This window comes from Lysinibacillus sphaericus (genome assembly GCF_006864135.1).
Classification (GTDB): domain Bacteria; phylum Bacillota; class Bacilli; order Bacillales_A; family Planococcaceae; genus Lysinibacillus.
This window is the reverse complement of the sequence record NZ_SADV01000027.1, coordinates 1-57,671: the sequence shown is the minus strand read 5'-3', so window position 1 is coordinate 57,671 and position 57,671 is coordinate 1. Positions and strand designations below refer to the sequence as shown.

61 protein-coding genes and 1 rRNA gene (1 of these 62 running past the window's edge) are annotated in these 57,671 nt (G+C 37.2%); 37 read left to right on the top strand and 25 right to left on the bottom strand.

The features are described from left to right. Both C7Y47_RS21205 and C7Y47_RS21200 read left to right on the top strand, forming a co-directional pair. Positions 1-133, top strand: the 3' portion of a protein-coding gene (locus C7Y47_RS21205; protein ID WP_142510563.1) for a DUF86 domain-containing protein. The gene continues 320 nt to the left of window position 1, outside the view; the window shows 133 of its 453 coding nt (coding positions 321-453); the start codon falls outside the window, past its left edge; its stop codon occupies positions 131-133. After that, positions 130-891 (top strand): TIGR01457 family HAD-type hydrolase, encoded by a 762-nt coding sequence (locus C7Y47_RS21200; RefSeq protein ID WP_142510562.1) that lies wholly within the window; start codon positions 130-132, stop codon positions 889-891. Before C7Y47_RS21205 ends, C7Y47_RS21200 begins: the two co-directional genes overlap by 4 nt. Before the next feature lie 126 nt (positions 892-1,017). Here C7Y47_RS21200 and C7Y47_RS21195 read toward each other — a convergent pair whose 3' ends face one another. Further along, complete coding sequence (locus C7Y47_RS21195; RefSeq protein ID WP_142510561.1) at positions 1,018-1,254, bottom strand: YuzB family protein; 237 nt, start codon at positions 1,252-1,254, stop codon at positions 1,018-1,020. Positions 1,255-1,611: 357 nt separating this feature from the next. On the opposite strand from C7Y47_RS21195, the gene C7Y47_RS21190 reads away from it, so the two are divergent. Beyond that, positions 1,612-2,676, top strand: a complete 1,065-nt coding sequence (locus C7Y47_RS21190) for an NAD(P)/FAD-dependent oxidoreductase (RefSeq protein WP_142510560.1) — start codon at positions 1,612-1,614, stop codon at positions 2,674-2,676. 70 nt (positions 2,677-2,746) lie between these two features. Here C7Y47_RS21190 and C7Y47_RS21185 read toward each other — a convergent pair whose 3' ends face one another. Further along, entirely contained in the window at positions 2,747-3,082 is a 336-nt protein-coding gene (locus C7Y47_RS21185) for a YuzD family protein (protein WP_142510559.1), read from the bottom strand. 83 nt (positions 3,083-3,165) lie between these two features. On the opposite strand from C7Y47_RS21185, the gene C7Y47_RS21180 reads away from it, so the two are divergent. After that, positions 3,166-3,402, top strand: coding sequence for a NifU family protein (locus C7Y47_RS21180; RefSeq protein ID WP_010857481.1), 237 nt, complete (start codon positions 3,166-3,168; stop codon positions 3,400-3,402). Positions 3,403-3,452: 50 nt separating this feature from the next. Here the strand turns inward: C7Y47_RS21180 and C7Y47_RS21175 are convergent, their stop codons facing one another. Beyond that, the gene (locus C7Y47_RS21175) at positions 3,453-4,145 is read right to left on the bottom strand and encodes a DUF2225 domain-containing protein (RefSeq protein WP_142510558.1); all 693 of its coding nucleotides are present in this window, start codon (positions 4,143-4,145) and stop codon (positions 3,453-3,455) included. A gap of 185 nt (positions 4,146-4,330) precedes the next feature. Between C7Y47_RS21175 and C7Y47_RS21170 the strand changes: the two genes are divergently transcribed. Next, entirely contained in the window at positions 4,331-4,702 is a 372-nt protein-coding gene (locus C7Y47_RS21170; RefSeq protein WP_142510557.1) for a HesB/IscA family protein, read from the top strand. A gap of 525 nt (positions 4,703-5,227) precedes the next feature. On the opposite strand, the gene C7Y47_RS21165 is transcribed toward C7Y47_RS21170, so the two are convergent. After that, entirely contained in the window at positions 5,228-5,605 is a 378-nt protein-coding gene (locus tag C7Y47_RS21165; RefSeq protein WP_142510556.1) for a hypothetical protein, read from the bottom strand. Between the two features lie 854 nt (positions 5,606-6,459). Then, positions 6,460-6,951, bottom strand: a complete 492-nt coding sequence (locus C7Y47_RS21160) for a CarD family transcriptional regulator (RefSeq protein ID WP_142510555.1) — start codon at positions 6,949-6,951, stop codon at positions 6,460-6,462. A gap of 144 nt (positions 6,952-7,095) precedes the next feature. On the opposite strand from C7Y47_RS21160, the gene C7Y47_RS21155 reads away from it, so the two are divergent. Beyond that, a complete protein-coding gene (locus C7Y47_RS21155; RefSeq protein ID WP_142510554.1) occupies positions 7,096-7,539 on the top strand; it encodes a MarR family winged helix-turn-helix transcriptional regulator in 444 nt (147 codons plus the stop codon). Between the two features lie 161 nt (positions 7,540-7,700). On the opposite strand, the gene C7Y47_RS21150 is transcribed toward C7Y47_RS21155, so the two are convergent. After that, positions 7,701-8,252, bottom strand: a complete 552-nt coding sequence (locus C7Y47_RS21150) for a hypothetical protein (RefSeq protein ID WP_142510553.1) — start codon at positions 8,250-8,252, stop codon at positions 7,701-7,703. Between the two features lie 177 nt (positions 8,253-8,429). Between C7Y47_RS21150 and C7Y47_RS21145 the strand changes: the two genes are divergently transcribed. The 5 genes from C7Y47_RS21145 (at position 8,430) to C7Y47_RS21125 (ending at position 11,950) form a co-directional block, all read left to right on the top strand. Next, positions 8,430-8,927 (top strand): NUDIX hydrolase, encoded by a 498-nt coding sequence (locus C7Y47_RS21145; protein ID WP_142510552.1) that lies wholly within the window; start codon positions 8,430-8,432, stop codon positions 8,925-8,927. Between the two features lie 110 nt (positions 8,928-9,037). Continuing rightward, positions 9,038-9,292: a LytS/YhcK type 5TM receptor domain-containing protein gene (locus tag C7Y47_RS21140; protein WP_255505288.1), complete on the top strand. Its 255-nt coding sequence runs from the start codon at positions 9,038-9,040 to the stop codon at positions 9,290-9,292. Beyond that, complete coding sequence (locus C7Y47_RS26170) at positions 9,243-9,389, top strand: LytTR family transcriptional regulator DNA-binding domain-containing protein (protein ID WP_366151282.1); 147 nt, start codon at positions 9,243-9,245, stop codon at positions 9,387-9,389. Before C7Y47_RS21140 ends, C7Y47_RS26170 begins: the two co-directional genes overlap by 50 nt. A gap of 119 nt (positions 9,390-9,508) precedes the next feature. Beyond that, positions 9,509-11,302, top strand: a complete 1,794-nt coding sequence (locus tag C7Y47_RS21130; protein ID WP_142510551.1) for a carbon starvation CstA family protein — start codon at positions 9,509-9,511, stop codon at positions 11,300-11,302. Between the two features lie 318 nt (positions 11,303-11,620). Continuing rightward, the gene (locus C7Y47_RS21125; RefSeq protein WP_132361742.1) at positions 11,621-11,950 is read left to right on the top strand and encodes a YuiB family protein; all 330 of its coding nucleotides are present in this window, start codon (positions 11,621-11,623) and stop codon (positions 11,948-11,950) included. Positions 11,951-12,412: 462 nt separating this feature from the next. Here C7Y47_RS21125 and C7Y47_RS21120 read toward each other — a convergent pair whose 3' ends face one another. Further along, the gene (locus tag C7Y47_RS21120) at positions 12,413-12,895 is read right to left on the bottom strand and encodes a divergent PAP2 family protein (RefSeq protein WP_132361740.1); all 483 of its coding nucleotides are present in this window, start codon (positions 12,893-12,895) and stop codon (positions 12,413-12,415) included. Positions 12,896-13,010: 115 nt separating this feature from the next. Between C7Y47_RS21120 and C7Y47_RS21115 the strand changes: the two genes are divergently transcribed. The 7 genes from C7Y47_RS21115 to cysI all read left to right on the top strand — a co-directional run bounded on the left by C7Y47_RS21115 (position 13,011) and on the right by cysI (position 20,748). After that, entirely contained in the window at positions 13,011-14,519 is a 1,509-nt protein-coding gene (locus tag C7Y47_RS21115) for a leucyl aminopeptidase (RefSeq protein WP_142510550.1), read from the top strand. Between the two features lie 68 nt (positions 14,520-14,587). Then, on the top strand, positions 14,588-14,788 hold the full coding sequence (locus C7Y47_RS25090) for a hypothetical protein (protein ID WP_185903558.1): 201 nt from the start codon (positions 14,588-14,590) through the stop codon (positions 14,786-14,788). 557 nt (positions 14,789-15,345) lie between these two features. After that, complete coding sequence (gene cobA / locus C7Y47_RS21105) at positions 15,346-16,122, top strand: uroporphyrinogen-III C-methyltransferase (RefSeq protein ID WP_142510549.1); 777 nt, start codon at positions 15,346-15,348, stop codon at positions 16,120-16,122. A 12-nt stretch (positions 16,123-16,134) separates the two neighbouring features. Further along, complete coding sequence (locus tag C7Y47_RS21100; RefSeq protein WP_142510548.1) at positions 16,135-16,875, top strand: sirohydrochlorin chelatase; 741 nt, start codon at positions 16,135-16,137, stop codon at positions 16,873-16,875. Further along, positions 16,875-17,024: a YezD family protein gene (locus C7Y47_RS21095; RefSeq protein ID WP_079561519.1), complete on the top strand. Its 150-nt coding sequence runs from the start codon at positions 16,875-16,877 to the stop codon at positions 17,022-17,024. Before C7Y47_RS21100 ends, C7Y47_RS21095 begins: the two co-directional genes overlap by 1 nt. A gap of 131 nt (positions 17,025-17,155) precedes the next feature. Then, positions 17,156-18,940, top strand: coding sequence for an assimilatory sulfite reductase (NADPH) flavoprotein subunit (locus tag C7Y47_RS21090; protein ID WP_142510547.1), 1,785 nt, complete (start codon positions 17,156-17,158; stop codon positions 18,938-18,940). Positions 18,941-19,026: 86 nt separating this feature from the next. Then, positions 19,027-20,748, top strand: coding sequence for an assimilatory sulfite reductase (NADPH) hemoprotein subunit (gene cysI / locus C7Y47_RS21085; protein WP_142510546.1), 1,722 nt, complete (start codon positions 19,027-19,029; stop codon positions 20,746-20,748). Between the two features lie 39 nt (positions 20,749-20,787). Here cysI and C7Y47_RS21080 read toward each other — a convergent pair whose 3' ends face one another. The 4 genes from C7Y47_RS21080 to C7Y47_RS21065 are packed head-to-tail and all read right to left on the bottom strand — an operon-like array spanning position 20,788 to position 24,654. Beyond that, on the bottom strand, positions 20,788-21,858 hold the full coding sequence (locus tag C7Y47_RS21080) for a sulfate/molybdate ABC transporter ATP-binding protein (protein WP_142510545.1): 1,071 nt from the start codon (positions 21,856-21,858) through the stop codon (positions 20,788-20,790). A 16-nt stretch (positions 21,859-21,874) separates the two neighbouring features. Next, the gene (cysW, locus tag C7Y47_RS21075; protein ID WP_142510544.1) at positions 21,875-22,750 is read right to left on the bottom strand and encodes a sulfate ABC transporter permease subunit CysW; all 876 of its coding nucleotides are present in this window, start codon (positions 22,748-22,750) and stop codon (positions 21,875-21,877) included. A gap of 9 nt (positions 22,751-22,759) precedes the next feature. After that, positions 22,760-23,593: a sulfate ABC transporter permease subunit CysT gene (gene cysT, locus C7Y47_RS21070; protein WP_142510543.1), complete on the bottom strand. Its 834-nt coding sequence runs from the start codon at positions 23,591-23,593 to the stop codon at positions 22,760-22,762. Positions 23,594-23,604: 11 nt separating this feature from the next. Continuing rightward, positions 23,605-24,654 (bottom strand): sulfate ABC transporter substrate-binding protein, encoded by a 1,050-nt coding sequence (locus C7Y47_RS21065; RefSeq protein WP_142510542.1) that lies wholly within the window; start codon positions 24,652-24,654, stop codon positions 23,605-23,607. 443 nt (positions 24,655-25,097) lie between these two features. On the opposite strand from C7Y47_RS21065, the gene C7Y47_RS21060 reads away from it, so the two are divergent. From C7Y47_RS21060 to C7Y47_RS21040, 5 genes are all read left to right on the top strand, one after another. Beyond that, positions 25,098-25,799 (top strand): phosphoadenylyl-sulfate reductase, encoded by a 702-nt coding sequence (locus C7Y47_RS21060; protein WP_142510541.1) that lies wholly within the window; start codon positions 25,098-25,100, stop codon positions 25,797-25,799. Between the two features lie 12 nt (positions 25,800-25,811). After that, a complete protein-coding gene (locus C7Y47_RS21055; protein ID WP_142510540.1) occupies positions 25,812-26,876 on the top strand; it encodes an inorganic phosphate transporter in 1,065 nt (354 codons plus the stop codon). 358 nt (positions 26,877-27,234) lie between these two features. Then, a complete protein-coding gene (gene sat, locus C7Y47_RS21050; protein ID WP_142510539.1) occupies positions 27,235-28,374 on the top strand; it encodes a sulfate adenylyltransferase in 1,140 nt (379 codons plus the stop codon). Continuing rightward, complete coding sequence (cysC, locus tag C7Y47_RS21045; protein ID WP_142510538.1) at positions 28,371-28,967, top strand: adenylyl-sulfate kinase; 597 nt, start codon at positions 28,371-28,373, stop codon at positions 28,965-28,967. Before sat ends, cysC begins: the two co-directional genes overlap by 4 nt. Before the next feature lie 130 nt (positions 28,968-29,097). Then, on the top strand, positions 29,098-29,568 hold the full coding sequence (locus C7Y47_RS21040; protein ID WP_142510537.1) for a GNAT family N-acetyltransferase: 471 nt from the start codon (positions 29,098-29,100) through the stop codon (positions 29,566-29,568). Positions 29,569-29,615: 47 nt separating this feature from the next. On the opposite strand, the gene mnhG is transcribed toward C7Y47_RS21040, so the two are convergent. The 7 genes from mnhG to C7Y47_RS21005 are packed head-to-tail and all read right to left on the bottom strand — an operon-like array spanning position 29,616 to position 35,374. After that, on the bottom strand, positions 29,616-29,984 hold the full coding sequence (gene mnhG, locus C7Y47_RS21035; RefSeq protein ID WP_132361712.1) for a monovalent cation/H(+) antiporter subunit G: 369 nt from the start codon (positions 29,982-29,984) through the stop codon (positions 29,616-29,618). Continuing rightward, positions 29,968-30,249 (bottom strand): Na(+)/H(+) antiporter subunit F1, encoded by a 282-nt coding sequence (locus C7Y47_RS21030; protein ID WP_142510536.1) that lies wholly within the window; start codon positions 30,247-30,249, stop codon positions 29,968-29,970. Before C7Y47_RS21030 ends, mnhG begins: the two co-directional genes overlap by 17 nt. After that, positions 30,246-30,725, bottom strand: a complete 480-nt coding sequence (locus tag C7Y47_RS21025; RefSeq protein WP_132361710.1) for a Na+/H+ antiporter subunit E — start codon at positions 30,723-30,725, stop codon at positions 30,246-30,248. Before C7Y47_RS21025 ends, C7Y47_RS21030 begins: the two co-directional genes overlap by 4 nt. Positions 30,726-30,729: 4 nt before the next feature. Further along, positions 30,730-32,217, bottom strand: a complete 1,488-nt coding sequence (locus tag C7Y47_RS21020; protein ID WP_142510535.1) for a Na+/H+ antiporter subunit D — start codon at positions 32,215-32,217, stop codon at positions 30,730-30,732. Continuing rightward, on the bottom strand, positions 32,210-32,551 hold the full coding sequence (locus tag C7Y47_RS21015) for a Na(+)/H(+) antiporter subunit C (protein WP_142510534.1): 342 nt from the start codon (positions 32,549-32,551) through the stop codon (positions 32,210-32,212). The genes C7Y47_RS21020 and C7Y47_RS21015 overlap by 8 nt, the downstream gene beginning before the upstream one ends. Next, positions 32,551-32,973: a Na(+)/H(+) antiporter subunit B gene (locus C7Y47_RS21010; protein ID WP_142510533.1), complete on the bottom strand. Its 423-nt coding sequence runs from the start codon at positions 32,971-32,973 to the stop codon at positions 32,551-32,553. The genes C7Y47_RS21015 and C7Y47_RS21010 overlap by 1 nt, the downstream gene beginning before the upstream one ends. Further along, positions 32,960-35,374, bottom strand: a complete 2,415-nt coding sequence (locus C7Y47_RS21005; protein WP_142510532.1) for a Na+/H+ antiporter subunit A — start codon at positions 35,372-35,374, stop codon at positions 32,960-32,962. The genes C7Y47_RS21010 and C7Y47_RS21005 overlap by 14 nt, the downstream gene beginning before the upstream one ends. Before the next feature lie 154 nt (positions 35,375-35,528). Here C7Y47_RS21005 and C7Y47_RS21000 point away from each other — a divergent pair, with 154 nt between their 5' ends. Then, positions 35,529-36,092, top strand: a complete 564-nt coding sequence (locus C7Y47_RS21000; RefSeq protein ID WP_142510531.1) for a DUF5366 family protein — start codon at positions 35,529-35,531, stop codon at positions 36,090-36,092. 183 nt (positions 36,093-36,275) lie between these two features. On the opposite strand, the gene C7Y47_RS20995 is transcribed toward C7Y47_RS21000, so the two are convergent. From C7Y47_RS20995 to C7Y47_RS20985, 3 genes are all read right to left on the bottom strand, one after another. Next, complete coding sequence (locus C7Y47_RS20995; RefSeq protein WP_142510530.1) at positions 36,276-36,749, bottom strand: hypothetical protein; 474 nt, start codon at positions 36,747-36,749, stop codon at positions 36,276-36,278. A 395-nt stretch (positions 36,750-37,144) separates the two neighbouring features. After that, on the bottom strand, positions 37,145-38,995 hold the full coding sequence (locus tag C7Y47_RS20990) for a transglycosylase domain-containing protein (RefSeq protein WP_142510529.1): 1,851 nt from the start codon (positions 38,993-38,995) through the stop codon (positions 37,145-37,147). 376 nt (positions 38,996-39,371) lie between these two features. Then, a complete protein-coding gene (locus C7Y47_RS20985; protein WP_142510528.1) occupies positions 39,372-40,079 on the bottom strand; it encodes a hypothetical protein in 708 nt (235 codons plus the stop codon). Between the two features lie 135 nt (positions 40,080-40,214). Between C7Y47_RS20985 and C7Y47_RS20980 the strand changes: the two genes are divergently transcribed. The 3 genes from C7Y47_RS20980 (at position 40,215) to C7Y47_RS20970 (ending at position 41,357) form a co-directional block, all read left to right on the top strand. Beyond that, positions 40,215-40,403, top strand: coding sequence for a hypothetical protein (locus C7Y47_RS20980; RefSeq protein WP_142510527.1), 189 nt, complete (start codon positions 40,215-40,217; stop codon positions 40,401-40,403). Positions 40,404-40,534: 131 nt separating this feature from the next. Then, a complete protein-coding gene (locus C7Y47_RS20975; protein ID WP_142510526.1) occupies positions 40,535-41,122 on the top strand; it encodes a peptidylprolyl isomerase in 588 nt (195 codons plus the stop codon). 22 nt (positions 41,123-41,144) lie between these two features. Continuing rightward, positions 41,145-41,357, top strand: coding sequence for a hypothetical protein (locus tag C7Y47_RS20970; protein WP_142510525.1), 213 nt, complete (start codon positions 41,145-41,147; stop codon positions 41,355-41,357). A 240-nt stretch (positions 41,358-41,597) separates the two neighbouring features. On the opposite strand, the gene C7Y47_RS20965 is transcribed toward C7Y47_RS20970, so the two are convergent. Then, on the bottom strand, positions 41,598-42,770 hold the full coding sequence (locus C7Y47_RS20965) for a MalY/PatB family protein (RefSeq protein ID WP_142510524.1): 1,173 nt from the start codon (positions 42,768-42,770) through the stop codon (positions 41,598-41,600). Between the two features lie 72 nt (positions 42,771-42,842). Between C7Y47_RS20965 and C7Y47_RS20960 the strand changes: the two genes are divergently transcribed. The 4 genes from C7Y47_RS20960 (at position 42,843) to yugI (ending at position 46,770) form a co-directional block, all read left to right on the top strand. Continuing rightward, positions 42,843-43,103: a DUF1871 family protein gene (locus C7Y47_RS20960; RefSeq protein WP_132361698.1), complete on the top strand. Its 261-nt coding sequence runs from the start codon at positions 42,843-42,845 to the stop codon at positions 43,101-43,103. A 1,016-nt stretch (positions 43,104-44,119) separates the two neighbouring features. Further along, complete coding sequence (locus tag C7Y47_RS20945) at positions 44,120-44,668, top strand: RNA polymerase sigma factor (RefSeq protein ID WP_142510523.1); 549 nt, start codon at positions 44,120-44,122, stop codon at positions 44,666-44,668. Then, on the top strand, positions 44,661-46,304 hold the full coding sequence (locus tag C7Y47_RS20940; RefSeq protein ID WP_142510522.1) for a hypothetical protein: 1,644 nt from the start codon (positions 44,661-44,663) through the stop codon (positions 46,302-46,304). The genes C7Y47_RS20945 and C7Y47_RS20940 overlap by 8 nt, the downstream gene beginning before the upstream one ends. 88 nt (positions 46,305-46,392) lie before the next feature. Further along, positions 46,393-46,770: a S1 domain-containing post-transcriptional regulator GSP13 gene (gene yugI, locus C7Y47_RS20935; protein ID WP_142510521.1), complete on the top strand. Its 378-nt coding sequence runs from the start codon at positions 46,393-46,395 to the stop codon at positions 46,768-46,770. A 291-nt stretch (positions 46,771-47,061) separates the two neighbouring features. On the opposite strand, the gene C7Y47_RS20930 is transcribed toward yugI, so the two are convergent. Continuing rightward, complete coding sequence (locus C7Y47_RS20930; RefSeq protein ID WP_142510520.1) at positions 47,062-48,369, bottom strand: sigma 54-interacting transcriptional regulator; 1,308 nt, start codon at positions 48,367-48,369, stop codon at positions 47,062-47,064. Positions 48,370-48,514: 145 nt separating this feature from the next. Here C7Y47_RS20930 and pruA point away from each other — a divergent pair, with 145 nt between their 5' ends. The 4 genes from pruA (at position 48,515) to C7Y47_RS20910 (ending at position 54,195) form a co-directional block, all read left to right on the top strand. Beyond that, entirely contained in the window at positions 48,515-50,059 is a 1,545-nt protein-coding gene (pruA, locus tag C7Y47_RS20925; RefSeq protein ID WP_142510519.1) for an L-glutamate gamma-semialdehyde dehydrogenase, read from the top strand. 264 nt (positions 50,060-50,323) lie between these two features. Further along, entirely contained in the window at positions 50,324-51,517 is a 1,194-nt protein-coding gene (locus C7Y47_RS20920; protein ID WP_142510518.1) for an ornithine--oxo-acid transaminase, read from the top strand. A gap of 83 nt (positions 51,518-51,600) precedes the next feature. Then, positions 51,601-52,845 (top strand): Glu/Leu/Phe/Val family dehydrogenase, encoded by a 1,245-nt coding sequence (locus C7Y47_RS20915; RefSeq protein ID WP_142510517.1) that lies wholly within the window; start codon positions 51,601-51,603, stop codon positions 52,843-52,845. Between the two features lie 186 nt (positions 52,846-53,031). Then, on the top strand, positions 53,032-54,195 hold the full coding sequence (locus C7Y47_RS20910) for an iron-containing alcohol dehydrogenase (protein ID WP_142510516.1): 1,164 nt from the start codon (positions 53,032-53,034) through the stop codon (positions 54,193-54,195). A gap of 135 nt (positions 54,196-54,330) precedes the next feature. Here C7Y47_RS20910 and C7Y47_RS20905 read toward each other — a convergent pair whose 3' ends face one another. Both C7Y47_RS20905 and C7Y47_RS20900 read right to left on the bottom strand, forming a co-directional pair. Continuing rightward, on the bottom strand, positions 54,331-55,326 hold the full coding sequence (locus tag C7Y47_RS20905; protein ID WP_142510515.1) for a cation diffusion facilitator family transporter: 996 nt from the start codon (positions 55,324-55,326) through the stop codon (positions 54,331-54,333). Positions 55,327-55,341: 15 nt separating this feature from the next. Then, on the bottom strand, positions 55,342-56,058 hold the full coding sequence (locus tag C7Y47_RS20900; RefSeq protein WP_142510514.1) for an MgtC/SapB family protein: 717 nt from the start codon (positions 56,056-56,058) through the stop codon (positions 55,342-55,344). A 353-nt stretch (positions 56,059-56,411) separates the two neighbouring features. Here C7Y47_RS20900 and C7Y47_RS20895 point away from each other — a divergent pair, with 353 nt between their 5' ends. Both C7Y47_RS20895 and C7Y47_RS20890 read left to right on the top strand, forming a co-directional pair. After that, complete coding sequence (locus C7Y47_RS20895; protein ID WP_142510513.1) at positions 56,412-57,311, top strand: DMT family transporter; 900 nt, start codon at positions 56,412-56,414, stop codon at positions 57,309-57,311. A gap of 286 nt (positions 57,312-57,597) precedes the next feature. Then, a 16S ribosomal RNA gene (locus C7Y47_RS20890) occupies positions 57,598-57,671 on the top strand; the annotation flags it as partial.

Below are 57,671 nucleotides of genomic sequence, written 5' to 3'. Positions count from 1 at the left end.
AGATGTTCAGGAAGTTGTTAATGTGTTAACAACGACTTTACCAGCATTAAAGCAATTCTCACCAGCTGTGAATAGTTATTTAACAAATGAACTCGGCCCTGTTTCAGCATTTTTACCAGAGGATCATCAATGAAAACTTACAAGGCATATTGTTTTGATTTAGATGGTACAGTGTACCGTGGAAAGGACGGCATTCCTTCTGCGATTACTTTTATTCATCGGTTACAACAAATAGGAATCGAGCCATTTTACGTAACAAACAATTCTTCTAAGACAAGAGAGCAACTGCAGGAAGCTTTAAGCGCTATAGGTGTGAATGCACCGTTAGAACATATTTACTCTAGTGCATTAGTTACTGCAAAATATGTAGCCTTGAATTTCCCTGGCAAAAAAGTAGCCATGCTAGGTTCTGATGGTATTCGTAAAGCGTTATTTAATGAAGGCATTGAACCAACTGAGAATGAGCCAGAGGTATTTGTTATGGGAATTGATCGAAATCTAGATTATATGGCACTTGCGAAGGCTACAATTGCTGTGCAAAATGGTGCGACGTTTATAGCAACGAATCAAGATATTAAATTCCCGACAGAACATGGATTTTTGCCAGGTAATGGGTCGTTTGCCCGATTAGTAGGTGAGGTTGCAGACGTTGAGCCAATCTATATCGGTAAACCATCACCTGCAATGCTTGAAGTCATTGCAACAGAGCATGACTTTAAGAAAGATGAAATGGTGATGATTGGCGATAATTACGACACAGATATTATGTGTGGAATTCGTTATGGCTGTGACACAATCCATGTAAATACGGGTGTTACACCAACAAAGGTTGTACTTGAGAAGGAGCAGCAACCTACCTATGTAGTAGAAGCTTTAATTGCCGAGGCATAATTGAATGAATAGTTCAAACATAAAAAAAGGATGCTTATGTCGATTTTTTTGGCATAACATCCTTTTTATATGTTCAAATTTAGAGTAAGTGTTTCATCATTATATGAATGAGGTATTACGCCTTCATTACCATAACGGATTTTCTTCGATAAATTGATAAATGGCATTCGTCAACGCTTCAGGAGAATCAGCCTCAACTAGTTCACCATTGACGATTGCATAAAATGATTCTGAACATTTTGTACAGTAACTAAGGCAGCCATATTCCAAAACGTCGATGTTCGGATCACGCTCTAATATTTCATAAGTTTTTTGGGAGCCGTTTGCTAAATTACTTATACAAAATTCAACCATTGGATTCATACATGTCACCTCACCAAAGTAATGCTACTCGCTTTTAAAACATTCGTCAATGATTTGAGTTGATCATGATATAAAAGCAGATACTAAGTGATAAAGTTGTGCGCACGCCAAATGATGTAAATTCCCTTTACAAAAGTGAAGAGAAGAAAACGATATTCAAGGAAAATTCGAACAATAGCGACAATTTATCGGATCTCAAATGATACAAAAATCGTTCGAAAAAAGCAAGTTAGCATGTATTTTGTGAAATCTTTCACAAAATTGCATTCTGATATTGTGAAACTTCTCACAATCAGTTATACTCATTTGTGGATACTTTGTGAACAATTAATACAAGAGATATAAAAGGAGACTATTATGGGAAAATTAGTACTTTTAGGTGGCGGCTACGGCAATATGCGTCTGATGCTTCGATTATTACCAAATGTTCCATTAGACACAGAAATCGTGCTAGTAGACAGAGCCCCTTTCCATAGTTTAAAAACAGAATTTTACGCATTAGCAGCAGGGACTGCAACAGATAAAGAAATTCGAGTAAGCTTTCCAGAGCATGAACGTTTATCGGCTGTATATGGAGAAGTTGTTGAAATTAATCGTGCGGAAAAAGTAGTCATTCTAGAAGATGGACAACGTATTGAATATGATGATTTAGTAATTGGTCTTGGCTGTGAGGATAAATATCATGGTGTACCAGGTGCAGAGGAGTACACATATAGCATTCAGACAATGGCGAAATCACGTTCAACATTCCAAGCACTTTGTGGTTTACCAGCAGGCTCTACAGTCGGAATTGTAGGAGCTGGCTTAAGTGGTATTGAGCTTGCAAGTGAGTTACGTGAAAGCCGATCAGATTTGAAAATTAAGCTATTCGACCGTGGTCCTCGTATTCTGAAGGACTTCCCAGAAAAGCTAAGCAAATATGTAAAAGACTGGTTCGTAAAACATAATGTCGAAGTCATTGCCAATTCAAATATTACAAAAATTGATCAAGGTAAAATTTACAATCACGAAGAAGAAATTGCACTCGATTCTGTAGTTTGGACTGCTGGTGTACAGCCTGTTAAAATTGTTCGTGATTTAGAAGTTGAGAAAGATAAACAAGGACGTCCGCTTGTCACACAATATTTCAATCTTCTTGATGATGAGCATGTATATGTTGTAGGTGACTGTGCTGCTTCAGAATTACCTCCAACTGCGCAGTTAGCGGAGGAGCAAGCAGAACAAATCGTCAAAGTACTTCGCATGCGTTGGAAAGGCGAAAACTTACCTGAGAAAATGCCTGATATTAAATTAAAAGGATTCATGGGAGCTCTTGGTAAAAAACAAGGCTTCGTTTACTTAGCAGATACAACAGTAACAGGACGTATCGCACGCTTAATGAAATCAGGATTATTATGGTACTACAAACGTCAAAATGACTAATTAGTTCGTTGATCTTTATAAAAAGGAATTGTTTCAAAATTTACTTTTGAAACAATTCCTTTTATTTCTTTTAAACAGTTTCGTCAGGAACGAAACCTAAATTTTCAAGTGCAGTAAATACAGGCTTTAATTGCACATAGCCTTCGCCCACTACTTCATTATTTATAAGGACAAGTGGATAAAAAAATTCATCTTCTTGAATGCGTGTAGCATAATCTTGATCGCGCTCATTCTCAATTGGTCCCTCGATATCGATATAGCGAATATCATATCCTTGATTTGGATATTTTCGATCTATGGCTGCTTGTAGCCACTCATATGTATCCTTTGAAGATGGCGCATTGACACAACTTGCACAGATAACCGCTGTTCCGTAAATTTCAATCATTGGTTTCGTTTGACTCATTTCATTTCCACTCCTCGTGATTCAATATTGGATTTTTTCTGTTGCTAACATTATAATCATTATAAGGAAAGGAGTCGAGACAAATGGCAGAAGCAACAATTAACGATCAAGTTCAAGAGGTATTAGATAAATTACGCCCATTCTTACTACGTGACGGTGGAGACTGTGAATTAGTAGATGTAGAAGACGGCATTGTAAAATTACGTTTATTAGGTGCATGTGGTAGTTGCCCAAGTTCAACAATTACACTTAAAGCTGGTATCGAGCGCGCATTATTAGAAGAAGTACCAGGTATTATTGAAGTAGAGCAAGTATTCTAAAACGACTAAAAAAGTTCTAGCTGATGCATTCAGGCTAGAACTTTTTTTTCTTAAACTTGGCGGGCATGTTCTTTTTCTTCTCGAATAATTGCCCATTGTTCCTTAGCCATATCTACGATCTTCGCTTCTCCGCCAATACTTTGCTTTTCAATGACCTTTGAAAAGAAGCGTGTAGCATTTTCTAAATCACCTACACGTCGTGATAGTTCGGCAATCATATACATAATGCGTATATCTGACATTTGCGTTGAGCTGTAATCCTCAGTTGAATAAGAATCCATATAGTAATCTCGGGCCATTGTCATAAACCGTTGCTCTTGGCCTTCGTTTTTTAGTGAACGATATAGCCATGCAAGACGTAATGTAAGCCCAGCTATAGCAACAAATTTTTCTTTTTTAATCGTACCGCAAAGGAAGGCTAATTTATATGCTTGTATTGCTTGGAATACAGTGCGTTCGCCCTTAAAATCATGGTGTACCCATTTTTCTGTAATTTGCGCGCGAATATCATCTTGCGTGCCAGGAGAAAAATATTTTGAAAAGTCTTCTGTAAATGAAAATCCGCAATGCTCACAAACAAATACATTATAATAAAGGGCATTTACACCGTCTGCATAAATAGGATGAAAATCTGTTTCTGTATGATCTACTTTAATGAATTTAGAGCGTACTTTTAACGTTGGAAATTCTTTTTTGCAATTAAGACATTGAATTTTTTTTTCGTAATAAGGTGAAATCTCCATATTTTATACCTCTTTCATCGACTTATTATAACTATTATACCAATGAAGATTTTATAGAAATGGATAAAAAATACTAAAAATGTGAAAAATATTAGAATTTTTACTAAAAACCCTTTTGAAGCTGAATGTTTGTCATACAATAGTCAAAATTGATATGATAATAAGTAAGAAGGAAGGTGATTGGGATGACAAGTAAGCAAGTAATTGAAGTTACTGAAGCGGCTGTCTTTCATATTAATGAAATGATGGAGCACAATGAAGAGCAAAGTTCGTTTTTACGTGTAGTTGTTAATGGTGGCGGCTGCAGTGGCCTATCATACGGTATGCATTTTGATAAAGAGAAAAAAGAAGATGATTTTGAAGATATACAACATGGTTTAACAATTCTTGTTTCCCGTGAAGATGCGCCGATTTTAATAGGGACAAAAATTGACTATAAGCAATCGCTAATGGGCGGAGGCTTCACCATCGATAACCCAAATGCAATCGCATCTTGCGGCTGTGGCACAAGCTTTAAAGCGGCGAAACGTGAAGGTACGCCTGAGATTTGTGATTAGAAATAAATTGTCTAAATGTGTGTAGATACCAAGCCTTTTTAATTTGTATGTTGGAAAACATAACGAATTGAAAAGGCTTTTTTGTATGTTCTTGAAAAAGAAGAAATCTCCTAACAAAATGAAGTTGGCAATTTCGTCTTACTCCATAATAGTTCCCATAGATATAGACCAAATTATTAGAACGAATGAAAGTGTAAGCCAAAATGTATTCTTCGCTGTCTTTTCATCCTTCTTAATTTTAGTTAAAATGCTGACAAGATTTAAACAAAAAATAATCCCGAGTATAGGCATGAAGTAAACGATAATAAACGAAAAAATAATCAAATTATTACCTCCCACTATATGTAGAATAACATGCAACAGATGATTGACCGTTACCACAGGGAAAAAAAGATAAGAATTAACTTACAAAAATAAATTAGAAGCAATCATGTATGCTGGAGAAGAGAACAAAAGAAATTGGCAGGTATGAATATCGAACCTAGATGCAAATCTTAACTTTTATGGCTATATTAAAATTTGTGATCATTCATAAACAAACTTTGAACAAAGACCCCAATAAGAGCTATCATAGTATTCCGGATATTCAATGAGAAGTTGAGAACGTTCGATCCACAATTTAAGTTCTTTTGATTTGGTTGTATGTTCAATCGTATCTAGTAATTGAGATAGCTTTTGAATATCTCTACCTACCCGAACCATATCTCCAGTGAAAACGTATAAGGTATTAAGGAAATAAGAAATATGTTCACATTGCTCATCTTCAACAAATGTACAAATCATTGGTATATTTTCGATTTTATAGATAGCGAGTTCCCAATCTTGCACAGGTTCCATTTCATCACTATATGCCCATTTTTTTATCTCTTTTTGCGTAGGATTCCAAGGGTCTTTAAACATCATTTTGTACTCCTTTTAAACTAATATTAATTTTCTTCAAAATTATAACATGGAATATTATTCATTGGTATTGAAATAGTAAATGTGCAACAAGTCATCATACAGCTATGTGTGGGCATAAGAAAAGGGCTCGTAAATCAGAGAATCACTCATCAATAAGCCCCGAAATTTTAAAGATCCTAATATTTTTTATTTTTCGATAAGAATGGTAAATCCGATAAAATTAAAATGAGTGATATAACTAATGGTGAAAGTACAATATTGTAAAAAGTTATTTTGGATGGTTCTCTTAAATAGTAAAAAATAAAATTACAACAACTAATTAGAATAGTCATAATAATAAGTTTAAAGAACCGTTTTCTTTTGTCCATCTTATCCAATTTTCTTAAATTTATTATAGATACGGTTACTATATAAATAAGGAATAAAACAAGAAAAATTAACTAACCAAATACAAATTTAGCTAAAAATAAATTATCAATATCCTTATATACAAAAAATAATGTGATGATCATACCTACAAAAACTAGGATATACAAAATGCTTGTAAAAATATTTTTCTTCAAATAATTACTACCTCGAAATCTTTATGTATTACAATTATTTTCTCAAAGATAAACAATTTTGTTAACTGGAAAGTAATGTATGAAAATGGTGGTTAGGAACTTCTATTGGAGGTGAATTACAAACGAGTTGTGAAAGTATAGAGGTCGGTTTTTTGATGTTGAAGAGGCTTTAATATTAATTGAAAATGAAGATTTTAAACATGAACTATTACTTTGCTTAAACTATGAAGCAGAAAATAAGGCCACGATTATTTTTTATCGTGGCCTTATTACTGTACCGATAATTCACAACTAGTGAAGCTGTGTTAAAACATAATCATAAATTTCATCGGATGGTTTATTAAGAGCTATGGAAAATTCCGAAAAGATAGTATCTTGTAAAGATTGCAATAATTTTTCTTCCTGGTTAGGGAATTTTTTTTCATTGGTCTTATATTCGAGCTTTTTTCGTAGCAATGTGTTTAACAGCTTTGCTTGTTTTTGGCGATTGCCAGATTTAATGATTTCTAAATGAAATCTCATTCGATGTGTATTTTGTTCAATCCATTCCACACCGGGTGATGTGAATGAATGTAAAATACTGAGGGCTTCTTCTTCTTTAATAACATCTCTAAGCTGTTTTTTGGAATTGTCAATAGGGGTACGAATGATTAATTGTGGTTCATTTAGTGGTTGTAAAACATAATAAGATTTAGTAATGTCGTTAAAGGTTTGTTCACAAATATCTTCAATAGAACAAAGTCCATGTGATGAGTAAATAACTACATCGCCAATGTTGTACATGTATATCCCCTCCAACAAACTATATTGTCAACTAAGTTGACTAAATTAATTGTAAGCAATTTAAAGATTTTTGTCAACTTGGTTGACGATTGATGTTGTTTTTTGTATATTAATAACGAAAAATAGGAAATGAAGGTGAACTAGTTGAAGGACGAATTGCAGAATCGAGATGTAATTGATTTATTGAGCGAACGTCATGAACTACTTCGAAGACTTGCAGAAGAGAAGTGGAATAAGCATAACGATATATATATTTCAAATTCGGAATGGTATATTTTGGGCATGATTTATAAAAAACAACTTACAATTTCAGATGTAGCTAAAAATGTTAAATTTTCAAGACAAGCAACCCATAAAATAATAAAGAGTTTGGAAGTTAAAGGGTTGGTGACAGTTACGAGTGTCGAACACAGTAAAAAACATAAAGCTATTCGTATGACTGAATTTGGTGAAGATTGTTTTGAAAAAAATCAATTTTGTAAAGCAGAAATAGAAAAACAACTGGTCAATACAATTGGAGAAGATCAGGTCATCCGATTAAAAAATATATTAAAGCTTAATTGGGATATGAAGCAGTTGGAAGCATAATTTTCGTAGTTTAAGTACGGAAAATGTTTGAACAGCTTATAACATAAAAAGGTAGGGTACTATCTTAGCATGTGGGCTACATTGAAAAATTCCAAAAGCCACTTTCGTTCTACTCGAAAGTGGCTTTTATAACTTCCTTCAGCAGGTGTTCAAAATAATCGTTACTTTACCTTCTCGCGCTCTACGAATGTAGCGCCATTGTCATTTACTAAATTGTAAATGGCGCTTTTTTCATCTAAGCCAAATTGTCCGTTTTCTTTAATGGCAAACTTTTCGTTATTTTTCGTTTGGAAAGAATAAGTGCCTGCTGCACCTATTTCATACTCATAAATGACTTCCTTAATATCCTGCCATTCATATGTAGTTTGATGATGAAATTCTTTGAAAACAATTTGTGTTTTTTGTATAGCGGTATAACTTAAAAGAGAAAAATAGCCTAAAACTAGACTGCTCACGATGACTATAAGTGTAATCAAATAGGTGTATTTATTTCGTTTGAAACCAAGCATGATCAACGTTAAAATAATGAACGCAATTGCTAGGAAAAGCATAGTGAAGTTGCTTGTTGGAGTAATCAGCACGATATTATCTCTGTTAAAATAAAATGTTTGGGAAATGGTTAATGGCAACAAGAAAACGATGAAGGGCAATAGTAAGAGTAACACTATTGCTATAATAAAAAGTTTTGCATTAGGTGATATTTCGTTTAACATAAAACGCCTCCCTATAAATAGAGTGAATACTCCCTTTAATAAAAAGTGTAACATATTTACAAAATTGGAACCAGTGTGTATTTATGATTAGGAGTATGAAGCAATCATAATATTCTGATTTAATACTTCTATATATGGAGAATTGGTCGTTATAATAGTGCTATAGGAGTGAAGCTTATGAAAAGAGATAGAGGAAAAGTTTGGTTAGGTGTTGCAGGGGTAACAGTAAATGCGTTAGGTCAATGGTTAGTTGTTAAAAAGGCTTATAGTGGATTAAAGGGAATATGGTCATTGCCAGCTGGTTTTGTCAATGCTGGTGAAACCGTAGATGAAGCGGTTGTTCGCGAATTAAAAGAAGAAACGGGTATCAATTGCTACGTATCAGGTTTAATTGGTTTTCGAACGGGTGTGATTCGCGGTGACATTAGTGATAATATGGCGATATTTTATTGTCGGATGAAGGATGAGCAGCAGCAGATTTGCATTCAAGAAAATGAATTATTAGCAGCGGAATGGATGTATCCAAAGGAGCTCGTTCAGGATGAAATGACATCAGTGATGTTAAAAGAAATGGCGTCCAACCAATTTGAAAAGCACCAATTAGAGGGGATTGAAGGCATTAACCCAGGAGATGTCTTTGGCTATTCCTCTTATAAATTGTTCTTTAAAAAATAATGTGACAAAGGATGGGACCTATGATGGAACTATTCTTGTTTATGTTAGAGCGAGTAGGGCTAATCATGGTGTTTGCCTTTTTAATGTCAAGATGGCGGCTCTTTCCATGAGTGTTATTTCAGGATCAAGGGGTTAAGGAAAATGTTTGGCTTATTATTATTTTTAGTGCCTTAAGTATAGTTAGCAGCTATACAGGGATAAAAATCGAAGGTGGGTCTATCAATCCTTTAAATCAAATGATACATAGCACTATAAATGCAGAGGAAGCTATTGCGAATACGAGGCTAATTGGTGTAACGATTGCTGGTATTTTTGGTGGACCACTTGTTGGTGTTAGCGTGGGGATTATTGGAGCCTTGGAGTAATTCTAAATACAAGTTGATTTTGCATAATAGAGATTCGATACCTGTTAGCAGGCTTTATATGAAGGATGTGCGCAAGATTTTCCAGCTATCAAAATAACTGCATTTCAACAGTAGAAAACACCCTTTCAACTTAAAATTCTGACATTTTAGCGAATTTTACGAATAATCTTTCAATTTATATGCTATGATGTGGAAAACGTAAAAAGGAGTGATAACATGAATGCTATTACAATTGTAATAGGTTCCATTTGTGTACTGATGATTAGCTATCGTTTGTATGGCATATTTTTCACAAAGAAGGTACTTAAGATAAAAGATGATACGCCCACCCCAGCACACGCTATGGAGGATGGTAAAGACTATGTTCCGACGAATAAGTGGGTAACATTTGGTCATCATTTTGCAGCGATTGCAGCAGCTGGACCGTTAGTTGGACCTATTTTAGCTGCACAATTTGGATATTTGCCAGGGCTTCTTTGGTTGTTAATTGGTGCAGTAATCGGTGGTGCAGTACATGATGCGGTAGTGTTATTTGCTTCTATGCGCCATGGAGGAAAGTCGTTATCAGAGGTAATGAAGAAGGAATTAGGACCTGTTGCAGGATTTTGTACAGGCCTTGCCATGCTTTTCATTATTACAATTACAATGGCCGGGCTATCGATGGTTGTCCTTGGTGCGTTGGAGCGAAATCCGTGGGGAACTTTTGCAGTAGGGATTACGATTCCAATAGCGATGCTTGTTGGTATTGCTTATCGTAAAACAGGAAATTTAATTGTTACGTCAACAGTTGGCTTTATTTTGTTAATGATCGGTGTATTTGTTGGACCGATGATTCAAGGGACAGCATTTGGTGATTTTTTAACGTTTGACCGTAATACCTTATCTATTATTCTACCTATCTATGCATTCTTTGCGGCGGCATTACCTGTATGGCTCTTATTAGCCCCGCGTGATTATTTAAGTAGTTTCATGAAAATTGGCGTATTTATTGCGTTAATCATTGGGGTCTTTTTCGTGAACCCAATCATTCAATTTCCGCCAATTACAGAGTTTATTCATGGTGGTGGTCCAGTAATTGCTGGTCCAGTATGGCCATTCGTCTCCATTACAATTGCCTGTGGGGCTATTTCTGGCTTCCATGCGTTTGTAGGCTCTGGGACAACTCCAAAAATGATTGATCGCTGGGAAGATATTCGTATCGTTGGTTTTGGTGCTATGCTCGTAGAATCTTTAGTAGGTGTAATGGCTTTAATCGCAGCAACAGCTCTACATCCTGCAGATTATTTTGCGATAAATTCTGCTCCTGCAGTCTTTGCTACATTAGGAATGGAACCGGTACATTTACATGCATTAGCCGAAAGTATTGGGATGGACTTAGAAGGACGCACAGGTGGAGCTGTAACGCTAGCAGTTGGAATGACTGATATTTTCACGGGGATTCCTTGGTTTGCCGAATTGTCTTCTTATTTCTATCAATTCGTTATCATGTTTGAGGCGGTCTTTATTTTAACGGCTATTGATGCTGGGACACGTGTAGCGCGCTATTTAATTCAAGATTTTGGCGGCAATGTCTACAAGCCACTGAAGCGTACAAATTGGCTTCCAGGTACAATCTTTGCAAGTGCACTTGCATGCTTTATGTGGGGCTATTTATTGTATTCAGGAGATATCAGTTCGATTTGGGTATTATTTGGCGTTTCGAATCAGTTGATGGCAACAATCGGTTTAGTATGTGGTGTAACAATAGTCTTAAAAGTTGCAGATAAACGAATCTACGCCTTAACTTGCTTTATTCCATTGGCCTATTTATATGTCACTGTAAATGTAGCTGGCCTTTGGATGATTAAAAATGTTTATTGGAATACAGCGGCTGCTGGATACAATATGTTAAATGGTGTATTGTCTGTTATTATGTTAATTTTAGGCTTAATAATTGTGATAGCTGCTTTTAAAAAATGGGCAAAGCTTTGGAAGTCATCAAAGTATTTATTATCACAAACCGCTTCATAATGAAAAGAGAGAAACTATTGAAAATTAGTCGTATACTAGTTTTCAATAGTTTCTTTTATTTCTTAATGATGGTTCATCATCAAAAGTAGCGTATGATTTGTTGAAATGTATGTTATTTATAAGTTGATTGGAGTGGAGGCTGACGCCCCAAGAAGCTTTGCTCTGCGCGAAAGCGAAGCGTCAGTCGGAACGGAAATTAACCACACGTTATGGTCATAATCCCTAAATATGACGAACAAGCGAAATCAAGGATATGTTCATTGAAAGCGTTGTAGTAATCATGTAAACTAATGAGAGGAAAACGGAGGTTATACATACATGGATGGTCCAGTTTCATTAGTACAGTTAATTATTTCAATTTTGTTATTTTTCGTCATGTTCTTTGGTATTGGATTTTTATTGAATATGCTACTGCGAATGACTTGGTTAATGGCAATTGTGTATCCAATTGTTGTTATCTTTATTATCGATGATGTAAGCTTTTTAGATTATATTTTCAAGCCAGGTTCCGCATTTCCAGCACTTTTAGATAAGTTGCAAGCACTGCAGTTTGTAGATATTTCTATCTTATCTGGTGGCTTTGCCGGTTCAATTGTTGCGGGGATTGTCATGATTTATTTGCGTAAAAGTGGTTATCGAATGTTTTAACTTCTTTCAGCAGGTTTCTTTTGTACCGAAAGCGTAGCGACAGGTACAGATGTCCAAACATTAGCTGAAATAGAGGAACTCAGTCTAAGAACGCCACATCCTGTCAACGACTGAGTGACCAACATCGTGCTGCTGCTGACGCTGCGTTAGTACTTCGCTTTCGCACAAAAAGACATCTGATGGCCTAAAGCCTCCGGCGGATGTCACGGAATCGGAGAGGAGTTAATAAAGGATGTTAGCCTATAACGATCGCATTCATGCGATAACGGCTAACTGACCTGCATTACGCAGGCCTTAGCACAAAGCCGATTCCAGACGAAATTATGCCGAGGCATAATTGATCTTATTTCAGTATTCTTCTTTCTATGAAGAGAAGAATACTGATTTTTTTATGTTTCCGATAAATCACAAAAGTGTTCCGATATAAAAAAACACAGCCTCAACATGAGGATGTGTCAGTCTTCACAAAATAAACTGGTATGTGATGATGGCGATAAAAATGCCGGTTAATGCCCCGAAAAATACCTCACTCCGTTTGTGGCCTAGCAATGTTTTTAGCTCTTCCATTTTTTCTTGCCCATCCATTTGCGGCCATTTTTTTAAATCATGTAGTAAAGTTTGAAAGTCTTTACGCAGTTGATTTAATACAGCTGCATGCTGACCTGCCTGAAAGCGTACTCCACTCGCATCATACATGACGATAAATGAAAACATAGCGGCTACGGCAAAAATGGGGGAATCTAATCCTGTTTCATAGGCAATAGATGTTGTTAGTCCTGTTACGGAAGCGGAGTGGGAGCTAGGCATTCCTCCGGTGGAAGTAAATAATCCCCAGTTAATCTTTCTTGTCATAAAAAAATGAATAGGGATTTTTACAAACTGTGCAAAGAGAACTGCAAAAAGGGCAACGAGTAAAGGGGTATTTTGAAGTAAACTCATAATCATCACAACCTTCACTTATAATTACTTTTATTATAACATTCATTATTTTCTAAAAGCTAAATATAACGCGTTTTCTGAAACTTAGGTATAATAAAATTAGTGAATGGAGGAATTTAACATGCATATTGTAAAAGAAGCAAAAACATTTGAAACGATTTCTACTGAAGTGTTAGTAGTGGGAGTCACTAAACATCGTGAGCAAATGCAGGATTGGGCAAGCTTTTCATCCTTTTATGGAGAATCCCTTGATATGTGGATTAGTGCAGGGGATGTATCTACTGAGCTAAAAAAAATGACGAAATTGCCATACTTAAAAGACCATGCAGCTCTTAAACGTATTTTATTCGTTGGTTTGGATGAGCGTAAAAATTTAACTGAAGGTGATATTCGTGCAGCATTTGGCTTGCTTGGCAAGGAACTAAGAGCTTTAAGGGTTAAAGAATATTCGATTTGGCTTGAGTCGTTTACGACAGAGTCGATTACTGTAACAGATGTTGCCTTTTTAGCCGGTGAAGGAACAGGTCTTGGATATTATTCAATTCCTCATTACAAAACAACATCAAATGAAGTAGAGAAACGTATTGACGCTGTTCACCTTGTAACTACTGCTAATGATTTAGATGAAGTGGTGGCAAGCTTTGAGGTTGGTGCTATTTATGCAAATGCAGTAAATGAAGCACGTAGTTTAATTAATTTACCACCAAACTTACTGACAGCTGTAGACTTAGCCAATTACGCAGAGTCCCTTGCAGTCGAGTATGATTTCGAAGTGGAAATTTTAGATAAAGCACAAATGGAAGAGTTGGGTATGGGTGGTATTTTATGTGTCAATCAAGGCTCCCATGAAGAACCTCGCTTAATCACATTAAAATATAAAGCGACTGAAGATTTTGATGATCCAATTGGTCTTGTCGGCAAAGGGGTTACGTATGATACAGGTGGCTATTCCTTAAAGCCAAAAGATGCAATGGTAGGTATGAAGGGGGATATGGGCGGCGCGGCAGCCGTGCTAGGTGCCATGAAAATCATCGGTGAATTACGCCCTAATAAAAATGTTGTGGCAGTTATTGGTTCTACCGATAATATGGTATCTGGCACAGCATTTAAGCCAGATGATGTCATTACGACATATAGCGGTAAAACGGTAGAAGTTTTAAATACCGACGCGGAAGGACGTTTAGTATTAGCAGACGCTACAACATATGCTAAACAACAAGGAGCTACTGCCCTGATCGATGTGGCAACGTTAACAGGCGGAGTAATTACAGCACTTGGTATGGATAAAACAGGTGCCCTTTCTAATGACGATGACTTTTTTGCTGCTTTCATGGAAGCTGCACAAGAGACTGATGAATTTGTATGGCGCATGCCTTTAACAGAAAATGATAAAAAACGAATTCGTAAATCAGACGTCGCTGATTTAAATAACTCTCCTGGTCGTGATGGGCACATGATTTTTGGAGGAGGCTTCGTTGGTGAGTTTGTTGGTGATACACCATGGATTCACTTAGATATTGCGGGAACGTCAGATGCGATTGCTGTACATGATCTAGGTCCAAAAGGTGGTACAGGCGTAATGGTACGTACACTAGCAAATTTTGTGCAACGTTTGGGAGAAGAAAAATAGGATAGGCAATAGACATGTGATAAATGCATCCTCCTACATAAGATAGAATAAAAAAAGGGAGGAAGCTTATGACATTCTTCGGAGGTTTTCCAGGAGGCTTTATGCCAGTAGGTGGGCCGTTTTTCCGACCGCCATTTTTCGGGCCGCCATTTTTCGGACCACCATTTTTCGGACCACCATTTTTCGGGCCACCGTTTTTCGGGCCACCGTTTTTCAGACCACCGTTTTTCAGACCGGGTCCACCATTTAGAGGGCCTCGTAGATTTTAACTCAAACAACATAGATCTCAAAAAAAACCAGGTGTCAGCAAGTGACACCTGGTTTTTTTCTTTAACTTCTTTTAGCAAGTGTTAAGTTACAAAAGGCGAAGTGACAGGTACAAAAGTCTCCTACTTCTATGGTGGTGGGTTAAATGCGGTTTTAAGTCACCTTTCAGCAGGTATCAAAAATAACTGCTGAAATATAGGAACTCACTGAGAACGTCACGTCCTGTGGCAACGTCTGAGTGACCAACATCATGTTGTTGCTGACGCTGCGCTTTCGCACAAAAAACATCTGCAGGACTAAGCACAAAGACATTCTGAACGCAATTATGTCGAGGCATACTTGGTTAAGTAAAATTAAATAAAAATCATTTTTTAGGCACTAAATATTGTATTGACAGAATATACTATATTATTTATTATTCTTATTATATTACTAAGAATTAAATACGTAGCTGACTAGAAAACTAGAGGCTCTTATTATTCACAGGCATTGCTTTGCCTATGGATAATTTGAGTCTCTTTTTTCGATCTCAAGCAAGGAAAAGAGGGAGTGAAATCAAATGGGGAAAGTTTTTATAGTGGGTGCAGGTCCTGGCGACGTGGATCTTATCACGGTAAAAGGATTACGGTGTATCGAATGTGCTGATGTCATCCTGTATGACAGACTCATCAATAAGAATTTACTAACCTATGCTAAACGAGAGGCTAAGCTTATCTTTTGTGGTAAGCTGCCTCAACGGCACGCTATGATCCAAGAGCAAATTAATCAATCACTTGTTAGTTATGCACAGCAAGGATTGATTGTAACAAGATTAAAGGGAGGCGACCCATTCGTTTTTGGAAGGGGAGCTGAGGAAGCAGAGGTGCTTGCTCAGCATAATATTCCATTTGAAATTGTGCCTGGCATTACTTCTGGGATAGCAGCGCCTGCTTATGCTGGGATTCCTGTTACACATCGTGACTTAAGCTCAAGTTTTGCAGTGGTCACTGGGCATATGAGAGAGGGCAAGGATGATACTATTCAATGGGAAAGTCTAGCGAAAGGAATCGATACGATTGCTATATATATGGGGGTCGGTAACCTTCCCTATATCCGTCAACAGTTACTCAAGTATGGGCGTGATAAAGAAACACCCATAGCACTTATCCATTGGGGTACATTTTCACAACAAAAAACAGTTACAGGAACTTTAGCTAATATTGAAGAAATTGTACAGCGTGAAAATATCCAAAATCCAAGCATAATTGTAGTAGGTAAAGTTGTTACTTTGAGGGAAACAATTCAATGGTTTGAGCAAAATATTCCGCAGCCACATTTAGCGGAAGCTACTGTGTAAGGATGTGGGTTCATGCAAGCTATTTTATATGTCGCTCATGGAAGTAGAGTAAAGGCAGGCGTGGAGCAAGCAAAAATTTTCCTTAAGAGCGTACAACAGGACATTGAATTACCGATTCAAGAAATTTGTTTTTTAGAGCTTGCGACGCCGACAATTGCAGATGGGATAGCAAGCTGTATTAACAGAGGGGCTACAGCTATAGCGGTCGTGCCTATTTTATTGCTTGCTGCTCAGCATGCAAAGCACGATATTCCAAGTGAGATTGATAAAGCAAAAAAACAGCATCCACAAGTGCGATTTACATACGGTGAACCACTTGGTGTCCATGAATTATTAATTGATACACTACAAACTAGAATTTTAGAAGCAAAGTATCCTACTAACGATGCAAGTGTTTTACTTATAGGTCGTGGGAGTAGTGATCCTGCAGTAAAGAGTGATTTAGAAAAAATTGCAACAAGATTGCGTGATAAATATGCCTATGAAGCAGTAGACACATGTTTTTTATATGGAGTGGGTCCTACATTTGAAGATTGGATACAACAAGAAAAGAATAGGATCCATCCAGTGTTTATAGTGCCGTATTTGTTATTTACCGGGATTTTGCGCCAAAGTATAGCAAGGCAATTACAAGAGTATGAGAATAAGAACGTTATTTTATGTGAAAGTTTAGGCTATGACGACAATGTAAGGGAAGTTTTAGTGGAACGTATTTGTCAATTATTAAAAATTACTAAGGAAGGTGTTTTGTAATGGTAGATAAAAGGACCGAAAATGTAAATCTAGCATTAGATAATGTCCGCCAAATTTTAAATACTGTAAACCACGGATCGATTACATTGATTGTGCAAAATTCCTATGTGGTTCAAATTGAAAAGAAGGAAAAAATACGACTTCGATAATTTTAACTTTTCTCGGTAAATGTATGGTGATAAATCATCAGCAAATGACCTTGAAAATAGTTGTGAAATACAACCAAAATCAAACAAATAATCAAGATTAGAAATTGATACTAAAACGTGAGGTGGCAAGATTGAAACTACAAGTAATTAATAGTCCATTTAATGAGGAGCAGGTAAAGCTGTTAAATGAGCTGCTTCCTAAACTAACAGGAGAACAGAGGATTTGGTTAAACGGCTATTTAAGCGCACCACTAGCAACTATAGATTCTGTTGTCGAAAAAGCAACGCCGATAGTAAAAACAAGCACCAAGACCGTGACGATTTTATATGGTTCACAAACAGGCAATAGCCAGGGGTTAGCTGAAAAATATGCCTTAGCTTTGAAAGATAACGATGTCGACGTAACCATTGCATCGTTAGCAACGTTTAAGCCAAATAATTTAAAAAAGGTAGCGAATCTTTTGCTCATTGTTAGCACGCATGGGGAAGGGGATCCGCCTGATCAAGCGATACAGTTCTACGATTTTTTGCATAGTAAGCGTGCTCCTAAGTTAGAGCATCTTCATTATTCTGTATTGGCCTTAGGAGATAGTTCTTATGAATTTTTCTGTAAAACAGGAAAGGATTTTGATGAGCAGTTTGCCAAATTAGGGGCAACTTTAATCGTCCCTCGCACAGATTGTGATGTAGATTATGATGACTCGGCTGCACAATGGTTCTCTGCTGTTCAGCAGGCGTTGTTGCAACAGACCGATATAGCTGCTACGACTACACAACATCAGACAGTACAAGGAGGCACTACATATTCCCGTAAAAATCCGTTTTATGCAGAAGTACTTGAAAACATTAATTTAAACGGCCGCGGATCAAATAAAGAAACACGTCATATTGAATTATCCATCGAAGGTGCCAGTTTCCATTTCGAACCAGGGGATAGCATCGGTATTCAACCAGATAATGATAAAAAGCTAGTAGATGCTTTAATCACAGCGTTACAGTTTGATCCACAAACGGAAGTAACCGTCTTCGAAGAAACGCTACCATTAAAGGATGCATTACAAAAAAAGTTAGAAATTACGGTACTATCAAAGCCGTTGTTACAAAAAATTGGTGCCTATACGGTCCATCAGGAATTTGCAAAGCTACTTGAAGACTCTAATTCATGGAAGGACTATACCAAGGGAAGAGACTTACTTGACGTTGTGCAAGACTTTGCACCATTTATATGGGATGCGCAGCAATTTGTAGATTTACTACGTAAAATTCCAGCACGTCTATATTCTATTGCTAGTAGTCAGAAGGCAAATAGTGAAGAAGTACATTTAACAATTGGAAAAGTAAGCTATGAGACGAATGGACGACAACGTCTTGGTGTTTGCTCTGGAAGTGTAGCGGAACGTATTCAAATTGGCGATACACTACCGATTTATGTTCATAAAAATCCGAACTTTAGACTACCAGAGCATAAGGACACACCGATTATTATGATTGGTGCTGGCACAGGTGTAGCCCCGTATCGTGCATTTTTGGAGGAGCGTGAGGAATTAGGCATCGAAGGAAAAGCGTGGCTAATTTTGGGTGATCAACATTTTGTCACAGACTTCCTTTATCAAACGGATTGGCAGCGTTGGCTTGCTTCAGGCACGCTTAGTCAAATGCATGTCGCCTTTTCCCGTGATACAGATAGAAAAATATATGTTCAACATAAAATCGAGGAAAATGCTGTCGCCTTTTATGAATGGCTAGAGCAAGGAGCAGTCATTTATGTCTGTGGCGATAAAAAATCGATGGCTGCTGATGTTGATGCAACAATACTTCGCGTTATTGAACAACAGGGACAAAAAACGCCAGAGGAAGCTAAAGCCTTTGTCCAAGAGATAAAACAGCAAAAACGCTATCAACGTGACGTTTATTAACTTCTTTCGGAAGATGTTTTATGTAGCGAAAGTGAAACGACAGCTACAATTATGCCAGGCATAATTGATTAAAGGAGCGATAACAAATGACAGGAAAAATAATTTTACCCCCACAACCAGGGAAGCCTAGTGATGTAGAACGTATTAAAACCGACAGTAATTATCTACGCGGGACATTAGAGCGTACGATGAACAATCCATTAAGCTCAGGTATTCCAGAGGATGATAATCGTCTAATGAAGTTCCATGGTAGTTATTTACAAGATGACCGAGATCTTCGAAATGAACGTCAGCGTCAAAAGCTTGAGCCTGCCTATCAATTTATGGTGCGTGTACGTACACCGGGCGGAGCAGCTACTCCAGCACAATGGCTAGTAATGGATGAAATGGCTAGAAAGTATGGTAACGGCTCCTTAAAATTAACGACACGTCAGGCATTCCAAGTGCACGGCATTTTAAAATGGAACGTTAAAAAATATATGCAGGAAATTAATGAGGTGTTATTAGATTCTCTTGCTGCCTGCGGAGATGTGAACCGTAATGTCATGTGTAATGTAAATCCCAATCAATCCGCATTACATGAGGAAGTCTATAATTGGTCTGTAAAATTAAGTGAGCATTTATTACCTAGAACAAAGGCTTACCATGAGCTATGGCTAGATGGTGAAAAGGTAGTTGACACTCAGGATGAAGAAATTGAACCTATATACGGTGCGCAATATTTGCCACGTAAATTTAAAATTGGTATTGCTGTTCCACCAAGTAATGATGTGGACGTATTCTCACAAGATATAGGGTTAATTGCAATTGTTGAGGAGGGTAAGCTAATAGGCTTTAACGTAGCAGTTGGCGGAGGGATGGGCATGACACATGGCGATCATGAAACATACCCACAGCTTGCACGTATAATTGGCTTTATCACACCTGATAAACTATTGGAAACGGCGGAGAAAATTATTACGATTCAGCGTGATTATGGAAATCGTTCGGTGCGTAAAAATGCACGTTTTAAATATACAATTGACGCTAGAGGACTTGAATGGTTTAACGAAGAACTAACACGTCGTCTAGGCTGGGGTTTTCAGGAGGCGCGTCCATTTACCTTTCATCGTACGGGTGATGAGTTTGGCTGGGTTAAAGGTGCAGATGGCCAATGGCATTATACATTATTTATTCAAAATGGTCGTATTAAGGACTTTGAAAATTATGAACTACTAACAGGATTACGAGAAATTGCGAAGGTGCATACGGGTGATTTCCGCTTAACGCCAAACCAAAATTTAATGATTAGTAATGTAACGCCGCAAAAGAAGAAAAAAATCGCTGCTATTATTGAGCAATACAAGCTTACAAATGGTGCACACTATTCTGCCTTGCGTCGTAATTCGATTGCTTGCGTATCGTTACCAACATGTGGTTTAGCGATGGCAGAAGCAGAGCGTTACTTGCCTTCCCTTATTACAAAAATTGAAACAATCATCGATGAAGCAGGCTTAAATGATACAGAAATTGTTATTCGTATGTCAGGCTGTCCGAATGGTTGTTCTCGTGCAGCAATGGCTGAAATTGGCTTTATCGGTAAAGGTCCAGGGAAATATAATATGTATTTAGGCGCAAGCTTTACTGGTGATCGTCTTAATAAAATATTCCGTGAAAATATAGGTGAGGAGGAAATATTGACGGAGCTTCGTCCAATCCTTCTACACTATGCGAAGGAACGTCTAGAGGGCGAGCATTTCGGTGATTTTGTTATACGTACGGGTTATGTAACAGCTGTTTACGACGGACGAGATTTTCATCATAAATAAAATAAGCCATGTAGCAAAGAAAATTGCTACACGGCTTTTTTAAATGGAAAAGTCCTCTGGGATAAAAACTTTTAATTGCTTTGGTTTGACAAATACATGGTCACCAACCTTAAGCTGAAGATTAGTAAACTGCTCCTTAGTCAGTTCTGCCTCTAAAAATTCATCTATATCTTCACGACGCAGCTCAATCTGCACGATAGGTCCGAGCAAATGAATATGGCTAACTTTGACGGGGACGGTGCCAGATTTGTTAGTTTTCTCAATATGAATATCATGGGGACGTACATAGCCTACTGCATGACCCTCTGGATGTTCTAGTACACCAGGTACATCAATCGCAAATTCACCATGCAGGAGCATACCATTTTGTAACCGTCCTTTAAAGAGATTTACATTACCTAAAAAATCATACACGAAAGGACTCTTTGGGTTTGTGTATACGTCGTCTGGACTACCAATTTGCTCTATCTTGCCGTTGTTCATTACGACAATTCGGTCTGCAACATCAAGTGCCTCTTCCTGATCGTGTGTGACAAAAATGCTTGTAATATGAAAATCATCGTGAAGCTTTCGAAGCCAACGCCGCAATTCCTTGCGCACTTTAGCATCCAGTGCTCCAAAAGGTTCATCTAATAGAAGCACCTTGGGCTCCACTGCGAGAGCTCTAGCAAGCGCAACACGCTGACGTTGCCCACCTGATAGCTGAGTTGGGTAACGATCAGAAAAATTATCTAGTTTGACGAGTCGTAGAAGCTCCATCACCTTGCTCTTTATTTCTAATTTAGACGGTCTTGTTTTACGGGGGCGTACTTTAAGACCGTAAGCGACATTGTCAAAAACTGTCATGTGGCGAAAAAGGGCATAATGCTGGAATACAAAGCCTACATTGCGCTCCTTTGGATGGCAATCTATCATCGATTGACCATCAAATAAAATCTCGCCAACATCTGACGTTTCAAGTCCAGCAATAACGCGTAGTAAGGAAGTTTTGCCAGAACCAGATGGGCCGAGAAGGGCAACCAGTTCCCCTGATTGAATATGAAGTGAAACATCTTCTAAAGCTTGAAAGGAACCGAATTTTTTAGATACATTGTTAATTTGAATGCTCATGCTGACAATACCTCCTTTAAACGGATTTGGATTTCCAAGCAATAATATCTTTAACGATAAGTGTCATAATGGCGATCACACTCATCAGTGAAGCAACGGCGAAGGCTGCTGCAAATTGGTATTCATTGTATAAAATTTCAATATGAAGGGGCATTGTATTTGTCATTCCTCGAATATGCCCTGATACGACAGAAACGGCACCAAATTCACCAATTGCCCGAGCATTACATAGTATAAGCCCGTACAATAAGCCCCATTTAATATTTGGCAATGTCACATGCCAAAATGTTTTAAAACCATTGGCACCAAGTGAAATGGACGCCTCCTCCTCAGAAGTGCCTTGTGCTTGCATAAGAGGAATAAGCTCCCGTGCAACAAAAGGCAACGTAACAAAGACAGTAGCAAGGATAATACCAGGTAGCGCAAAAACAATTTTAATGTCATGGTTAAATAGCCAATCCCCAAATAATCCTTGTGAGCCAAATAACAAAATAAATACTAAACCTGCAATAACAGGAGATACTGCAAAAGGGAGATCGACGATTGTCAGTAATAGATTTTTTCCTTTAAAATTGAACTTTGTTAAAGCCCAAGCAGCCATAAAGCCAAAGATTGCGTTTAATGGTACTGCAATCGCGACGACAGTTAAGGTTAATTTTATAGCTGCCAATGCATCTGGGTGTGTGATAGCTGCTACATATACGTCTACCCCTTTTTGAAAGGCAGTGGAAAAAATTGATACTAGTGGGAGTACAATGAAAAATGCTAAAAAAGCTAGCGCAATAAAAATTAGCGTATATCGGACAAAGCGAGGCTCTTGTAAGGCAGCGGACTTTGTCACTGCATTATTTTTTGCAGGAGCAACTTGCTGTATAAATGTAGACTGTTCCATAAATACCTCCTAATGTACAAAGCGACGATTTACCAGCCATTGTATAAAATTAATGCTAAATAATAGAATGAAGGAAGTGACAAGCATTACTACTGCAATAGCAGTTGCACCAGCATAGTCATATTGCTCGAGCTTAGTCATAATAATTAATGGCGTAATTTCAGTCTTCATCGGCATATTGCCGGCGATAAAAACAACAGAACCGTACTCTCCTAATGCACGTGCAAATGCTAATGAAAAACCTGTTAAAATGGCAGGAGCAAGCTCTGGAAAAATAACTTTACGAAAGGTTTGTAAACGAGTTGCTCCAAGACTTGCAGATGCTTCCTCAACCTCGGTACTAATATTTAGTAAAACAGGCTGCACAGTACGGACGACAAATGGTAGCCCAATAAATGTAAGGGCAATGATAATGCCGAGTGGCGTATAGGCAATTTTAAAATTAAAAAATTGACCAATCCAACCATTTGGCGCATAGAGTGACGTTAAGGCAATTCCTGCCACAGCAGTTGGCAAAGCAAAGGGTAAATCGACAAGTCCATCGATGATTCGTTTAAATGGAAAGTGATAGCGCACAAGCACCCAAGCAATGATTGTGCCAAAAATAACATTTAGTAAACCAGCAGTGAACGCTGTACTAAAGCTTACCTTATAGGAAGCGACAGCACGAGGAGCGGTCACAATATCAACAAACTCTGCCCAGCTTAAGGACATTGTATGAATAAAAATCATAGATAGTGGCAATAAGACTAGCAAACTAACATATAACATAGTGTAGCCAAGTGAAAGGTGGAAACCTGGAATAATGCGACGTGTCGTTTTATTAACAGTTAAAATACTCATGACATGCCTCCTTATTGAGGTACATAAATTTCATCGAATGTACCACCATCTTTAAAATGCTTCGCTTGTGCTTCTGCCCAACCACCAAAATCATCAATTGAAACGAGTTCAAGTTTTGGAAATTGCTCTTGATATTTTGCTAGAATTTTTTCATTTCGTGGTCGATAGTAATTTTTTGCAGCAATTTCTTGACCCCGTTCACTATATAAATACTTTAAATAAGCCTCTGCTACTTCGCGTGTGCCTTTTTTATCAACGATTTTGTCAACGATTGCCACAGGTGGCTCAGCTAAAATACTTAAAAAAGGTGTAATGATATCAAACTCGTCACCCAATTCATTGAGCGATAAATGTGCTTCATTTTCCCATGCTATTAAAACGTCACCAATTTTACGTTCAACAAATGTTGTTGTCGCACCGCGTGCACCAGAATCCAGTACTTCCACATTGCTATAGAGAGCTTTCATAAATTCCTTTATTTTTGCCTCATCATTTTTATATAATTTCCCTGCATAGGCCCAAGCGGCTAAATAATTCCAACGTGCACCACCAGATGTTTTAGGATTTGGTGTGATGACAGATACATCATCTTTAATTAAATCATTCCAGTCTTTAATACCCTTTGGATTGCCTTTGCGTACTAAAAAGGCAATAGTCGATGTATAAGGTGTTGAGTTATTGTCAAATTCTGTTTGCCAATCTTTATTTAATAGGCCTCGAGCTTGTGCAATCACATCAATATCGTAAGCTAGTGCTAGTGTAACAACATCTGCCTCTAGACCATCAATTACAGCTCGACCCTGTTTACCAGAGCCTCCATGTGATTGTTTTATCGTTACATCTTGACCGGTTTCATCCTTCCATTTTTTTATAAAATCTTTGTTGAATTCCTCATAAAGCTCACGTGTTGGATCATAGGATACATTTAATAGTTCTACAGGTTTTTTGGATTCCTGAGCATTTGTATTCTTTTCTGAAGAGCTACTGCCGCAACCGGTTAATATTAGAGCTAATACAGATGAAAGTGCTAACGATTGGAGAAAATGTTTCCTTTTTTTCATAAAAAATCGCTCCTTTTTTGTCTAGAGATTACAAAAGGCCACCTACCGGTACGATGTATAATCGTCATAAGTAGATGGCCTTCAGATACTCTGATCAGCATTTTATATTGGTTTGGTTCAAAGCTTAGTTATACATTAAACATATATTTCCTATTAGTCAACAAGGAATTTAAAAATGGTGCTCTTAACCATCATTATATGCAAGAATAAAGTAGAAAAATTTGGGCTCATTGAAATGAAATTTTGCAAAAAACCTAGTTGACTACTAGGTGTACTTTAGTATATATTTGGTAATAAGAAAAATGATTGTAGAACGAGGTAGCAAATACTAGTGACAATCATTTCATAATAAGCTGGCTAGTCAAACTAGAGGCGTTTTAACAAAGACATGTATATATATGTCTTTCGTTAGAACGTCTCTTTTTAGTTATGAGGAGGATTATATGCTAACATATGCAACTTGGCATGAGCCAACATTGAATTTTCAAGTAGACGAAACGTATAAGGCTGCACTAGAGGTTTTACAGTGGAGTTATGCTGAATATGGAGAGGATATCGTCTATGCATGTAGCTTTGGGATTGAGGGAATTGTCTTGCTTGACCTTATTTCAAAGGTGAAGCCTAATGCTACTATTATCTTTTTAGATACAGATGTTCATTTTAAGGAAACATATGAAACGATTGATAAAGTAAAAAAAAAATATCCAGAGCTTAACATTACTATGCAAAAACCAGCACTTACACTTGAACAACAAGCAACTGAATATGGTGATGAATTATGGAAGTCCAATCCAAATAAATGCTGTGAGATTCGCAAGATTGTACCGTTACATGAAGCGTTAGCGGGCGCAAAAGCTTGGATTTCAGGTTTGCGTCGTGAACAATCACCAACCCGACAAAATACGAACTTTATCAATCGTGACGATAAATTTCAGTCTATTAAAATTTGTCCACTCATTCATTGGACATGGAAGGATGTCTGGCGCTATGTCTCAAAGCATAGTTTGCCATACAATCCATTGCATGACAGAGGCTATCCAAGCGTCGGCTGCGAGCACTGTACAAAACCGGCATTTACAATGGATGATTTGCGTTCAGGTAGATGGCAGGGGTCTGGTAAAACTGAATGTGGATTACATGAGTAAAGGGGTTTTGCCATGCTTGAATATGTAGCAATAGCGATTAGTTTATTTTTTGCGATGAATATAGGTGCTAGTGGAGCGGCAGCCTCAATGGGAGTCGCTTACGGAGCAGGTGCCATCAAAAAAGCTTGGCAAGCATTGCTCATTTGCTCAGTAGGTGTTTTTTCTGGGGCAGTTCTTGGAGGTGGAGAGGTAGTAAAGACAATCAGCTCCGGCATAATGCCACAGGAGTACATTACAGTAAAGATTGTCATTATTATTTTGATTTCTGCGACAAGCTCACTATTTCTCGCCAATCTTTTAGGCATCCCATTATCAACAAGTGAAGTGACAGTAGGAGCAGTTGTAGGTGTAGGGATTGCCTACAAAGTGTTATATATTAAATCATTGCTTGTCATCATATCGTTTTGGGTAATAGTGCCAATTGTAGCGTTTGTCATTGCATTTGTCTTTGGGAAGTGGCTGTATAAATTACGTGTTAAGGGCTTGTTAAAAGATCATTCAATATTAACAATCCTCCTTGTGTTCGCTGGATTTTTCGAAGCCTTTTCAGCAGGGATGAATAACGTAGCAAATGCAGTTGGGCCTCTTGTTGGTGCAGGAATGATGAGTGTAACAACTGGAATATTACTTGGTGGGGCATTTGTGGCGCTTGGGGCGATGCTACTAGGAAAACGAGTGCTTGAAACAAATGGTAAAAAAATTATGCGCTTTGAGAAGGCAGAAGGGATATTAATATCGAGCACAGGTGCACTACTAGTCGGTGTAAGCTCTATCTTTGGGCTGCCCGTGCCATTAACACAAGTAACATCCTCTTCGATTATCGGGATGGGGATGGCTAAAAACGGGACACAAATTTTCCATAAGCATATTGTGAAAAAAATAATCCGTATTTGGATTGTCTCGCCAATCCTTTCTTTAACCATCTCCTATTTTTTAGTACAGCTATTTTTAGAGAAAGATGTCTATGCCATCGTCATAATTGGCAGCATTATTATTGGAACACTTGGTGTCATTAGCTTAATGCGAACAATGCGTGAAGAAGAGCGCTCAATATACGATGAGGGTGAAGGAATTTAAATACCTGGTTGAGGGGAAAGCCGGTCAATTCAGAAGGATTCCCGATCATTTCTGTAAGGAAGAAATTAATCGAAGAAGTCTCAATTTGCCTAAGATGAAAAATCAAAGTAAATAAACTTAAATATCAGGCGTGTTGATTAGGAAAATATAGGGTTATTATTGGCTAATAAAATGATTTTTTTGTGGATATTTTACTAATGTATGTCCACTTTAACTGATTGTAGCATAGGGCTACTCGACGCTCGCCCGCAGCGGAAATCAGAGCCTTCTAATTAATTATAGTGGATAAAAATGGTCGATCAACACGCTTGATTAAATATAAAACTGAGTAATTCAATAAAACTAGGAGGAGATTTTGATGAGTTTACAACCGCATGGTGGACGATTAGTGCAAGCTTTTAATCCAGAGAAGGATGTAACGCATATAAATAAAATTATTGATTTGGATGCCATTGCACTTAGCGATTTAGAGTTAATTGCTATCGGTGGTTACAGTCCGATTGAAGGTTTTTTAACGCAGGAAGATTATGAATCAGTTGTTGAACATACGCGTTTAGCGTCAGGGGTGGTATGGAGTATTCCGATTACATTACCAGTAGTCAAGGAAGTTGCGGCAACATTGCAACCGGGCGATGAGGCAATATTAGTATACGGTGATGCTGTTTATGGTGTTATTGAAGTTGCTGATATTTATGAGCCAAATAAACAGAAAGAGGCAATGTTAATATACGGCACGAAGGATTCAGAGCATCCAGGTGTTAAAAAGTTGTATGAACGTCCAAGTATTTATGTGGGCGGGAAAATTACATTAGTAAAACGTCTAGAGCAAAAGTTTCCTGCCTATTCATTCGATCCGCTTGAAACACGAAAGCTTTTTGCTGAAAAGGGTTGGAAAACAATTGTTGGCTTCCAAACACGGAATCCTGTGCATCGAGCACATGAATACATTCAAAAGGCGGCACTTGAAACAATTGATGGATTATTTTTAAACCCGCTTGTTGGGGAAACAAAATCAGACGATGTTTCAGCCTCAATTCGTATGGAAAGCTATGAAGTTTTACTAGAAAATTATTATCCCAAAAATCGCGTGCAATTAGGCGTGTTCCCAGCTGCAATGCGATATGCAGGTCCAAAGGAAGCTATTTTCCACGCACTTGTACGAAAAAATTATGGCTGTACGCATTTTATCGTTGGGCGTGATCATGCAGGAGTTGGCGATTATTATGGCACATACGATGCACAAAAAATCTTTGAACAATTTACGGAAGATGAATTAGGAATTATTCCATTAAAATTTGAGCATAGTTTCTATTGCAACAAATGTGAGGGCATGGCAACAACGAAAACTTGCCCGCATGATAGCTCGGTGCATGTTATTTTATCGGGTACTAAGGTTCGTGAAATGTTACGTAATGGCGAATTGCCTCCAAGTACATTTAGCCGAAAAGAGGTTGTGGATGTACTAATTAAGGGAATGCGTAAGGAGGTTTTAAAGTGAGTTCAAATATCGTTTGGCATGAAGCTTCCATTACGAAAGAGGAGCGTCGTACACAAAACAAGCATCAAAGTTTTATTTTATGGTTCACCGGCTTATCAGCATCTGGGAAATCTTCTGTGGCAAACGCATTTGCACGCAGACTCTTTGAACGTGGCCATCAAGCATTTGTCTTAGATGGTGATAATGTTCGCCATGGCTTAAATAAGGATTTAGGATTTGATGAAGCTGGTCGAAAGGAAAATATCAGACGTATTGGAGAGGTTTCTAAGCTTTTTGTGGAAAATGGACAAATTGTTCTAACTGCTTTTATTTCACCTTACCGAGAAGATCGTCAAGTTGTCCGTGAGCTTGTGGAAACAGGGGAATTTATAGAGGTATATGTGAATTGTTCGGTAGAAATGTGTGAAAAACGTGATCCAAAAGGTCTTTATAAAAAAGCACGTAATGCGGAAATTCCAAACTTTACTGGGATTAGTGCACCCTATGAAGAACCGGAAAATCCAGAAATCATTTTAGACACAGAACTTCATTCTATCGAAGAGTGCGTAGACCAGCTCACAGACATATTAACTTCAAAAGGATATATATACTAAATCTGTTTTTTAAAGAATCTGCTTACTTATGATGAGCAGATTTTTTAATGGTAGATTTACCTATTTATTATAGAATAATTCCATATATTGTGGGATGATTAAGTCATCATAAATTATAGGAGATGAAGAAATGAGCATACATATTCAACTATTAACGGAGGATATTGTAAACCAAAAATTATTAAATGAAATATTGGAGCTATGGAATGAAAATGCCATAGAAACTGCAGATTGCGAATTAGGGGAGAGTGAAAGGAAGGGTATTCAAGAACAACTAGAACAATATATTCAATCAAAATATGGGGCCATTTATATAGCAACTGATGAAAATAATGCAATGATTGGTTTTGGAATGGCTTCGATCAAAAAGGATTTTATTTTCGATATGAACTATGGTCAAATAGACGAGGTTTATGTAGTGCCAGTATATAGAAGACAGAAGGTTGCTAAACGTCTAGTAGATGATTTAGTGAATTGGTTTAATGACGAACATAATACTACTGTAGTAAATGTTTATGTAGATTTAGAAAATGACTTAGCACTAAACTTTTGGGAAGGCATTGGTTTAGAGAAGGAATTTTTTATGCTATCAAATAACTAAAAAAGTGGCCAATGAAGTTTATTCATTGGCCAACTTTTTTGGAAAAGTTATTTAATGCCTTGTTCTTTTTTCATCCGATCAATTTCAGGTCCAAGCTCGTCGTGTATTGTGCCTTTCCAAGGCTTTACACCAGCGATGTATGAGGAGCGAGTCATAATATGCCCTCCAACAGGACCTGTGATAAACAGGAACAGTATACCGAGTAAAATGCGGGGATTAAAGTGATCTTCAATTAACCAAAAGTGAAAGAATACCCCAATGAGTACGCACATGACACCGAGCGTTGCACTTTTTGAAGCAGCGTGCGCACGTGTGTACAAATCAGGTAAACGGACAAGACCAATGGCAGTCACGACTATAAATAGCACCCCTACAGAAATGAAAAAGATAACTAAACTATTAGCGAGAATTGTCACGTTTAATGATATCTCCTTTCTCTATGAATTTAGAGAAAGCAACCGTACCGATAAACGATAAAATCGCTAACAATAATATAATCTCCAGGAAGAAGCTTGTTTCAACCAGTACTGAAAACAGTCCAATGAGCGAGATGACTGATACACCTAATGAATCCAATGCTACTACACGATCAGATGCAGAAGGACCTTTAACCATTCGATAAATGACTGCAATCATTGATAAGCAAATCACTACAATCGAAGCAATAATAAATGTTGTCATGATTTACTCACCTCCAAAATCGCTTTTTCAAATGAATCTCGAATTGCTGTAATGGCTTCATCGACATCACTCATGTCAATCGCATGTACATATAAAGTTTTTGCATCATCAGATACGTGCACTACTACAGTACCAGGTGTTAACGTAATAAGACTTGATAATAAAGTAATTTCCCATTCTTGTGTTAACACAGTCGGATAGGCAAAGAATGCAGGCTGCATATCCAACTTAGGCTTTAATACCACTCGAAGAACTTGTACATTCGCTAACACTAACTCCTTTAAAAAGAGTAACGTCAACTTAATGATTGCCCATATGCGGTAGACGTAAAGACGGGTAGTAAAAAATCTACGCATAATAATGAGCAATATAATACCGAGAATGAACCCAATGATAAAGCCTGTTGCTGTGTAATTAGAAGAAAGGAACATCCAAACGAAGGCAAGTACAACATTTAAAATAATTTGAAATGCCATATCTCTAATCCTCCTTCATTACAGCATCTATATAAATAGATGGATCACTTAATAGTTTTGCCGCATCGTCCATAAATGGAGTAATCCATTCAGAGCCTACACCATACGCTACAGTAATGAGCACTAAAAGAACGGTAGGCACAAATAGTGTAGAGTAGACTTTTTTATCGACAGTACCCGTTGTTTCTTTTTCTTCACCCCAGAAGGCATAAAGGAAAATACGAATAACCGATAATAAAACGAGAAGTGATGAAGCTAAAATAAAAATACTACTCCATTTACTGCCTGCTTCAAATCCTCCCTGTACAATCAACAGCTTTCCAACGAAGCCACTAAGTGGGGGGATCCCTGCTAAACCAAATGCTGCAATTAAATAGCACCAACCAAGAGCAGGATATTTATTCATAAGACCGCCCATTTTTCGTAAATCAGATGTGCCAGTAATGTAGATGACGATCCCTATTAACATAAAGAGCGCTGCTTTAATAAGCATGTCATGGATTAAATAGAACATTGCACCTTTTAGGGAGATTTCATTCATTTGAGAAACACCAAATAAAATAACACCTACAGCTATGACAATATTATATATAATGATGAGCTTCACATCATGGTAGGCAAGTGCACCAATACAGCCCGCAATAATTGTTGCAACTGCTAAAGCCATCAGTAAATCATGTGTATACGATAAATCATGAACAAAGAACAATGTATATGTTCGAGTAATCGCATAAATGCCCACCTTTGTTAGTAGTGCACCAAATAGCGTTAGCACTGGTATAGGTGCTGCTGCATAAGAAGTTGGTAGCCAGAAGTATAGCGGGAAAATAGCCGCTTTTAACCCAAATACCATTAAAAATAGTACAGCTATAACCGTAACGATACCTGGCTGATTAATTTCAGCAATTTTTACCGCAATATCTGCCATGTTTAATGTACCTACTACAGAGTAAAGGAAGGCAACTGTAATAACAAATAAAGCAGATGAAATAACATTAATTAAAATATATTTAATGGAACCTTTAAGCTGTCCTTTTTCGCCCCCAAGAACGATGAGCAAATAAGAGGCCATTAACAATACCTCGAAGAACACGAAAAGGTTAAAAATATCGCCTGTCGTAAATGCCCCGTTAACCCCAGTTAAAATAAACATAATGCCAGGATAATAGAAGAAGCGTTCACGTTCCTTTGTGATGGAACCAAAGCCATACCAAACAACAAAGAAGGTGATCAGCAGCGTTGTAGTGACAAGCAATGCAGATACCATATCAGAAACCATCGTAATGCCATACGGCACAGGCCAATTCCCGAACGTTACCATTTGAATACCATCATTTTTCACTTTTATAAGCAGTGAAATGGCTGATGTAAGTGCGAGCACTATACCAAGTAATGCGAATGAACGCTGATATTTTAAGTTTTTTTGCCCGAATATTAAAATCATACCGAAGAAAAATGGAATGATAATTGGCAGTAGAAGGAAGTTATTCATCCTCATCACTTCCTCTCATTAAGCTTATATCATCTGTCTCGAGCTCCTGATAAGAACGATATGCAAGTACTAAGAAGAAAGCTGTTACTCCAAAACTAATAACAATCGCTGTTAAAATAAGCGCCTGTGGTAATGGGTCTGCAAAAGTTTTTGCCCCTTCCTTTAAAACAGGTGGTGCTTCTCCACCTAGCCCGCCCATCGTTAAAATTAGAAGATGAGCGCCATGACTTAAAAGACCTGTCCCGATAATAATACGCAATAAGCTTTTGGATAAGATTAAATAAACCGCTGCCATAAATAGAAAGCCTATGACAAACGCCATCATTATTTCCATTATTCATCCTCCCCAATCGTTTGAATAATGGTCATCGTAACGCCGACAACAACCAAATAGACACCGCTATCAAAAAGCATAGCCGTGTGTAATGACTGTTTGCCTAGAAGCGGTAAATCGAAATAATCAAAGAAATGTGTAAAAAACGGTTTACCTATAAACATTGGGAAAGCGGCTGTTGCGAGTGCTAGAAGTAAGCCAATTGCAGTTAAATACGTATAATTTATAGGTAAAACCTTACGAACCGTATTTAAATCAAAGGCAAGGACTAAGAGCACGATCGCACTCGATGTTAAAAGTCCACCAACAAAGCCGCCTCCAGGTGTGTAATGACCTGCGAGAAAAATATGAATAGAGAAGAAGAAAATAATGAAGAATACAATTTTTGTTGTAAATTGTATAATTACATCATTTGTTTTCATGTGTTTTCTCCTTTCTATTCATGCGTAGCTTGATCATTGCTAAAATGGCCATTCCAGCAATAGCTAGCACTGTAATTTCAAATAATGTATCAAAGCCACGGTAGTCTACTAAGATAACGTTGACAATGTTTCCACCGCCTGCTTTTGAATAAACTGTTTCCTCATAATACTTCGAAATAGTCGGAATCAATTTTTGTGAATGTGCAGACAGTGCTAAAAGCGTAACCATAACACCGACAGCAACGGAAACAATCGCGCGATTTAATTGGAATCTCATGCGCTCTTCTCGTTTTCCGAGCTTCGGCAGATGATAAAACGCTAGTAAAAATAGCGCAACAGAAATTGTTTCAATGACAAGCTGTGTTAATGCTAAATCAGGAGCATTAAAAATAACGAAGAATAATGCTACTGTGTAGCCCACAGCACCAAGGCCTATAATAGCTGTTAAACGTGACTTTGCCAAAATTGTAATGGCTGTTCCAATGACTAATATTACAACTAAAATGATTTCGTAAGGACGAATAGGTGAAACGTCTTGGAAGGAGACTGTAAAAGCATTCTTCACAAATAAAGAACCGATTACAATCGCCGCAATGCTACTAAACATATACAACAGGTAGTGACGCATAGAGCCCGTCATATAAAGACGTGATACGCGATTTAACCCAACATCTAGTCCGAGCATAGTCTTGTCGTATGCATTATTTAACGTTAAAGATTGCGGGAATCTTTGGTAAATAACCTGCCATTTTGGTAATGCTACAAACAATAGAACCCCAACAATTACTATGCCAAATGTCATGACTAATTCGGGAGTAATTTCACCATGCCAAGCAGCCACATGAATATCAATATCCTTTGGTGAATCATATAAGAATGGCTGAATAGCTTGTACTGCTGGTTTTACAAAGGTATCACCAACTAGGTTCGGAATAAAGAATATTGTTACGACTAATGCTGCTAAAATCATCGGCGAAATTAGCATACCAATCGGTGCCTCATGTGGTTTATGAGGTAATTTTTCTGGTTTATATTTACCAGTAAATGTTCTGAAAACAAAATAGAAGCTATAGACAAATGTAAATATACTAGCAATCCAAGCGACAATCGGGAAGAGTGCTCCCCATGTTTCGAAGCCTAAAAATTCGAAATTTTGCAGTGCAAGCATGGCAGTTAAAAACATTTCCTTACTTAAGAAGCCGTTAAATGGCGGTAGACCAGCCATTGATAAGCTTCCGATAGCCGCTACTGTAAAGCTAAGCGGCATAATACTCATTAATCCACCGAGCTTACGAATATCACGTGTACCTGTTTCATGATCGACAATGCCTGCAATCATGAATAGGCTTCCTTTAAACGTTGCATGGTTGATAAGATGGAAGATTGCCGCAAAGGCAGCAAATTTAATAGTATCTGTAGTCCCATTGCCATGAAACGCTAAAGCACTGGCGCCGAGCAATGACATGATAAGTCCAAGCTGACTCACTGTGGAGAAAGCAAGGATTCCTTTTAAATCTGTTTGCTTTATAGCAAAGAATGAACCCCAGAATAACGTTAAAATACCTACGCTTGTAACGAGCCATACCCAAAGCTCAGAAACAGCGAAAATTGGTGTAAAGCGTGCAACTAAATAAATACCTGCCTTTACCATTGTTGCAGAGTGAAGGTATGCACTTACTGGTGTTGGCGCTTCCATTGCATCTGGTAACCAAATGTAGAATGGGAATTGGGCAGACTTCGTAAATGCTCCTAGAAGTATTAAAACGAGCGACCAGGTGAACAGGGGATGCTGCACTAAACTAGGTGCCATTACAATAAGTTCACGGATTGAATACGTTCCTCCCATTATATAAAGAAGGATGAATCCTCCTAACATCATCAAGCCGCCACCGACTGTAATCATCATTGACTTAAGTGCACCAAAGCGAGAGGCATCACGAGAATACCAATAGCCGATCAGTAAAAATGATGAAATAGATGTTAGTTCCCAAAAGAAGTACAGCGTAATTAAATGATCTGACTGTACTACTCCTAGCATTGCGGTCATAAATAATAATAGGTAAACATAAAAATTATGTAATTTTTCTTTATGTTTGTCTAAGTAAAAAATAGAGTAAAGTACGACCAATGAGCCAATTCCAGTAATCAGCAATGAGAACAGCAAGCTAAGTCCATCTAAATAAGAAACGATGGAAATATCAAGCGATGGAATCCAAGGAAGCTCTTCAAGAAATACTTTACCATCTGCTACTTTTCCGATATAAGATGCGTAAATAATCGCGAGTGTAGCAGGTACTGCAAGAACAAACCAACCTGTGTGAATATTTTTAATGCTTTTATATAAAAGTGGCACAAATATTGCAGCAAGCATTGGAATGAAAATATAAAGTACTTGTAACAAAAAAATCCTCCTTTATGCAGATAAGTATGTTAATTATATCGCACTTTTTGTAGGATTGCATATGCACTCATATGATTTAGCTTGCGGTAATGGAAGAACTTTGGATATATTATAAATAGGAAGTTATCAATAATAATAGAGGAAAAAATTATTTATGAAAAACCCTTATATTTATGGTTATCTACCATTAATTACAATTTTATTGTTTAGTTTGACATTTGGAATGTATGCAGTAAGTGAATCGCTGCAAGTTTTTCATGCAATCGGTGTGTATTCCGGCATGCGTGAGTTTTTATCCGATTTCGAGCTCCGTGTATTCTTGCTAATTGTCTTTGCTGTAATCTTTTTTATGCTATTTTCAGCATTAAAATTAGTAGGGGAAACGATTCATGAGTTAGGAATGTTATTTTTCTCAAAGGATCATGATGGTACGACAGTGAATCAAGCTCGAGGTGGATACATCATTTTATTAGTTGGTGCAATCTGTTCAGCCTTTGCTATTCAATTTATTTACGTTTTAGTAGGTATTTTTGTCTTAACCGTTTTTATCTACTTTATTTATCTTATCTATAAAATGAGTCATTTTATGTCGATGGGTGGAACAATTGGCTTATTAGTATTTGAACTTTTTATGTGGACTATACTATTATCGCTATTAGTTTATGTTGTTTTAAAATTGTATAATGGTATTTTAGCAAGTTTACCGTTTGCTCACTAAAGGCACAATTCGTTTTATTTAATAAAAGGCAACAGGGGATTGTTTCCTGCTGCCTTTTGTCATTAGTAATTTCATAAATTTTTGTTGCATTCTCAAGGGATAGTGGCCGTGTTGACTAAAGCGTTACATCCTTGCATTAGGATCTGCAGCGTCTGTCAAATGTGAATAAGTACTTTAGAGTATTTATTTTGCGGTTGTATAAAGATTTTGAATTGTACTTGAATCAATAATTTGTTCTTGCTGTTTATCATTGACAGTATAGAGAATTTTGATTTGTCGTTTAGGATTCTTTTTCACATCTTCTAGTTGGAATGACAAAATGAGGATTCCTTCTTTTTCGATTGTCCAATCTTTGATGTCTTTTAATTCTCCGATATCTTCTTTGTCTCGTTTATATACCCCTAGCTTTTTACCACTTTCACCTGCATAAAACTGATGTTGAATGTTAGACTCAGCGTGAAGTAAGTCAATATCGTTGATGATCACGTTACCATTACCTGTCCATCTAATAGCTGTTATAATATAGTAATTTTTTCCGCTTTCCAAAGCTGATGTAGAGACTTCATCAATAACAAATTTGCCTTCCTCGTCTTTTTTAATACATCCCCCTAATAAAAGTCCTAACAATAATAAAAACAAAAATAACTTTCTTTTCATGCTACATTCCCCCTCCTTTGTGATGAGATGTAATTCAATTGTAAATTAATTCTTCCTGTTTTGATAAATATTTAAATGTTTTCTTTCTAAAATTGCTATAGAAAAAAGCGAAAACTCAAGCATCGTAATTGTTGTCGAGACAAACTACGAGAGGAATTTTCGCTTTGCACTTTAAGTTTAACAAAATATAATTGCCGTTATCATATTTTTCCGAAGTTTCTTTTCCATCTGTTGAAGAACCACATGTATTTCGTGCTTATTCAGTATCATGTCTAATTTGCCAGGGGAGGACAATTCGTCGTGCACAAATATTACGTCGTATTTACAATGGCGATGCTTGGTATTTCGGATTAAGATGATGATTTGCTATTGTTCGTATGCATGTCAACTTTAGGTTATTCCAGTAGAACATTAAATAGCTTGTGATGAATCTTATAAGCTTCTAATCTCTCCATAGATTGTGGCTTATCGTAGCCAAGCCATACTGCTGCAGTGTACTCATTATTTAATCCGGCAAGCCAGTAGTCGCGATAGTTGTTAGTTGTTCCTGTTTTGGCACCGACATAGTTACTTCTACTATAAACGCCTTGCGCGGTACCTTTTGTAACAACATCTGCAAGCATTGAACGCATATACTTAACTGTTTTCGGTGCCCAAATTTGATCGCGTGCTGAATCCCAGCTGTAAAGCTCCGTGCCATCAGATGCTGTTACTTTACGGATGCTATGGGCAAGTACGTATGAGCCGTCTATAAAACTTGTATAAGCATCTGCTAGTTCAAGTGCTGTAACACCATATGTTAATCCTCCCAAGGAGGCAGCATAAGTATGGTCTTTTGCCACGATAGAGCGGAAATGAAAGCGATCTAAGTAACTAAAGGCTGTGTCAATTCCGACGGTGTTAAAGAGACGGAGAGCCGATGTATTGTAGCTATTTCGAAATGCTACTCGAATCGGTACATCACCGTATTTAAAGCCTCCATAGTTTTGTGGACAAAATGAACCGACACAATAACTGCCACCACTGACGATAGAATCAGGTGTATGTGCTGTCGTTTCTAAGAAAGGAGCATATACAGCTAATGGCTTAAAGGCAGAGCCTGGTTGACGTGTACCTTGAAAGGCCCGATGATAACCAAACTTTTCGTAGTTCTTCCCAGCATAAAGACTAACAACTTCTCGGGATGTATTATCAATAACTGCTCCAGCTGCTTGTAATTTACCTGAGCCTAGAATCGCCGTCATTTTATCCTCATCATGTGCTTGTTTGTCTGGATCAAGCGCGGTATAAATCGTTAATCCATTTTGGAATAATGCATTAAGTCGCTTGTCTAGCTGCGCCTTGATTTTTTTCTTCTCTTCCTCACTTTGTGTATTTGCAAGTCGATCTGAATAACCTTCTTTTTCTGCAACTAACCATCTAAGCTCTTGTAGGACATACGTGCTGTACATAGGGGAGCTTTGCGCTTTATTCTTGACATTTAATGTGATAGTTTCAGCTTTATATGTAATGGCATCTTCTTTTGTTATAGCGTCTCTCGCTGCAAGTGTATCTAATAACCGTTCCTGCCTCGCTTTTGTTTTTTCAAAGTTTTTTAAAGGATTATAAAGCGAGGGGTTATTTGGAATGGCAGCAATAAATGCAATTTCAGCTATAGATAGTTTTTGGAGTGGTTTTTGAAAATAATATGTAGCTGCTCCACCGATTCCATAAACTTGATTGCTGAAATAGGCTTCATTTAAATACATCGTTAAAATCTCGTCTTTATCAAATTCTTTCTCAAGCTCATAAGAGTAAAAAATCTCTGTTAATTTTCGTTCATATGTTTTTTCGTCAGATAAATAACGCATTCGAACGAGCTGTTGTGTAATGGTACTAGCACCTTGAGAAGTTGAATTTGTACTTGAGTTAGCAACAACTGCACGGATGATAGCACTGAGGTCAAAACCGATATGCTCATAAAAATGAGCGTCCTCACTTGCAATAAAAATTTCCTGGGCAATTTTTGGGGTTTCCTGTAATGTTAGAGGCTGCCGCCATTCGACATATTCCTCGCTAAATGTTTTACCGTTTCGATCAATAAGTGTTACTGGAAGCTGTGGCTGTACTTCCGGTAAATGAATAGCGCTGGCGATTTGCTCCTCATGCGCTTGTGCTGCATTGATCTCTGTCCTAATATTTGTACTAATCCACCAAAGGACAGGTAAGGATAGTAAAATGATAAAAAAACCAAAAGCCTTTTTCATGTGTGCCTCCACTCTAAATATGAGTCATTCAACAGAATAACATAATTTGGATAGTTTCCAAATACGCGTTACGACCTATTTGTATTTATAATAATGAAGTTGGAGACGACGTTTGTTAAAGCTTATTAAGTATTGGTGAAGGCTAGGCATGATACTAAAGTAAAAGGATTCACACACAATTTGTGTATAAATCCTTTTTTGCCTTTGGAAGGCGGATGTCGATAACAATTAAAAGTTGAGCGATAATTCAAAGTTGGATGACATTTTTTCAAAACGTATGTCTCTGTGAATAAGTTGATTGAAGTGTAGTTAGCGTCATAGATGAGATCCTGGAGCGAACAGGCAGAGGAACGAAGGCTAATAGCATCAAGAAAGCTTACGCTCTGTTTTTTTGACTGTTACTTATCAGAAGAGGAATTATACATAATAATGCAAGGAGAATGAACAGGATTAAGGTGTTGATTGGATTATCTTTTACTTTTGAATCTTCTATGTGGTTTTTTTCAAATTCTTTTACTTCTTCTATTTTATTTACTTTATTGTTTGGAACAAATTCATTTTTATTGACATCATAGTAATAGAATTTGTGTTTGTTAAAAGTGAAAAAGTCATCTTTAACCGTCTCATATGAACTTGAAATCATCGCTAAGTTCACTTTTTCCGTATCAATCTTTGTTTTTACATATTTTTCACTTGCTGCTTTAAACAATTCTTTTTCTTTTGTTAATAGGTTGGCTGCTTCACTTTTTACTTTTTCTACATCTTGAAGCGTTGTTGCTTTTTTCAATCCCTCTTCAATAAAGGTTAATTGTTCCATTTTCATTTTTTCTTCAAATTCTTTTGTTTTTTGCTCTAATAATGATTTATCTTTTTTTTCTGTTTCAATTACTACCGTTTTTGTTTCTTGTGCTAATATTTTGGCGGAGTCGTTTTTGTAATAATTAACTTCTTTTTTATTTTTTTCATTTACTGAATTCAAGTGCTCTTCTGTAACGATTTTTGTTGCCATACTGGTAGATGAAAAAACGATACTTAACATACATACCGACAGTCCGATTACACTTATTTTTTGTATAAATTTCATTCAATCCCTCCATTTTTTCTATTATTATTCATATAATCCTATTCCACTTTTCCTTCTTTATTCCGATATTTTCCATTTTATGGTCAATCAAGGTAATATATGAACAATCATTAAAAATATAGTAAGGGGGTTAATATGAAAGAATATTTCTTAACCGAAGAACAGTACTGTAATAACACCTTCGTGACTACCATCGTGCCGCTGACGCTACGCTTTCGCGAAAAAAACACTTATTGGCCCAAGCGGCTTAACGGAAGCCTCCAGAAAAGCGCCCAGTCGGAACGGAATTCAACACTGCGGTATGGTGATAAGCTAAAAAATTAAAAGTGCAAAAAATCGTCAATACTTTGGTGAAGAAAACCATTAAGAAGTATGTTAGACTAAAATGAGGTCAGAAATGATAGTACTATCATTTTCAATGAAACTGAAATTTTACATTTAAAGGAGAGACTTCAATGTTTCCACAATTAACAACAGAAGTACTAGAAGGCGAAGTACTTGTAGAAATGAAAACAACATTAGGTGCCATCAAAATTAAATTATTCCCAGAGCATGCACCAAAAACTGTTGAAAACTTCTTAGGCCATGCAAAATCAGGATACTATGACGGCATCATTTTCCACCGTGTAATCCAAGACTTTATGATTCAAGGTGGTGACCCAACTGGTACAGGTATGGGCGGCGAGTCAATTTGGGGTAACTCTTTCGAGGATGAGTTCTCTGAAAACGTATTTAATCTTCGCGGTGCCCTTTCAATGGCAAATGCGGGTCCAAACACAAATGGTTCACAATTCTTTATCGTACAAATGAAGCACCTTCCAAGTGATATGCTTCGTCAATTACAAGGTGCTGGCTTCCCAGAAGAAATTATTGAAGCATATGCTAAAAATGGCGGTACTCCTTGGTTAGACCATAAGCATACAGTATTTGGTCATGTTGTTGAAGGAATGGACATTGTAGACAAAATGGCAGATGTAGAAAAAGACTTCCGTGATAAACCAGTAGAAGATGTGAAAATCGAGTCAATTACAGTTTTTGAATAATAATTGTAAGGACGTGTAAAACATGAAACATTTAATGTATCAATTTTTTTATATCCCAGAAGATAAATCAGGCTATGTTCCTGCAGCTTTTGAATTTTTAATCATGCTTATATTATGTATTGTTGTCTTTACAGTTTTCCGTAAGATTTCTAAGAAACAAGAAATGAAATCAAAGGAAATCGAAGCACGTATTCTTTCAGAAAAAAACAATACAAACAATCAGCAAAATATTTAACTGCATTCAGCGGGTGACTAAACACCCAACTGAGTTAAAGCGTCCGGCCGATTCCGGATGCAATTATGCCTAATCATAATTGATTGTACCAGATGCCTCGCAGCCTTTAAGGATTGCGGGGCATTTTTCTCCATTACTCTTATGCTTGTATGCCTTCGTATCATTCTCCATATGATCTATATTTTCTCAACAAAAAAGGATATCTCAGAAAAACTTGAGATATCCTTCACTATTTACTTTCTATTGTTGAAGTACTTGCTTAAAGCGCTGAACACCGTCTTTTACTGTGTCAAATGAGCAAGCGACGTTCATACGCAGGAAGCCGCTACCCTCTTCGCCATATTTTGTCCCAGGCTCTAATGCTAACTTACCATTTTCCAGCAAGCGTTTCATAATTTCTTTTTCATCAAGTCCTAATTCTCGATAATCAATCCAAAGTAAATAAGTGCTCTGAGGTTTTCTAATATGGATACCAGGTAATTGTTCTAATTCAGCAATCACATAGTCCATATTATTTGAAATATAAGAAAGCATGTCATTTAACCATGGGGAACCCTCTGTATAAGCAGTTTCAAGTGCAACAGAAGCAAAAGTATTTAATGAGCCTTGCCCACTAGCCATATGAACTGCTTCTAGTAGCATACGCTTTTTCTTATCCGTTACAACCATATAAGCGACTTGTATCCCAGCTAGATTAAATGTTTTTGTCGGTGCCATACACGTAATAATACGATCCATTTCATCACCAGCGATTTTTGCTAATGGTGTATGTTTTGAACCATCCAACATTAAATCAGAATGAATTTCATCGGAAATAATAACAACATCATATTTTGCACATAGTCGTACGATTTCCTTTAATGTAGCTTCATCCCATACATAGCCTCCAGGATTATGAGGATTACACAATATGTAGGCTTTCACATTTTGAGCAAGTGCTTGTTCAAAGGCTTCGAAGTCATAGACAAATGAGCCATCTTCTTCAACTAAAGGACAACTAACGATCTCTCGGCCATTACTTTTCGGGGTATTATAAAATGGTGGATAGACAGGTGAGGAAATAAGAACTTTATCTCCTGGATTTGTTAGTGCCTTGATACTATCTGCTAAAGCAGCAACAACACCGTTACAGAAAACAATTGATTCTTTGTCAATGTGCCAATCATGATGTGCATGCTGCCAGTCTACGATCGCTTGCACTGCTTTATCACTAACAAAGCTATAGCCGAAAACGGTCTTTACAGCATGTTCTTGTAGCGCTTTTGATACGGCTACTGGAGCAGCAAAATCCATATCCGCTACCCACATTGGTAGTATATCTGAAGCATCTTGTAGCCCATATACATTTTCCATTGCGTCCCATTTTACAGAGTTTGTACAACGACGTTTAATAGTTTGATCGAAAATAGACAAGTAAATCACTCTTTTCTTTTTTATTTACTATGGTATCATACGAGTATGATAAAAGGATAATAGGTGAGTATTTTGGAAAATATAAAAATGAATCAAGCGGCCGTACGACTGCTAGAGGAGTGGGATCCATTCCACTTAGGTCCAGATCATTATGATACTGAAACTGCAGATGTTGTAGCAGCATTGCAAGGTATTGATGATCCATCAACTCTTGCAAAGGTTATTCAAGAAACATATGAGCATTCGTTTGAAGAATGGATTCCATTTGAAGATTGTGTAGCCATTTCGTACAAGCTTATTGCGATAAAATTTGAAGCAAAATGCATTATTTAACTTTTTTTAGAGGGTTTCCAAACATCCGCTGAAATAGAGGAACTCAGTTAAGAACGCCACGTCCTGTGGCACGACTGAGTGACCAACATCATGCCGCTGCCGCTACGTTAGCACTACGCTTTCGCGCAGAAAACATCATGCCGCTGCCGCTACGTTAGCACTACGCTTTCGCGCAGAAAACATCATGCCGCTGCCGCTACGTTAGCACTACGCTTTCGCGCAAAGAACATTTGTTGGCCTAAGCACAAAGCCGAATCCGGACGCAATGATGCTTTTGCTTTTCTATAAAACGAGGTTGTCTCTTTCAATTTAGAGACAACCTCGTTTTTTAACGGTCTTTTATTTAAACAAAGGTAAGATCCCTTGGATGAAAATAATTAATATCGCTATTGGAGATACATACCGAATTAAAATATACCAAATATTGAACATCAGACTAGATGAGGCAGGCTCCTTACGAAAAATATCTTTTGTATAGTAATAGCCTGCAAAGATGAAATTAGTAAGGCTCCAATTGGCATACCAATACTATTCGTCAAAAAGTCTACAAAGTATCGAAAAAAGAACGGTCTAAAATTTTTACATCAGATAGGAACATAGAATAAATAATAAAATAAAAACACTTCCGCCGTTAGTACCCGCCATCTAAGGAAACTTCCAAATAGCTCTAACCCCTATCGAACTTCCAGCGGCAGCTAAAATAAACCCAATTTTAGATGTAAATTGATCTCTCGAAGATACGGAATTAAATCCTTCTTATATTAAAGCTTTATTTAATCGCAATATTCTTCTAACACAAGCAAATTTCACGGAAAATGATTAATAGAAATTCTTGTCTTCATTTTGTTTGTGAAACGTGGGTATTTTAGTGATTCAGTATATGGTTTTAGTAACGAAATTCGGGGTCTTAGTGGCTTTGTTTTGATTTAGCGAGATATTTGTACTTTTTATTAATAAGTAAAAATATGTAACAATTAAGAGAAATGATTCGTTACATGTGCGAAGGGGGGATGACCGTGACTGAAACTGAATTAATAGAACGGGCTCAGCGAGGAGACAAAGACGCCTATATAGAGCTAATCCAAATACATCAACGTACAGTTGAAAAATTTGCTTTTCAATGTGGCGTTCATAGTAATGATTTAGCGGATGTTTCACAGGAGGTGTTTGTAAAGCTGTATCGTTTTTTACATCAATTTAAGCAGGATCGTTTTACGACATGGCTCTATAAAATTACATTAAATGCAACCCGTGATTATTATCACAAAGAACAGCAAGAGCAGGCAAAGGAAGAGAGGCTAAGTGCTCAGCAGCAAACGCCCTCATCTTCAGCCGAAAAGTATGTCCTTAATTTTGAGGAGGATAGGCAATTACATAATGCTATTAAAGAACTCGATGAAAAGTATCGTTATCCGCTCATATTATTTTACTTCCATGAATTTAAGTATGAGGAGATAGCGGAAGTACTAAATATTTCGTTAGCAACTGTCAAAGTTCGTATATTGCGTGCAAAGGAAAAGCTTAAAGTGGTGTTAATGGAGGAGGGGAGTGTTGAAAATGGATGATAAACAATTTGAAAAACGAATGGAGCTTCTAAAAAAATCCTATAATCGCTTGGAACCACAGTTAGATCCAGAAGCCGTTTTCGCACAAATCGAGGCAGAAAATCCAACACAACAAGCACTAGAAACAGTAACAACACAAAAGCCCCCTTCAAGATGGCGAAAGCCAGCAGTCTGGATAGCAAGCATTGCAAGTGTACTGTTAGTGAGTATGCTCGTTTCATCTTATATGATTAACCAACCAGAAATCGTAAATAGTAAAAAGGATGTTTCTCAGGAAGAAAAAAAGGAAGTTGGAATTAAAGAATGGGTTGAAAATATAACTAAAAAATACAATAGTAAAAAAGAGCAAATAAGAATAGAGTTAAAAGTTACTATTGACGAATTGAATGCATTTGAATTTATTAAAGAAGCTGACTACGTGCTAGACTTCTATACAAGAAGGAATTCTCATGTACAAGAAGAGGATGTACAGTTTTTAAAAATTAATGAGGAAACTATACTTAATAAATTAATAACACCAAGAAGAGTCTTGGAAACGATTGATGAATCTAATTTAACGTTCGATGAATCTTTTGAGGTATATCGCTTATATGAAGAAACTGTATTGGAATTAGAGAACTTTTACAGTGATCTTCTTAAACCATATGGACCTCTCCTAAAGAAGTCGAAAGATACCAATAAATATCCGTCAGATTTATGGGCGATTATTAAGGCCGCAAATAATCAATTCATGGAATTGAAAGAAAATGAAGAAGGGACGTTTTATTTTAAAGCCACACCGATTTACGGTGAATTTTCGCTACCCAATATCAATAAATTGCATCCTGATATTTTTGGTTACTTTGAGTATTTAGAAAAGGGACAATTTTTATTAGCAGATGATTTAAAGTATACACGAGAAGAAACCGCTAAATCATTAAAATTAATGGAGCGTACATTACTAGCAGATGTAAACGCAGGTTCACCTAGTTATAAGGTTGTAAGACAAAGTTTTGAAAATACATGGTTAGTGTTGTTGAAAGGAACTGCAAGCTATCCTGCTCTTACAAAAGGTGGGGAACCTCGTGAAGATTATATGGATTTCTTGCAAAAAGTAGCTAATGGAACCTACGGGGAAGTAATGAAGAAAACTGCTTCAACAATTTTGAATGAACTACAACAGAACAATCGCTCAAATACTTTAAGCCAGTTATCAACTTATGATATTTGGACAATCATATTGCAAACTCGAGAAGAAACAGCAGGATTTATTAATGATAGTGATTTTACGATTGTAAGTATTGATGAATCACAAATAAAGAGTATATATGAGCAATATAAAAAAAGCGATACTGAAACATTTATCGATCAATTACGCCCATTAAATATGGTCTCCCTTTATTTATATGCAATAACTATTGGAGATAAATCTTTACAAAAAGCTATATTAATGCCAGAAACGAACATTAATACAAGTTTGTTAAACAATGTTAAAAGTTTAGATATCTTTAGCCAATTAGGTGAATATGATGGTATCTATCCAACGGTTGCTGTTCGTGTTTCTGAAGAGTATCAGGATATGTATGGTAGACAATTTCTTATTAAATTATCGATAAACAAAGAAGGTAATTATCGCATAACAGGAATCGTGGATTGATGGTATGAATTTTTGCCCCACTAATACACCTATGTTATAATTTGTGGTGATATATACGTAGCAAACAAAAAGAAAGTGGGCAAAGGTTATGGGACAAAAATATGAATTAGGGGACGTGTTGACCGGTAAAGTTACAGGTATACAGCCGTATGGTGCATTTGTTGCGCTTGATGAAGATACACAAGGCCTTGTACATATTTCCGAAATTACGTACGGCTTTGTAAAGGACGTTAGTGAATTTTTGTCAGTTGGGCAAGAGGTTGAAGTAAAGATACTTGAAATCGATGAAGATGCCGAAAAAATTAGTTTATCGATTCGTGCTTTGCAGGAGCGCCCAACTACATTGCGTAAAAAAGATGTACTACCACGTAAATCATTGCAGGACCGTGTAGATGAATCGGATGCGAATGGTTTTAATTCCCTAAAAGAAAAATTACAGGGCTGGATCGAACAGTCAGGTCAATAAAGTGAAGCTTTAACTTCTTTCAGCAAACTATCCGCTGAAAGTGGTTAAAGCCTCCGGACCCCAATTATGCCGAGGCATAGTTGATTTAGTGGGGGTTCTTTATCCCCCACTGATTATAGTCTTCACCAATCGCGCATTTACTGGCAGTTATGTTTACTTTTGCTGTATTTTGAGGTGGGAGTCTGACGCTTTCGATACAGACAAATAATTGCTGCCTGTTAATGTACGAGATAAAAAACGAGGATGCTTTCAAATATGAAGGTATCCTCGTTTTTTAGTATTCAAATATAACTATTGATTTTTTATTTTTCGAATTCGATATTGTAGGTTTTGACGGCTCATGCCAAGTGCACTAGCAGCCTTTGTAATGTTGCCTTCATATAAATTTAAGACGTTTTGCACATAATATGATTCTGCTTCACGCAAATAAGCATCGAGTGGCATAACATCATTCTGTTGTTGGAACATAAAGAATTCCGGCTCGTGATTAGATGTGTCCTGCTGTTGTACCTTGAAACGGAAATGCATTGGTAATAAATCTGAGGTAACTGTTGATTCAGTGGTCATAAACGACACAATTTCATCTAGTAATAGCTCAAGCTCCTTTAAATTTCCTGGCCAATCATATTGCAAAAATAGATCCTGGACATCAGGTGCTAGATCCCGGACATTTGAAGCGAAGCGTTCCCGATGGCGGTTAAAGTAATCATCTACGAATGGAAGAATATCTTCTTTTCGATCTGTTAGATTTGGGATGGTAATAGCCATTGTAGCAAAGAAATAATACAGTGATTTTGAAAGTTTTTTCTCCTCAATCAATGTAATAGGGTCGCTTCCGACACTTCCGATTAGCATGTATTTAGACTGAGGAAGAGATTGTAATATCTCTAACAGTTCCTCTTGAATGTCTAGACTTAAAAAGTCAACGCGTTCGAAGAAAAAAGTATATGCCTTGTCATCTTGTAAGAGCTCCTGCAATTTATCTAAAACAGATGGAACAGAGCGACGACTCACTAATGTTACAAATGCTTCAGGGTCAGGCGATGCTGCATGGTGGATCCCCTCTGCGACTAAATCTTTTCCTGTACCCGATTCTCCTATTAATAATACCGGTAACTTCACAGCTGCTGCTTTTTTTGCGTTTGCAATAATTTGTCGCATCGATTCGGATACAGCTGTAATCATATCGAATGTTAAAGGTTCATCATATCGACGAAGAGGCTGATAAACTAGCTTTTCGAGTGATGTAATGTCACGAGCAAATTCAATCGCTCCAATTAGTTTATTTTCACCATAAAGTGGAAAAGTATCATTAATAGTTGTAATTTCATGACCATTTTTATTCCAGTAAGTTTGTTTTACATTAATTTCTTTTTTACCTGTTTGTAATACACGCATTAAAGTACTTTCATGCTGGCGGAAGGAAAACATTTCAATAACAGAACGATCTGCTAATTCATCAAAATGGAAACCTTCAATTTCTTTCATCTTTGTATTATAAATAATTGTTTTGCCAGAAAGGTCTACAGCATGAATACCAACAGAAACATTTGTTGCAATAAACTTATAAAAAGGAAGTAAGGGTTCAGAATTTTTCATAAAATGTGCACCTCAAAAATTTTTTACTTGAAATATGCAACAAAATTTTGCATTATAATAAGTGTAAGAATATTCTAAACGCAAAGATATTTTGCGTCAATGTTTTTTGCGCACTTAAAACACATCTCACGAGGGAGGATAAAGTATGATTTCATACAAACACGAACCATTCACAGATTTTACTCAAGAGGCAAATTACAACGCATATTTAGAGGCATTAAATAAAGTAGAGAGATATTTAGGTCAAGACTATCCACTAATTATCGGTGGAGAACGTATTACTACAGAAGATAAAATCGTTTCATATAATCCAGCAAAGAAAACAGAAGTAATTGGTCGCGTATCAAAAGCAAACAAAGAACTAGCTGAAAAAGCAATGCAAGCGGCAGATGAAACTTTCAAAACTTGGAAAAAAGTAGATCCAGCTGTTCGTGCAGACGTATTATTCAAAGCAGCGGCAATTATTCGCCGTCGTAAACATGAATTCTCTGCACTTTTAACAAAAGAAGCAGGTAAACCATGGGCTGAGGCTGATGCAGATACTGCAGAAGCAATTGACTTCTTAGAATACTATGGTCGTCAAATGCTCCGTGTTAAAGAAGGTCAACCTGTAGAAAGTCGTCCAGGTGAATACAACCGTTATGACTATATTCCATTAGGTATTGGTATTGTTATTTCACCATGGAACTTCCCATTCGCAATTATGGCGGGGACAACGGTGGCAGCTTTAGTAACAGGTAACACTGTATTATTAAAACCAGCTTCGACAACACCTGTAGTTGCTTATAAATTTATCGAAGTGTTAGAGCAAGCGGGTCTTCCAGCAGGTGCTGTGAACTTTGTACCAGGTTCTGGTGCAGAAGTAGGTGACTACTTAGTTGATCATCCAAAAACACGCTTCATTAGCTTCACAGGATCTCGTGATGTAGGCTTACGTATTAACCAACGTGCGTCTGTATTAAATGACGGTCAAATTTGGATTAAACGTGTTATCGCTGAAATGGGCGGTAAAGATACAATCGTTGTTGATAAAGAAGCGGATCTAGAGCTTGCAGCACAATCTATTGTAAAATCAGCATTTGGCTTCTCGGGTCAAAAATGTTCAGCATGTTCTCGTGCTGTTATCGTTGAAGATGTCTATGACCAAGTTGTTGACCGTGTAGTGGAATTAACAAACACGTTAACAGTTGGTGACCCATCAGACTTCAACAACTTCATGGCAACAGTTATTGACCAAGCAGCATTCAATAAAGTGACAGAGTACATTGAAATTGGTAAAGGAGAAGGTCGCCTAGTTGCAGGTGGTACAGCTGATGATTCAGTTGGTTATTTCATTCAACCAACAGTATTTGCAGATGTAGATCCTTCTGCACGAGTTATGAGAGAAGAAATCTTTGGACCAGTTGTAGCTATTTCAAAAGCTAAAGATTTCGATCAAGCAATTGATATTGCAAATGATACTGAGTACGGCTTAACTGGTGCGGTTATTACAAATAATCGTATGAACTTAGAAAAAGCACGTGAAGATTTCCATGTAGGTAACTTATACTTCAACCGTGGCTGTACTGGTGCAATCGTTGGTTACCAACCATTCGGCGGCTTCAATATGTCAGGTACTGACTCAAAAGCAGGTGGCCCTGACTATCTACAACTTCATATGCAAGCAAAAACAACTTCTGAAATGTTATAACTTCTTTCGGCTGACCGAAGAAGTTATGCTTCCGGACGCAATTTTGCTGAGGCATAAATTATAAGAGAATCTGCGCGACTCCTCCTAGTAAAGTGAGTCCGGCAAGAACCGTAGGCGCTAATGTCGAGGCGGCTTACCTAGGAGTAGTGTGCAGATTCTTGCTTTTTATATTCAGAAAATGCTGAAATTGTTCTATTGAATTTATTTATAGAAAAACAGAGTCTTCCAGAGTTTTTCATCATGAACGTAAGGAGAGAATACTTTATGACAAAAACAAATCAAGTAATTGAACAAACGCAAAATTTTGGTGCTGCAAACTATCACCCGCTACCAATCGTTATTTCAGAGGCTGAAGGTGCTTGGGTAAAAGATCCAGAAGGTAACAAATACTTAGATATGCTATCAGCTTACTCTGCTGTGAATCAGGGACATCGTCATCCGAAAATTATCGCTGCGTTAAAAGAACAAGCTGATAAAGTAACATTAACTTCTCGTGCATTTTATAGCGAAAACCTTGGTGAATGGTATGAACTTGTTGGTAAATTAACGAATAAACAAATGGTATTACCGATGAATACAGGTGCTGAAGCGGTTGAGACAGCATTTAAAGCCGCTCGTCGTTGGGCTTATGATGTAAAAGGTGTAGAAGATGGCAAGGCTGAAGTCATTGCATGTAATGGTAACTTCCATGGTCGTACAATGCTTGCTGTATCTTTATCATCTGACGAAGAATATCGTCGTGGCTTCGGTCCAATGTTACCGAATGTTAAGTTAGTAGATTACGGTAACCTGGAAGCATTAAAAGCTGCAATTACTCCAAACACAGCAGCGTTTTTAATTGAACCAATCCAAGGTGAAGCTGGTATCGTTATTCCATCAGAAGGCTTCTTAAAAGCTGCGCGCGAGCTATGTCGTGAAAACAATGTTTTATTCATTGCAGATGAAATCCAAGCTGGTTTAGCACGTACAGGTAAAATGTTCGCATGTGATTGGGAAGAAGTAGAGCCTGATATGTACATTTTAGGGAAAGCTTTAGGCGGCGGTGTATTCCCGATTTCGTGTGTAGCTGCAAATCGTGAAATCTTAGGTGTATTCAATCCTGGATCACACGGTTCAACTTTCGGTGGTAATCCTTTAGCATGTGCAGTATCTATTGCTTCAATTAAAGTATTACTAGATGAAAAATTAGCAGAGCGTTCACACGAACTTGGTGAATATTTTAAAGGTAAATTAAAAGAAATTAATAACCCAGTCATTAAAGAAGTTCGTGGTCGTGGTTTATTTATCGGAATGGAATTAACAGAGGCTGCACGTCCATACTGTGAACAGCTTAAAGAATTAGGCCTATTATGTAAAGAAACACATGATACAGTCATTCGTTTTGCGCCACCACTTGTTATTTCGCAAGAGGATTTAGATTGGTCAATCGAACAAATTGAAAAAGTATTTAATCTTTAACAAAATGTTCACATTTTAATTCGGAAGTATGTTACAATGATGCCGATATACTATCATTATAAAAAACAAAGAGGCGATTTAATATGTCTGAAAACTTAAATCTGTTCACATCAACTCAAGAAGTTATTCAAGAGGCTCTAAATAGACTTGGCTATGACGAAGCTATGTATGAATTGTTAAAAGAACCGCTTCGCATGCTACAAGTACGTATTCCAGTGAAAATGGATGATGGTACAACAAAAGTATTTACTGGTTACCGCGCACAACATAATGATGCTGTAGGGCCAACTAAAGGTGGAGTACGTTTCCATCCGGCAGTATCTGAGGAAGAAGTTAAAGCGCTTTCAATGTGGATGACATTGAAATGTGGTATCGTGGATCTACCTTATGGCGGTGGTAAAGGCGGTGTCATCTGTGACCCTCGTCAAATGTCTATGGATGAAATCGAAAAATTAAGCCGTGGATATGTACGTGCAGTTAGTCAAATCGTAGGACCAACAAAAGATATTCCTGCTCCAGACGTATTTACGAATGCACAAATTATGGCTTGGATGATGGATGAATACAGCCGTATGGACGAATTCAACTCACCAGGTTTCATCACAGGTAAGCCATTAGTGCTTGGTGGTTCTCAAGGTCGTGACCGTGCAACTGCACAAGGTGTAACAATCGTTATCCAAGAAGCAGCGAAAAAACGTGGCATTGATATTAAAGGTGCACGTGTTGTCATTCAAGGCTTCGGTAACGCAGGTAGCTTCCTTGCAAAATTCATGCATGATTTAGGCGCGAAAGTAATCGGTATTTCAGATGCTTATGGTGCACTTCATGATCCTGAAGGTTTAGATATCGACTATTTATTAGATCGTCGTGATAGCTTCGGTACTGTAACAACATTATTTGAAAATACAATTTCAAACAAAGAATTATTAGAGCTTGATTGTGATATTCTAGTGCCAGCTGCTATCGAAAACCAAATTACTGCTGACAATGCACACAATGTTAAAGCAAACATTGTAGTAGAGGCAGCGAACGGTCCAACAACTGCTGAAGCAACTAGAATTTTAACTGATCGTGGCATTTTACTTGTACCAGACGTATTAGCATCTGCTGGTGGTGTAACAGTTTCTTACTTCGAATGGGTACAAAATAACCAAGGTTATTACTGGACAGAAGAAGAAGTTGAAGAACGTCTTTACAAAAAAATGGTTGATGCATTTGAAAACGTTTATACAACAGCGACAACACGTAACATTAATATGCGTTTAGCAGCTTATATGGTAGGTGTTCGCCGCACTGCAGAAGCTTCACGCTTCCGTGGATGGGTTTAATCAATATATATAAGAAAAACGGGTCATTCCTAGTCGGATGACTCGTTTTTTATGTATGCAAGCAAAAGTGCAAAGAAAAAATTATGTTTAGAGTGAATACAATGACAGTGGAGTCTAAAATGGTTTTAAATCTTTGCTTTCGTCAATAGAAATATGAGAAAATCCAAGTAGAAAGGGGCGAATTGAATGGATTCATTTACATTTTATAACCCAGTGAAGTTACATTTTGGTGAAAATGCACTGAAAAAGCTTGCGAATGAGTTAGCGCAACATGGTGAAAAGGTGTTAGTTGTCTACGGTGGAGGCAGTGTTAAGAAAAATGGTGTATACAATGCTGTTATCGAAAAGTTACAAGAAGCCAATAAAATAATATTTGAACTTAGCGATGTTGAGCCAAATCCACGTGTGGAAACAGCAAGACTTGGTATTGATCTTTGTAAAAAAGAAAAAATTGATCTAGTCCTAGCTGTTGGTGGCGGTTCTGTAATTGACTGTTCTAAGTTAATAGTCGCAGGTGCAAAATATGATGGCGATGCTTGGGATATTGTAAAACGTAAAGTAATTGTGGAGGACGCTTTACCGCTCGGGACTGTATTAACGCTAGCTGCAACAGGTTCCGAAATGAACTCAGGTTCTGTCATTACAAACGCTGCGACAGAAGAAAAACTAAGCTGGGGTAGCCCTGCTGTATTCCCAAAATTTTCGATTTTAAACCCAGTGTATACAGTGACTGTACCAAAAAATCATACAGTTTACGGTATCGTTGATATGATGTCACATGTACTTGAACAATATTTCCATAATACGACGAATACACCGATTACAGATGAAATGTGTGAAGGAGTATTACGAACGGTTATTACAACAGCACCTAAATTGTTAGAAGATTTAGAAAATATCCAGTTGCGTGAAACAATTTTATTAGCAGGAACAATTGGGTTAAATGGATTCTTATCAATTGGCTCTCGTGGAGATTGGGCATCACATAATATTGAGCACGCTGTTTCTGCGGTTTACGATATTCCGCATGCAGGAGGGTTAGCGATATTACAACCACATTGGATGCGTCGAAGTGTACCCGTAAATCCAGAGCGTTTTGCACGTATTGCAATACGCGTTTTCGGTGTCGACGCAACAGGGAAGTCTCCAGAAGAGGTTGCGTACGAAGGAATTGATCGTTTATCGGCATTCTGGACTTCTCTAGGAGCTCCAAGTAGTCTAGCGGATTATGAAATTGACGATTCAAAATTCCTTCAAATTGTAGAACATGCTATGCAAAATGGACCCTTTGGAAACTTCAACAAATTACAGGAAGAAGATGTGCGAACTATTTTGCAAAACTCCCTATAACTCCGTGATTGCTTAATAGAAGATACAAAGAAGTAAACAAGAATAGAGTTTTCTGGTACTTGTATAAAAAATAGCCAACTGCCTGAAATATGGCAATTGGCTATTTATCTTATTTAAAATGTTTTGGATAATAAGTTATTGTTTGAATGTTGAGTTTTCCGGTCTTTCGCCAATATGCACCCAATCTTGTTTCCCGTCATCCTCATCGAATAGAATGGCTACTTTCGATACACCCTTCTGACTTAAAATGACCTCTGTTAAATGGTCGCGTACATCATCTAGAAAAGCGAGTGATAGGTTGGGGTCAGCTTCAGCAACTAATTCCACATGTAAAAACTCACCTTCTTTAATGACTTCTAGGCGAACAATATCTTTAATGTTTGGGTCATCCATTACAAGGTGAGCAATATGATTTAGCATTTCTTCGTCTGTTTCACCAATAACTCCACGTGCATTATCAAGGAACACTTTTGCTACAACATAGAACATCATAAAGCCAATAATCATCGAAACGAGTCCTTCTATATTTGCCCAGCCTGTAAAGTGCGCAATTAAAATAGCACCGAAGGCCAACACGTTACCACCTGTAGCTACTAAGTCTTCCATAAATACTAATTTTGTTGCTGGTTTTGCGCGATTTAAATAAGGGAAAGCTTTAGGGATAGCTGTTATTATTCCCGTTTTTTCCTGTCCAGCGTCATGAAGTATTTCAACGGCAGCTTTTGCAAGAACTGACCCTTCTAAAACAATACCGATCAATAATACGCCAAGTGCAATGAGCATTCCTTTAGATTCTCCAGCGGGGTGTATAAAATGATGCCAGCCTTCTTTTATGGTTTCATAAGAAAGGATTGCCACGATTATAACAGCAAATAGACAAACTAAATTTACAATTCGGCCAAAGCCTCCCGGAAATTGTTTTGTTGGTGCTTTTTTCGACAGCGCTGAGCCGATATAAACGAATAATTGGTTTGCTGCATCTCCTAGTGAGTGCATCATTTCTGCAAACATGGCAACATTACCTGTAAAGAAGAAGGCAACACCTTTAATAATTCCTAAAAAAGCATTGACTACTGCTGCCAACAGAGAGGGCTTATTCCCATTTTTTAATAGTTTTATTATTTCTACCACGAAAGAATCCTCCAACTAGTTTAAAATTTCCATTTCGATTTTTTCTATATAGGGTAGTGCTCGTAATGAACGATAAAATGACAGTAAGTTATCAGAGACTATTAATGATAAGCGTAAATCTAATTCGTGATAAACATTATTATAATTTGGAACATCTTGAATGCGTATGTTTTCAATAATAATATTGTTTTCCTTTAAGAATTGTAAAAAGGATTCACTATTGGCATCATTGTTAATCTGAACTTTCAATGATATTTCTCGCATACGAATTCTTTTTGGTCCTATTTTCATTAGAAACGGCGATAAAACCTCAATTCCGAAGACAATGATAATAACAGCTAATGTAGCATCTATATAGAAGCCTGCGCCAACAGCAATTCCTATCCCAGCAGCTCCCCAGATCATTGCTGCGGTTGTTAAACCTGAGATACTATCATTCCCTCGTCTTAGAATAACACCTGCTCCAAGAAATCCAATCCCACTAACAATTTGGGCAGCCAAGCGTAGAGGGTCCATTGTAATATTGATTTCTGACCTTGGGGGTGTTGAATAGGCGGTTTCAATCGAAATGACAGTTAATAAACAGCTAAATGTAGCGATAACTAAGCTCGTTTTTAATCCTACAGGCTTCTTTTTTAATTCCCTTTCGATACCGATTACTAAACTTAATGTGGCTGCAATTACTAATTTTATGCCAACTTCATATGTAATCATATTTTCCAAGGTTTCCATACGCAACCCTCCACAGATATTTCGTATTGCTAAGAGATATGCAAGGTGTCATTATTATATGTACATTACTTTTTTGTATTGTACATCAGGATCTTAATGAAGTATAAGTATTTTTAATTTCTTTCACCACATATTTTGGGGAGCGAAAGCGAAGCGTCAGCAACAAATGTTTTCTGTGCGAAAGCGAAGCGTCAGCAACAAATGTTTTAACCTTTATAGGTAGTGAGAGGAATACGAGTATAAGTTAAGGTTTCCGGCGGATGACACGGAATTGGCAAGGAGTCCTTTTGCAGGCATAAAGCCAAATCCAAACGTAATGATGCCGAGGCAAAATTAATTGGAGGTTGGATTTAATGGAGAAACCCAAAATTCATCCATACATTCCTATTTTTATTGGCGTAATTTCTGTATCCCTATCAGCCATATTTGTAAAATTAGCAAATGCAGAAGCGGGGGTTATTGCGTTTTACCGTATGTTCTTTTCGGTGTTAATAATGGCTCCTCTGTTTTTTTGGAAGTACACTAACGAGGTAAAGGAATTAAGAATACGCGATTGGCTGTTTTCTTCTGTTGCTGGCATATTTTTAGCCTTTCATTTTATTTTATGGTTTGAATCACTCAATTACACTTCTGTAGCAAGTTCTACAGTTTTGGTTACACTACAGCCATTGTTTGCATTTGTAGGTACATATTTTTTCTTTAAAGAGAACATTACTTTGAAAACCATTTTTGCAGGAGCTATTGCTATTGTCGGTAGTATTTTAATTAGTTGGGGAGATTTTAAACTTAGTGGTACTGCATTTTATGGAGACATGCTTGCTCTTGTCGCGTGCGCACTCGTTACAGCTTACTTTTTATTTGGACAAGATGTACGGAAAAGACTATCCCTTGTGACATATACGATGATTGTTTATGCTGTTAGTACAATTACATTGTTTATCTATGTTCTTATTAAGGGGGAATCGTTCGGCCCTTATTCAACTATGGACTGGATATGGTTTATTTTATTAGCGATAGTTCCTAATTTATTTGGTCATACTCTATTTAATTGGTCAATTAAATACGTTAGTACAAATGTAGTCTCCATTGCGATTTTATTTGAACCAATTGGCGCGGCCATTTTAGCTCTTCTAATTTTTAAAGAGTATTTAATAGCCACACAAATTTTTGGTGGATTCATTGTTATAGTAGGAATTCTCTTATTTGTAGTTGATGAGAAAAAGATTTTTAAACTTTTTTTAAAAAAAGCTTGATTTTTAAATTGCTATATTATATATTATTACTTGTCCTTAACAAGAAGGACGACTTAAAAAAAGATTTTAAAAAAAGAGTTTAAAAAAGTTGTTGACTTCTTGTTGAATACAAGTTATGATAATAAAGTCGCTGAAAACAACAGTGACGAAATGAACCTTGAAAACTGAACAAGCAAAACGTAATCAATAAAGTTTTTTAGTAACTAACCTTGAGTTGGCGAACGAAACAAAATTTTGGACATCAAACATGATGCCAGCAAAACAATTTGAGCTAATCAAATTTCTTTTTATGGAGAGTTTGATCCTGGCTCAGGACGAACGCTGGCGGCGTGCCTAATACATGCAAGTCGAGCGAACAGA

Excerpts from the sequence above, each read along its gene's own strand:
- C7Y47_RS21115 (WP_142510550.1), top strand. The coding sequence starts at position 13,011 with ATGCATATTGTAAAAGAAGCAAAAACATTTGAAACGATTTCTACTGAA.
- sat (WP_142510539.1), top strand. The coding sequence starts at position 27,235 with ATGAGTTTACAACCGCATGGTGGACGATTAGTGCAAGCTTTTAATCCA.
- C7Y47_RS20920 (WP_142510518.1), top strand. The coding sequence starts at position 50,324 with ATGACAAAAACAAATCAAGTAATTGAACAAACGCAAAATTTTGGTGCT.
- C7Y47_RS21160 (WP_142510555.1), bottom strand. The coding sequence starts at position 6,951 with ATGTACAACATTGGCGATGTAGTTATTTACTCATCACATGGACTTTGT.
- C7Y47_RS21195 (WP_142510561.1), bottom strand. The coding sequence starts at position 1,254 with ATGAATCCAATGGTTGAATTTTGTATAAGTAATTTAGCAAACGGCTCC.
- C7Y47_RS20895 (WP_142510513.1), top strand. The coding sequence starts at position 56,412 with ATGGAGAAACCCAAAATTCATCCATACATTCCTATTTTTATTGGCGTA.
- cobA (WP_142510549.1), top strand. The coding sequence starts at position 15,346 with ATGGGGAAAGTTTTTATAGTGGGTGCAGGTCCTGGCGACGTGGATCTT.
- C7Y47_RS21055 (WP_142510540.1), top strand. The coding sequence starts at position 25,812 with ATGCTTGAATATGTAGCAATAGCGATTAGTTTATTTTTTGCGATGAAT.
- C7Y47_RS21015 (WP_142510534.1), bottom strand. The coding sequence starts at position 32,551 with ATGGAAATAATGATGGCGTTTGTCATAGGCTTTCTATTTATGGCAGCG.
- C7Y47_RS21185 (WP_142510559.1), bottom strand. The coding sequence starts at position 3,082 with ATGAGTCAAACGAAACCAATGATTGAAATTTACGGAACAGCGGTTATC.
- C7Y47_RS21030 (WP_142510536.1), bottom strand. The coding sequence starts at position 30,249 with ATGACAACATTTATTATTGCTTCGATTGTAGTGATTTGCTTATCAATG.
- C7Y47_RS20985 (WP_142510528.1), bottom strand. The coding sequence starts at position 40,079 with ATGAAATTTATACAAAAAATAAGTGTAATCGGACTGTCGGTATGTATG.
- C7Y47_RS21040 (WP_142510537.1), top strand. The coding sequence starts at position 29,098 with ATGAGCATACATATTCAACTATTAACGGAGGATATTGTAAACCAAAAA.
- C7Y47_RS21190 (WP_142510560.1), top strand. The coding sequence starts at position 1,612 with ATGGGAAAATTAGTACTTTTAGGTGGCGGCTACGGCAATATGCGTCTG.
- cysW (WP_142510544.1), bottom strand. The coding sequence starts at position 22,750 with ATGGAACAGTCTACATTTATACAGCAAGTTGCTCCTGCAAAAAATAAT.
- C7Y47_RS20915 (WP_142510517.1), top strand. The coding sequence starts at position 51,601 with ATGTCTGAAAACTTAAATCTGTTCACATCAACTCAAGAAGTTATTCAA.
- C7Y47_RS21025 (WP_132361710.1), bottom strand. The coding sequence starts at position 30,725 with ATGGCATTTCAAATTATTTTAAATGTTGTACTTGCCTTCGTTTGGATG.
- C7Y47_RS25090 (WP_185903558.1), top strand. The coding sequence starts at position 14,588 with ATGACATTCTTCGGAGGTTTTCCAGGAGGCTTTATGCCAGTAGGTGGG.
- C7Y47_RS21165 (WP_142510556.1), bottom strand. The coding sequence starts at position 5,605 with ATGATGTTTAAAGACCCTTGGAATCCTACGCAAAAAGAGATAAAAAAA.
- C7Y47_RS21150 (WP_142510553.1), bottom strand. The coding sequence starts at position 8,252 with ATGTTAAACGAAATATCACCTAATGCAAAACTTTTTATTATAGCAATA.
- yugI (WP_142510521.1), top strand. The coding sequence starts at position 46,393 with ATGGGACAAAAATATGAATTAGGGGACGTGTTGACCGGTAAAGTTACA.
- C7Y47_RS20975 (WP_142510526.1), top strand. The coding sequence starts at position 40,535 with ATGTTTCCACAATTAACAACAGAAGTACTAGAAGGCGAAGTACTTGTA.
- C7Y47_RS21065 (WP_142510542.1), bottom strand. The coding sequence starts at position 24,654 with ATGAAAAAAAGGAAACATTTTCTCCAATCGTTAGCACTTTCATCTGTA.
- C7Y47_RS20990 (WP_142510529.1), bottom strand. The coding sequence starts at position 38,995 with ATGAAAAAGGCTTTTGGTTTTTTTATCATTTTACTATCCTTACCTGTC.
- C7Y47_RS21145 (WP_142510552.1), top strand. The coding sequence starts at position 8,430 with ATGAAAAGAGATAGAGGAAAAGTTTGGTTAGGTGTTGCAGGGGTAACA.
- C7Y47_RS20910 (WP_142510516.1), top strand. The coding sequence starts at position 53,032 with ATGGATTCATTTACATTTTATAACCCAGTGAAGTTACATTTTGGTGAA.
- pruA (WP_142510519.1), top strand. The coding sequence starts at position 48,515 with ATGATTTCATACAAACACGAACCATTCACAGATTTTACTCAAGAGGCA.
- C7Y47_RS21180 (WP_010857481.1), top strand. The coding sequence starts at position 3,166 with ATGGCAGAAGCAACAATTAACGATCAAGTTCAAGAGGTATTAGATAAA.
- C7Y47_RS21100 (WP_142510548.1), top strand. The coding sequence starts at position 16,135 with ATGCAAGCTATTTTATATGTCGCTCATGGAAGTAGAGTAAAGGCAGGC.
- C7Y47_RS21175 (WP_142510558.1), bottom strand. The coding sequence starts at position 4,145 with ATGGAGATTTCACCTTATTACGAAAAAAAAATTCAATGTCTTAATTGC.
- C7Y47_RS20995 (WP_142510530.1), bottom strand. The coding sequence starts at position 36,749 with ATGAAAAGAAAGTTATTTTTGTTTTTATTATTGTTAGGACTTTTATTA.
- cysI (WP_142510546.1), top strand. The coding sequence starts at position 19,027 with ATGACAGGAAAAATAATTTTACCCCCACAACCAGGGAAGCCTAGTGAT.
- C7Y47_RS20930 (WP_142510520.1), bottom strand. The coding sequence starts at position 48,369 with ATGAAAAATTCTGAACCCTTACTTCCTTTTTATAAGTTTATTGCAACA.
- C7Y47_RS21170 (WP_142510557.1), top strand. The coding sequence starts at position 4,331 with ATGACAAGTAAGCAAGTAATTGAAGTTACTGAAGCGGCTGTCTTTCAT.
- C7Y47_RS21120 (WP_132361740.1), bottom strand. The coding sequence starts at position 12,895 with ATGATTATGAGTTTACTTCAAAATACCCCTTTACTCGTTGCCCTTTTT.
- C7Y47_RS20970 (WP_142510525.1), top strand. The coding sequence starts at position 41,145 with ATGAAACATTTAATGTATCAATTTTTTTATATCCCAGAAGATAAATCA.
- C7Y47_RS21020 (WP_142510535.1), bottom strand. The coding sequence starts at position 32,217 with ATGAATAACTTCCTTCTACTGCCAATTATCATTCCATTTTTCTTCGGT.
- C7Y47_RS20980 (WP_142510527.1), top strand. The coding sequence starts at position 40,215 with ATGAAAGAATATTTCTTAACCGAAGAACAGTACTGTAATAACACCTTC.
- C7Y47_RS21060 (WP_142510541.1), top strand. The coding sequence starts at position 25,098 with ATGCTAACATATGCAACTTGGCATGAGCCAACATTGAATTTTCAAGTA.
- C7Y47_RS21010 (WP_142510533.1), bottom strand. The coding sequence starts at position 32,973 with ATGAAAACAAATGATGTAATTATACAATTTACAACAAAAATTGTATTC.
- C7Y47_RS21130 (WP_142510551.1), top strand. The coding sequence starts at position 9,509 with ATGAATGCTATTACAATTGTAATAGGTTCCATTTGTGTACTGATGATT.
- cysT (WP_142510543.1), bottom strand. The coding sequence starts at position 23,593 with ATGAGTATTTTAACTGTTAATAAAACGACACGTCGCATTATTCCAGGT.
- C7Y47_RS21200 (WP_142510562.1), top strand. The coding sequence starts at position 130 with ATGAAAACTTACAAGGCATATTGTTTTGATTTAGATGGTACAGTGTAC.
- C7Y47_RS21000 (WP_142510531.1), top strand. The coding sequence starts at position 35,529 with ATGAAAAACCCTTATATTTATGGTTATCTACCATTAATTACAATTTTA.
- C7Y47_RS21080 (WP_142510545.1), bottom strand. The coding sequence starts at position 21,858 with ATGAGCATTCAAATTAACAATGTATCTAAAAAATTCGGTTCCTTTCAA.
- C7Y47_RS20940 (WP_142510522.1), top strand. The coding sequence starts at position 44,661 with ATGGATGATAAACAATTTGAAAAACGAATGGAGCTTCTAAAAAAATCC.
- C7Y47_RS20900 (WP_142510514.1), bottom strand. The coding sequence starts at position 56,058 with ATGGAAACCTTGGAAAATATGATTACATATGAAGTTGGCATAAAATTA.
- C7Y47_RS21095 (WP_079561519.1), top strand. The coding sequence starts at position 16,875 with ATGGTAGATAAAAGGACCGAAAATGTAAATCTAGCATTAGATAATGTC.
- C7Y47_RS21125 (WP_132361742.1), top strand. The coding sequence starts at position 11,621 with ATGGATGGTCCAGTTTCATTAGTACAGTTAATTATTTCAATTTTGTTA.